The sequence below is a fragment of the Tenericutes bacterium MZ-XQ genome (assembly GCA_002838205.1).
Classification (GTDB): domain Bacteria; phylum Bacillota_I; class Bacilli_A; order Acholeplasmatales; family Acholeplasmataceae; genus Mariniplasma.
Genome location: CP017950.1, coordinates 749,728 through 807,398, shown reverse-complemented (window position 1 = coordinate 807,398; position 57,671 = coordinate 749,728). Strand labels below are relative to the sequence as shown.

The following is a 57,671-nucleotide window of genomic DNA, read 5'->3' as shown; positions in this document are numbered from 1 at the left end:
AGGATATATGGAGACTCTAAATCATAAAGAAGGGTCAGTAACCATTATTGGTGCTGTATCACCTCAAGGTGCAGATTTTTCTGAACCAGTAACCCAGAACACAAAACGATTTGTTAGAAGTTTTTGGGCGTTAGATAAACAATTGGCATATGCTAGACATTATGCAGCAATCAACTGGAATACAAGTTATTCTGAGTATGTATTAGATTTGTCTAAATGGTATGATCAACATGTTGGTTCATCATTCTTACTTAATAGAAAAGGCATTATGTCTTTACTTGCAGAAGAAAACAAATTATTAGAAATTGTTAAACTTATTGGTGCTGATGTATTACCTGATGATCAAAAGTTAGTGATCGAGATTGGTAAAGTGATTAGACATGGTTACCTACAACAAAACGCTTTCCATAAAGATGATACTTATGTTCCACTAGAAAAACAAAATCATATGATGGAAGTCATTTTATATCTATATCAAAAAGCTAAAAACTTTGTTGATGAAGGTAAATCATTGAACTTATTAACAGAAACGGGTATTTTTGATCAAGTCATTAAAATGAAATACGATGTACCAAATGACAAATTAGAGATGTTTGACCAATATTTTAAAAATATTGATAAAATCATCAAACGTATTAAATAAGGAGGGATCGAATTGAATCTCCAATATATAGGGTTAGATGAAATTAATGGACCCTTAATCTTTTTAGATGATGTTGAAGGTGTTGGATTTGAGGAAATGGTTGAAATTAAGTTATCAAATCAGTCTTCAAGATATGGTCGTGTTGTTCAAATCGAAGGGAAAAAAGTTGCTATTCAAGTCTTTGAAGGTACTCAAAATATTTCTCTTACAAATACAAAAACAAAGTTTCAAGGACATCCAGTTGAGATGGCACTTTCTAAAGAAATTTTAGGAAGAACTTTTAATGGTTCAGGTCGTCCAATTGATGGACTCGGTGAAGTTTATATCGACGAAACGAGAAACATTAATGGTCATCCATTAAATCCAGTAGCAAGAATTTATCCAAGAAACTATATTCAAACAGGTGTTTCAAGTATTGATGCACTGACAACACTTATTCGTGGACAAAAATTACCAATCTTCTCAGGATCTGGTATGCCGCATAATGAACTTGCTGTTCAAATCGTTAAACAAGCTAAGATTGCTGAAGAAGAAGGCGATAATTTTTGTATCGTGTTTGCAGCGATGGGTGTAAAAAATGACGTAGCTGATTATTTTAGAAGACAATTTGAAGAAGCTGGAGTCATGCATAAGGTTATTATGTTTTTAAACCTTTCAAATGAACCAATTATTGAAAGAACACTAACACCTAGATTCGCATTAACTGCAGCAGAATATTTAGCATATAAGCATGACATGCATGTATTAACCATTCTAACTGACGTTACATCGTATTGTGAAGCTTTACGCGAGTTCTCAAGTTCTAAAGGTGAAATTCCTGGACGTAAAGGATATCCTGGATATCTATATTCAGATTTAGCATCTTTATATGAGCGTGCAGGTATTGTTAACGGGGCTAAAGGGTCAGTGACTCAAATTCCAATTTTAACGATGCCTAATGATGATATTACGCATCCAGTACCTGATTTAACGGGATATATCACAGAAGGACAAATCGTATTAAGTAGAGATTTAAATCAAGTTGGAGTTTATCCACCTGTTGGTGTACTACCATCACTTTCAAGACTGATGAAAGACGGCATCGGTGATGGATATACTCGAGGTGATCATTCAGCTGTTGCTAATCAACTTTTTGCATCATATGCACAAGTACAAGATGCAAGAAGTCTAGCATCTGTTATCGGTGAAGATGAGTTAAGTCCAATTGATAGACAATATATTGAATTTGGTAAATTGTTTGAAAAACACTTTTTGGATCAAGGATTTGAAACCAATAGAAACATTATTGATACACTTGATCTAGGATGGGATTTATTATCTGTTTTACCAAAAGAAGAATTGCATCGTGTCGATGAAGCATTATTAAAAGACCATTATAATCATCAACGTGCCGTAGAAAGATTCGATATCATTAATAAACCAATCATCCGTGAACTTAGAGGAGATGAACGTTATGAATGATCAAATATTTCCAACTAAGGGAAATTTGATGACGTTACAAAAATCTAATGAGCTTGCTAAAAAAGGCTTTGAACTCATGGACAGAAAAAGAAATATTTTGATTCGAGAAATGATGAGTATGCTTGATGATGTTAAACAGCTTCGTGATGAGATATCGACAACTTATGCAAAAGCTTATCAAGCATTGCAAGAAGCAAATATCACTTTAGGTATTGTTTCTGACATTGCAAAATCAATCCCCATTGATTCTGGATTAAGTGTGACTTATAGATCAGTCATGGGTGTTGAAATCCCAAAAGTATCTCATGAATATCAACCTGTAAAGATTACTTATGGTATTGGATCAACCAATACGAAGTTTGACTATGCATATAAGATGTTTCAAAAAGTTAGAGACTTAACAGTTAAACTTTCAGAGATTGATAACGCAGCATATAGACTCGCCAATGCGATAAGAAAGGCACAAAAAAGAGCGAATGCCTTAGAAAACGTTGTGATTCCTAAATTTCAGGCAAATATTAAGTATATTACTGAAGTATTAGAAGAAAAAGAACGTGAAGCATTTACTAGACAAAAAGTGATCAAAAACAATCAAGACAAAAAGAAAAAACAATTAGAGAATAACCTATGATATATCGTTTTGAAATAAGAACCTATAACATAGGTTTTTATTTTGTAAAAAATGCATGATGCAACCACGAGTTGCCTAGATTTTCCTCATAGTTTTTGATATGCTTAGAAGTAAAGAGGTGCTTATGATGAAATTAAATGAAAAATTAAAAACTTTAAGACTACATTATGGGTATAGTCAACAAAAACTAGCAGAAAAAATGTATATTTCAAGACAGGCAGTAGCAAAATGGGAAAGCGGGGATTCAATTCCAGATTATGAGCATTTGAAAAAGATTGCTGAAATATATGAGATAAAAGTAGATGACATGATGGATGAAAATATGGATGTGTTTTCTTCTCTTGAAGAAAAACAAACTATGAAAATTACAAAAGTGCTTATTTTCTTATGTATGTCATTAGGTATTTTAATGAGTGTTCTAACGTTTACTAGTCATCTTGGCTTTATAAGATTCTTTATAGTGCCAGGTATGCTACTTATGATTACACTTACAATAGTTGGTATTTTCTCTTATGCAATTAAGACAAATGACTATTCCATGTTAGCAGGATTTAATGAGAAAAAAGAGTATAATTACCCACAGTTAAAGAAAATGATGTTAACCATAGAAAACATGATTCTTATCTCAGCAATGATCACTTTATTGCTATATAGTTTGAATTTTCTGATTGAAGGACTATCAGATACCGCATTTAATGTGATATTGCTGTTGACTTTCTGTTTCAATATGATTGTTTGGATAGCTGTGATTAATAAACGATACAAGTTAAGAATATATAAATGAATGAATTAATGAAAAGAAAAAAACAATGTCATGCTTTACTTAGCATCAGACATTGTTTTTTTTCTTTCTTTTTTTTCTGGAACAGGATCATATTTAGGTTTAAATAGTGGGTTACACGTTAAAACTCTTTTTGTAGTTAAAAAAGAAGCCTTCACAAAATTGAATCGTTGATAAGCTGTTTTTGCATATGCACTACATGTAGGCGTATGTCTACATTTATGATTCGAGTGTGGAGAGATATCTTTTTGATACCATTCAATAAGCTTTATAGCTGTTTTATTCATAAAATCACCATACATATTATATCACTTATCTATGATTATGTTAAATTTTCGATTTAGGGTTCCTTACTGTATAATCTTTAAATTTTTTATGCTATAATAAACATATAGAAACTGAAAACGATTACAGGAGGTAAAAGATGAAGGAGTATACCACCAAAGAAATTCGCAACATAGCCATCTTAGGGCACCAGGGCACTGGTAAAACGACAATGTCAGAGTCATTATTATTTGTATCTGGCGGTATTGATAAAAAGGGAGAAGTTGAGCGTAAAAACACTGTTTCTGACTACTTAGTAGAGGAACAAAATAAGCTTACAAGTTTATCATTAAGTTTAATTCCAACAGAGTGGCAAAACTATAAACTTAATTTCCTAGATGTTCCAGGAAGTGATGAGTTTGTAGGAGACTTAAATCAAGCACTTGAAGTAGTAAAAGGCGCAATCATTATGATTGATGCATCTAAAGGTGTTGAAGTTGGTACTGAACGTGTGTGGCATGAAATAAGAAAACGTCATATACCAGCGATCTTATTCATCAATAAGATGGATAAAGAAAATGTTAAGTTTGAAGAAGTATTAGAAGAAATCAGAGAAAAATTAGGTAAGAAGGCAGTACCATTTGCTTGGCCAATTGGACATGACGAAAACTTTGAAGGCTTTGTCAACGTTGTGGACATGAAAGCTAGATTATATGATGGCGAAAAATGTGTAGATGCTGAGATTTGGGAAGAAAAACGAGAAAAAGTTGATGAACTACATAATCTTATTATTGAAAGTGTAGCAGAAACTTCAGAAGAATTATTAGATTTATATTTATCAGGAGAAGAAATTCCTGACGCAAAAATAAAAGAAACATTACATCACAACATTATTGAAGGTGAATTAACTCCAGTAATCGTTGGTAGTGCAACAAAAACAATCGGTATCGAAACTTTATTTAATATGCTTGTTGATTATTTACCTGCACCAGATGAACTTACACCACTTGAAGCAATCGATCAAAAGACAAAAGAAAAAGTGACTCGATTGACTCACGATGACGAACCATTTTCTGCATATATTTTTAAAACTGTTGTAGATCCATTCTTGGGTACTGTAAACTTAATCAAAGTGAATTCAGGTATTCTAACACTTGGTCAAGAAGTTTTAATTCCAAACACAGGAGATACTAAAAAGATCTCTAATTTATCTGCAATTAAAGGTAAACAACAAATCGAACTACAAACATTCCATGCTGGAGATATGTGTGCTGTAGCAAAAATGGAAGGTTTAGAAACTGGATTTACATTAACTGATCCTAAATATCCAATTATGTATGAACCAGTTAAACAACCAACACCAGTTATTTATATAGCTGTTCATCCAAAAAATAAGAACGATGAAGATAAAATCTCTATGGCACTTCATAGAATTAATATTGAAGACCCAACATTTGAGATTAAGAGAAATAAAGAAACTGCACAGTTACTTTTAGGTGGTCAAGGTATGACACATCTTCAATATGTTTTAGAACGTATGAAGAACATGTTTAAAGTTGATGTCGATATTGAAGACCAAAAAATTGTATATAGAGAAACAATTAAGAAATCAGTTCAAGCAGAAGGTAAACATAAGAAGCAATCTGGTGGAGCAGGTCAGTTTGGACATGTGTGGATTCGCTTTGAACCATCTACTGAAATATTTGAGTTTGCTGAAGATGTATTTGGTGGCGCTGTGCCTAGAAACTTCTTCCCTGCAGTTGAAAAAGGTTTAGTAGAAACATTTGAACATGGTCCTCTCGCTGGATTCCCTGTGATAAACGTTAAAGCAACCCTTTATGATGGTTCTTATCATCCTGTTGACTCAAATGAAATTTCATTTAAATTAGCTGCAGCATTAGCGTTTAAAGATGCAGTTAAAACATGTGGACCAACAATTTTAGAACCGATTGTTAAAGTAGAAGTTACAGTTAAAGATCAATATGTTGGAGACGTCATGGGCGATATGAGTAAACGCCGTGGACACGTCTTAGGTATGAATCAAGCAGATGGATTCCAAGTCGTAGTAGCGGAAGTTCCAGAAGCAGAAATCGTTTCATATGCTATTGACTTAAAAGCTATGACTCAAGGTAGCGGTTCTTTCACACGTGAGTTTGTAAGATACGATGAAGTGCCTGCACAATTAATCGATAAAATTATCGAAGCTTATAAAAAGTAAAAATGACAAAGCCCGCCTAATATGATTAGGAGGGCTTGTTATGTTTTGTGAGGTATGTAATAAAAAGATAACTACAAGAAGAAGCTTGTTTAATATTTTTAAAGTAGAGAGACATCATATATGTGAATATTGTTATCAAAAGTATCCTTTAATCATAAAAAAAAGTATGATACCTGTTGATGGAGGTGAAGTCATATGGTTGAGCTTGATCCAAACATCTGAGCATGTATCACCGTTAGCACACATGTCATTTTATAAACCATTTTATATTGAGTATTTAAGACAAAGAAAAGATCAAATTATCTTAATCTTTGATAAAATCTCAGAAGATTGGGTTACATTATTTGACAAAATGAAGCTTGGTGATATATACTTACTAACACTTTATGATATTATAGAAAAAAAGGAGAGTTACTATGAAATTTGAAGTCTTAGGTAAAAATGGATTTAATCCAACTCATGCTATTAAAGCATATGCTCAAAAGAGATTTGAAAAGGTCGTATCCTTTTTTGGACCAGAAGTTGTTGATGAAATTAGAGTTGTATGCAAAGTTTACAAAGATCATCACAAAGTTGAAGTTAATGTCTTTTCCGGAAAAACGATTGTAAGAGCTGAAGTATCTGATGAAGATATGTATGCTGCAATCGATAAAGCTAATGATAAACTGGTATCTCAAATTCGAAAACACAAAGATAAATTAAAGAATCATCTTGAAAAAGAAGGTATTAAACAAGCATATAGTCAAGAGTTTGATGCTGAACAGTTAGAAAAAGATATTTTAGCTGCTCAACTTGTTAAAAATAAAAAAATTGATTTAAGACCAATGACATCAGAAGAAGCGATAGCAGCAATGGAATTATCAGGACATGACTTTTATGTGTTTTTAGATCAAGAAAGCAAGAAAACAAATGTTGTTTATAGAAGAGATGATGGAGATTATGCAATCATCGAAACACAACCCATTTAAGGAAGCGAAAGCTTCCTTTTTTTTATGCATTTTCCGCATAGATTTTTATGAAAACGTTATTATGAAAAAAATGTAACATTTTCTTGAAAATTACATTTAAAGGCGTATAATAAGGTCGGTTGATGTCCAAGTCACTAAATAAAAGGAGATGATGAGACCATGGACATATATATTTTTTTGTTTTATTTATCAATTACTTTGCTAGCTGGATTCGTGTTTGGAAAGCTTGCAGAACTTGCTAGAGTACCAGAAATTACTGGTTATATTATTGCAGGTGTATTTTTAGGACCTAGTATTTTTAATGTTTTAAGTTTTGAAGCTTTGGGAAGTTTCGATATTATTACTAACTTTGTATTAGGTATTATTGCCTATCAAATAGGAACAGAACTTTGGATGCCAAAGGTTAGAAAAAGTGGTAAGTCGATTGTAACGATCACTTCAGTACAAGCAATCGCAACAGCTTTAATAGTCTTTGGAGTCATTTATTTAATTGATGGAAGATTATGGTTGGCACTAACTTTATCTGCAATTGCAACAGCAACTGCACCTGCACCAATCATGGTTATTGTTAAGAAACTAAGAGCAAAAGGACCTGTAACAAATACAGTGATTCCAGTTGTAGGTATTGATGATATGTTTGGGGTCATTATCTTCGGTTTATTTACAGCAATCGCGGTTGCAACCATTGGTAATGAAGCATTAAGTATTCATAATGCTGTGATTGAACCAGTCATTGAAGTTTTATTATCTGTTGGTGTTGGATCTGCATTTGGATTATTATTAGGATTTGTATCAAGATTCTTTATTCACAGATTACCGAAAACTGAAAAGTATATCGCTTATCTAGTCTTTTCATTATCTAGTGTGTTACTAGCAGTATTTATCGCTCATACATATCATTTATCAATGATTTTAACACCTATGATGATTGGTATGGTATTTACGAACTTCATTAAAAAAGAACCATTTGAAATCCAGGGTGCTGCATTAAGCAATTTTAGTGGACCACTTATTATTATATTCTTCACATTAGCTGGTGCACAATTATCATTATCAGTACTTAAGAGTGCAGGATTTATTGCAGTGCTATATATAGTTTTTAGAACCATTGGTAAGATTGGTGGTGCCTACTTAGGTGCAGTGATGGCAAAATCACCAAAAGTTGTTAGAAATGCAACAGGATTTTGTTTGCTTCCACAAGGTGGTGTTGAGATTGGGATGTTAGTTGCTGTTTCTTCAATCTTCCCAAGTGGAGAAGCAATCTTTATTAAAACAATTGTCCTTGCTGGAATCTTATTCTTTGAGATTGTTGGACCTATTATATTTAAGTTTACTTTAGAGAAGGTTGGAGAATCAAGACTTACAGAACATCATCAAGAAGCAGTTATTACAGATGTAAAACAACTCCAAGAAGCATAAAAAATAAGTCAGTTCATTGGTGAACTGACTTTTCTTTTTAACTATTAAACATAATTTTTTCAGAGTTGAACATTTTTGTAAGACCAAAGACACCTACGATAACAACACCAAGATTTATCATAATAGTAACTACTAAATGGGTTACATTTACTTCAAGACTCAATATTGCAGTAATACTTTGTACAGAGTTATAAACTGGAATGAGATAGGATGTAATGTTTCCACTGGAAATACCTAGCATCGAAGAAATACCAACGAGCATATTAATAATCATTAAAGGTACAGCTAATGCAGAAGCTTCTTTGATTGATTTTGAGTAAGCAGATATGATGGATAATAAAACAACGTATATGAATACTGTAGAAACTATAACAATAAATAGCAATATATATGTGTTAAGATTATACATATTTGTTGATAAATTTTGATCTCCCATTAACTTTGGTATGGATAACATGAGTCCAGTGAAACTGGATGCTGCACTAACCAATGTAACAATACTCAATGAAATTACTTTTCCTAAAGCAATTTCACTTTTCTTAGTTGGTGTTATTAATAGAGTTGCAATTGTACCTCTTTCTTTTTCTCCAGCAATAGATTCTGCAGATATACTCATAGCACCACTAAATAAAAATGTGAGTAATAAGAAAGGAAGTAGAGAGGTGATGATTTGGATTGAAACATCATCTTCAGTAGCAAAATTATAAATCGTATCTGCTCTTTGGTTGATATCAAACTTGTTTGAAAGTTGTGACTCTAATTGATTGAATTTTTGTAGGTATGAACTATATAGAAATGAAGATTCAGTTTTTGTTGAGTTGTAGTAAATCTCAACAAGTGGAGCTGTCCCTTGACCAACTTCATAGTCTAGCATTTTTGAGTAAAAGTCAGTTTCATAAACAATAATTAAGTCAATCTCTTTTTCAGATAATAAATCCAATTGAGTGTCATCAAGTGTATCTTCATGAGATATGTCTAATTGAAGATTAGGGAAATGATTGATATCAGTAAGCTCACTTGGTTCGTTTATGATTTGAACTTGGTAAATGTAATCTTCATCAACACTATTTATTCTAGATGTCATATCACCCATGAAAGAGTATAAAATAAATATGAGTAAACCAGGTAGAAGAAGTGATACAAGCATTCTACGATCTGTAAAAAAACGTCTGAGTTCTTTTTTGATAATTGTTAAAATATTTTTACTCATTTAAATCACCTCTTTTTTCATGGTAAAGTTCAAAGAATAATGGCTCAATACCTTGATTTTTCAGGATGTTAGATAAGGTATCTTCAAAAGTCATCTTCCCATCAATGATAATACCTACGCGATCACATAATTTCTCTACAAGTGAGAAGATGTGTGTCGATAAAATAATAGTTTTGCCTTCTTTTTTAAGTTCAATAAGAAAATCAGTGACTGTTTTTGCAGTGATGATATCAAGACCATTCGTTGGCTCGTCAAAAATGATAATATTTGGGTTATGAACAATCGAAATAACTAATGATATTTTTTGTTTCATTCCTGTTGATAAATCTGATATTTTAACCTCTTGAAATTCATCAATCCCAAATCGTTTAAACATTTTTTCTTTTCTCTCTTGTGAAACTTTTTCATCAACGTGATGCAGCCTAGCAAAATAGTCATACAAGTAGTTCGGTGTAAAAAAATCTTCAAGTTTCAGTTCACTTGTAAGAAAACCGATCTTGCTGTGTACCAAGTCTTGATCTTTAGTGACTGAAATACCATCGATGATTGCTTCGCCTTGATCCGGTTTAATCAAACCAGCCAAAATTCTAAGAGTAGTTGTTTTACCGGCTCCATTAGGACCTAAAAGACCATATATCTCACCTTGATATGCACTGAAAGACAAATGATCTACGGCAATCTTCTTCTTAATATTTGTGTTTTGAATCTTTTGTTGCTTTTTTGATAAATGAAACGTTTTGACTAAGTCTTTAACTTCTAATAATTTTTCCATAGTTTCTCCTTAATTAGTATTTTCTTTTGTATATAAATCCCATAAAAAATAGGAATAAGCCTTCTACGAGAAGCATAGCCGCAATGCCAACAGAAAGTATATATGTATCTTCAAAGAAACCAAACATGATGACTAAGACAGTACTAAATGCGATGTGAAAATAGTAACCTGCACTCATTTGTTTTTCTTTAATCATAATTACTCTCTCATCAGACTCATTGACTTTCATTTTTTCTATGTATTTAGGACTTGCTAAGACGATGAGTGAGAATAAAGTCACTGTTATACCAAAGGAAAGTGTAAATCCTTTTAGATAATCATTGAGAAAACCTAAGTATAAGTTTAATGCGAAAGTAAATATAGATAATAATCCAATAAATAAAACAAACGTTAAATAACGCTTTACAAAACTTTTTTTCATTTGTCAATCTCCTCTTCATAGGTAAAAATGTCTTCAATCTTTTGATTAAAAAATATTGCAATCTTAAATGCCAATAGGATAGAAGGATTATACTTACCTTTTTCTAGAGAATTAATCGTTTGTCTAGAAACTTTTAGATGGTTTGCAAGATCCTCTTGGCTGATATGTTTGTTTTTTCTAAGTTCTTCTAACTTGTTTTTCAATTTATCACCCCTGTAAAGTAAGCTTTACATTACTATTATATACACTTTCATCGTAATGTCAAGCATACTTTACATTTTTCTATAAAAAAAACTTATCCAGTTGTGGATAAGTCTTTTAAAGTTTACTTGATTATTATTTAGCTGCTTTAAAGTATTCAGCAACTTGATCCCAATTGACTACATTAAAGAATGCAGAAATATAATCAGGACGACGGTTTTGATAGTTTAAGTAATATGCATGTTCCCAAACATCTAATCCTAATATTGGTGTGCCTTGATCAAGTGGTGTATCTTGATTTGGTGTAGACACAACTTTTAATCCTTCTTTAGTAACAATTAACCAAGCCCAACCACTACCAAATCGAGTAGCAGCTGCATTTGAGAATGCTTCTTTGAAGGCATCAAATGATCCAAAAGCAGCATCGATAGCTTTAGCAAGCTCACCTTCTGGTTTTTGGCCATTGTTTACTTTTAAAATTGTCCAGAATAACTTGTGGTTATAAAAACCTCCACCATTATTTTGAACTGCACCACGAATGTCTTGTGGTACTAAAGTTAAATCTGCAAGCACTTTTTCAAGTGGCATATCAAAATCTGGATGTTTAGCTAAAGCATCATTCAGTTTATTTGTATAACCTTGATGATGTTTTGTATAGTGGATTTCCATAGTTCTAGCGTCAATAAATGGTTCTAATGCATCGTAAGCATAAGGTAGTTTTGGTAATTCAAATTTCATATAAATTCCTCCTCGTTTTATAGTTTCATCTTACATGATTTTATGTATATTTTCAAATCTTATGCTTCAATTGATTAAAAATCATATAAAAAGCAATTAAATGAATTATAAATAAGAATTGACTTTTTCTTCATCGATATCAATGAACATAGTTTTCTGGTTTTTTAATAAAACTTTATAACCAGGAACTTTAGGGATTTTCTTTACATTCTTAATTTGTGTGTAATCAACAGGAATGGATGAAGAATATCTTAAACTTGAAAAATAAGCAGCAAGCATAGATGCCTTTCTAATTATCTTTTCATTTAAGGCATGAGTTTTAACAATGAGATGACTACCTGGTGCATCTTTCACATGAAAGAAGTAATCGTCTTGTCTAGCTAGTTCATGTGTCACATATTGATTTTGCAAACTATTTTTCCCAATAATATAGACAGCATCATCATCGTTAATTTTTAAGATATTTGGAGATTGTTTTTTCTTGAATGTTTGTTTTTTCTTAGTCTTATATCCGTATAAAATGAGATCATTTTCTAAATCGATGATGTCTTCTTGCGTGGCAAATGACAAATATGTTTCAAATTCTTTAAACAATTCAACCAAATCACTGGTTTCTTTGATTTGTTCTTCGATATGAATGAGTCCTCTTTTAGCTTTTTGATAAGATTTAAAATATTTTTGAGCATTTTCATTAAGCGATAATGTAGGGTCAAGAAGAACCTCTTGACCATAAACATCGATACTTGATAATTTTTGATTAAGATTTTGTCCTGATTGATAAATTAAATCACCTGAAATTTTATCATTGAGTTGATCCTTAGTCTTGTTAAAACTTATTTCTAGTTGACCAAGTTTTCGAAGATACCTTTCTAGTTGTTTCTTAATAAACAGGTCATAGGATTGCTTATATTGTGTATTGATGATTTCTTGATCATCACATAATTCTGATAAAGTATCATAGTATTTTTTTTGATGTTCACTTGGAAAAATATCAAAAAAATAACCTGTGTTTTTCGTAATATCTTTTGTAGGCTTAAAAGGTAAATCTTCTATTTGTATATGATGCTCAAATAAATAGGTTGCTAGCTTCATTGATACTCCCATATAGCTTTGAGATATTGCTTTAGGTGAATCAATTAAAGTGTAGTCAATAGAAGTAAAAGGCTTTTTATCAGAAGGGAAAAATTCAAATACAGCTCCGGGTATTAACTGTCTTCCAGTCTCGAAAAACATTTTCTTGTATGTATCAACAATCTTACCATCATGGATTAAAATCAAGTTTGAATGTTTGCCCATGGCTTCAAAAACAAGTGTTTTTTGAATGGGACCATCGATAAAGTCATAAACTGTAAACTGAAATAAAACAACACGATCCGTTTGATATTGTTCTATGCTCTCTAAAATGCCGCCCTCTAATTGTTTTTTTAGTGTTAATAAAAATTGTGTATGTTCTTTATTTGGATTTTTTTTACTTGTTAAATATGTCGAGAAAAAATTAGCATTTAAATCAATAATCAATTTGAGTTTTTCACCCTTGAAATAGAATTGAAATAAAAAGGATTCACTAGTGACATGACTAATCTTCTCAAGTCTGGCTTTATTAAGTTTTTTGTCGAGCTCTTTCACAACTCTTTGTATAAATGCTCCATCTATAATCATAATCCACCTCATAACTATTTTAACATTAAATTAAAATGTAAAGCGCTTTTTCTTTAAAATTACATGACTTCTCTTTACTTAAGCCATTTTATCATATATAATAAGGGGTAAATATAGAAAAGAGGAGGCGCTTATGAAACTCAATGAACGTGGATTGCTAGTCGTATTATCGGGTCCATCTGGCGTAGGTAAGGGCACAGTAAGAAAAGCGTTGTTTCAAATGCCAAATCATGATCTTGTTTACTCTGTTTCGATGACGACTAGAAAACCTAGAGAAGGCGAAGTAGATGGTGTAGATTATTATTTTGTAACGAAAGAAGAATTCTTAAAACGTATTGAAGAAAATAAGTTTTTAGAATGGGCAGAGTTTGTTGGCAATTATTATGGTACTCCCAAAGATAAAATTGATGAACAACTTGATCAAGGAAAAGAAGTTGTTTTAGAGATAGAAGTTGAAGGTGCATTACAAGTAAGAAAGCAAATGAAAGATGCTGTATTTATCTTTTTAGTCCCACCAGGAAAAAAAGCTTTATACGATCGCTTAAGAGTTAGAGGTACGGAACCGATTGAACTTGTTGAAAAAAGAATGAAGAAAGCTGAGTCAGAGTTCCTACTTGCACACAAATATGATTATATTGTTGTTAATGATGAGGTCAATAATGCTGCTGACCGTATTATGGCAATTGTGCGTGCTGAGCATGCAAAAACAGAACGTACAATTCACAATTACTTGAAGATGATAGGAGAGTGATTACATGTTAAAGAACAAAGATGGTATGAGATACCCATCGATCGATAAACTATTAGATAAAATAGATTCTAAATACAAGTTAGTATATGCAGCTAGCAAAGTTGCAAGAATTATCGAAGATGAAAAACTAGTTGTTGATAATGCACAATGTGTCAAAAGTATTGGCATGGCATTAGAAGAAATTCTAAATGACAAAGTGCAAGTTGATTTCGAAACGTAAAAGCGATTCAGTCGCTTTTTCTTTTTCAAAAAAATGATTAAAAATATGTTAAAATGATAGTGGTGATTTTGTGAGTTTAAAGGCAAAAATGAATTTGCTCCCAACAGAACCTGGCTGTTATTTGATGAAAAACAAGCAAGGCGATATCATCTATGTTGGTAAAGCTAAAAATTTAAAAAATAGAGTTAAATCTTATTTCACTGGTGCTCATAATGAAAAAACAACAAGACTTGTTTTAGAAATTGATGATTTTAATTATGTGCTAACTAATAGTGAGCAAGAGTCTTTAATTCTTGAAAATAATTTAATCAAGCAATATACTCCAAAGTACAACATACGTTTGGTAGATGATAAAACATATCCGTATATTGAGCTTACTAAAGAAAAATATCCTAAGCTTCAGGTTGTTAGAAAGAAAAAACCTGAAGGCAGGATTTTTGGACCTTATCCAAATGTTTATGCCGCCAGAGAAACAGCAAGACTTTTAAATAGATTATATCCACTTAGAAAATGTGATACAATGCCAAAGAAGGTATGTTTGTATTATCATATTGGCCAGTGTTTAGGGCCATGTCAGTTTGATGTTGATTATAAAGATGATATCAATGAAATCATTAGGTTTCTAAAAGGAGACACGAAAGAAGTTTTAAGCAAGTTGAAAACAGAAATGGCAAAAGCATCTGAACAAATGTTTTATGAAAAAGCAATTGAATACAGAGATATGATCAGACATATCGAATCAACCACTGAAAAACAAATCATTAACATCAATGATTTTAAAGATAGAGACGCAATCAGTTTTGCGTATAATGAGGATGATATATCTATTCAAATCTTAAAGATGAGATCAGGAAAGATTGTAGATCATGAACAGATTGTTTTTGCTTATGTTGGAGAATACACAGATTCAGTTTTAAGTTACCTTCAACAATACTATGAAGATCATATGCCTGATGAGTTATTGTTTAGTGATAGGTTTGAATATGAAGCATTAACACTGATGTTTGGAAATAAAGCAATCATGCCACAAAAAGGTGATAAAAAGAAAATCGTTGATCTTGCATCTAAGAATGCAGATTATGATTTAGAACATCACTATATGTTATATAGACATAAACAAGAAAAAACACAACAAGCCATTGATGATTTATCACAGATGATAGGAGCAGAAGTTAAAACTATTGAGATATTTGATAATGCCCAGCTTTTTGGAACAGCTCCTATTTCAGCGCTTGTTGTTTATAAAGATCATGCATTTGATAAAAAAGGATATCGTAAATATCATTTAAAAACAACTACAAATGATGATTATCAAGCAATGAGAGAAGTTGTTTATAGAAGATATCAAAGATTACTTGTTGAAAGTAAACCAATGCCTGATTTGATCTTAGTTGATGGTGGTAAAGGTCAATTAAACGCTGCACATGAGATACTAAATGAACTCAATCTAGATATAAAAATTGCGGGACTAAAAAAGAATAAGAAACATCAACTTGAAGCGCTTGTTTTTAATGGCGAGGTTTATCCATTACTAAAAAATAGTGAAGTTTATCAACTATTATTAAGTATATCCGAAGAAGTACATAGGTTTGCGATTAGCTTTCATAGAAAAACAAGAGACAAGACAACACAACAATCTATTTTGGATCACATTAAAGGTATCGGTCCAAAGAGAAAACAAACAATTTTATCAACATTTAAATCCTTGGATGAGATTAAAGACGCAAGTGATGAAAAGCTTAAGGAAATCGGCTTAACTGATGATATTATTGAAGCACTAAGAGAGGTAGTTAAATGACAAAAATTATATACGACATCAATCGTGATTTAAAAATATTCTATTTAATTATTGAAGGTAGAAAAATAGGGTTTTACTTATCAAATAGATTAGCAAAAACATTTTTCGATTATTTAAGAAAAGGTGTTTTGGTTGACTTTGAAATTGCCACAAAACGGAAAAAGATTCATGGGAAACTATATTTTCAGGTTGCTCATTTTAATCGCATTATTTCACTAGAACCACATCGTGTACATTATGATCTATTTCAACTTAGAAAAGATATGCAAAATGTTTTAAAACAATATAAACATTATTTATTTATTGATTTTGAAATGACCATGCCAGGATATACTTCAACTTCGTTTACACCAGAAATCATTCAAGTTGGATATGTTTTATCAGAGGCACAAGGAGAAATCATTGAGCAAAATGGATATTATGTTTTGCCAGCACCATCAACAAATCTATCAAAAAGAACAAAAAAATTCTTAAAACTAGATGAGCTACAGTTTTATGAAGATGCCATTCACTATGAAAAATTCTACGAAGATTTAAACAGGATTATTGAAAAATATCAACCTAAATTCGTTGTTTGGGGTAAGAATGACATCACTGCTTTAAATGATTCTTATAAATTACACGATAAAAAAATATTAACTAAAGATACTGATTTTATTGACTTACTCAAGTTACATAAGGATTATTATAATTTAAAAGATGATTTAGGTTTATTTAAAGCATATAAAACATATTTTGATATTGATGGTATTCAACATCATGATGCAAATGATGATGCTTTAGTCACTAAATATGTATTTGATGCATTTATGCTCCATATGCAATAAAAAAAGTCCTAAGGACTTTTTTTTACGCATTTTTTAAATCGATAATAATTGGAATAATTAAAGGACGTCTTTGAGTGATCTCAAATATTTTATCGCTTAAATGATCAATTACTGCTTGTTTGATGTGTTGGTCACTATATAGTTTTGCGGATAATTCTTGTTGACACACTTTTTTAGCTTCATTCGCTAATTGTCTGGTAAGCTCTTCATTACCTTTCATGTAGATGAAACCTCTTGAAATAACGGTTGGATCATTAATTAACTTTTTATTTTGTGAATCTACAGAAAGAACAACTGAAAATAGTCCTTCCTCACTTAGTAACTTACGTTCTTTAATAACAGCACTGCCAATATCTCCAATACCTGTTCCATCAATATAGATTTCACCTGAAGTCACTTTTCCAGCATAGCGAATACCATCTTTAGAAACTGCAGCAACATCACCATTATCCATAACTAAAATGTTGTTAGGTTGAACACCACAATCAATGGCGAGTTGTTTATGTTCTTTAAGCATTCTATGTTCGCCGTGTACTGGAATAAATAGTTTTGGTTTAACTAAACTTAATACCATTTTTAAGTCATTTTGAGCACCGTGTCCAGAAGTATGAGTATCTGCTAGTGGTCCATGAGTGATGACATTAACATCTAATCTAAACAAGCGATTGATTGTTCTATTGACACCTTCTTGATTTCCTGGAATAGGAGAAGAAGAGAAAATCACAGTATCACCTGCCATGGCTTGTACTTGCCTGTGAGTACCATTTGCGATTCTACTCAGTGCAGCAAGTGGCTCACCTTGAGAACCGGTTACTAATAAGCAAATTTGTTCTGGTTTATATCTATTGACTTGATCACCAGTAATGAGTGTATCTTTTGGCGCTTTAATATAACCAGTTTGCATACCAGCTTCTATAGCACGTTCCATGGATCTTCCGAACACTGCAACTTTTCTTTTGTTAAGTACAGCAGCTTCGATGATTTGTTGGATACGATACATGTTGGAAGCAAATGTTGCAATAATAATTCTACCTGTCATTCTCGTGAAAAGTTCATGAATTGATTTTCCAACTTTACTATCCGATATAATGAGTTCATCACGCTCTGCATTGGTAGAATCCGAACACATGCATAGTACGCCTTCACTACCGATTTTAGCTAGTTTATCAAACTCAGTTGGTGGTCCGACAGGTGTAAAATCAATTTTAAAATCACCGGTATGAAATAATGTACCGATAGATGTCTTAAATACGATACCAAACATATCAGGGATTGAATGGGTCATTCTAATAAAACTAACTTCAACATTTTTAAAGTTATATTTATAATGACTCTTATACTCTTCAATATGAGGTGCTTTAATATCTTTGTGTTCCATAAATTTATATTCAATTAAGTCTACAGCTATACCTGAAGCGTAGATTTTGGGAATTTCAACTTGACGCAATAGATAGGGGATACTTCCAATATGATCTTCATGACCATGGGTAATAAAGAGCCCAACAATGCGCTCTTGATTTTCAATAAGATATGTGTAATCTTGAATGACGTAGTCAATACCTAATAAGTGTTCATCTGGAAATAAAATGCCTGAATCGACAATGAAGATTTGATCTTCTATTTCATAGATATACATATTTTTGCCGACTTCGCCTAGCCCACCTAAAGCAAAAATGCCGATTTCCCCGGGGTTTAATAATGGGTTTTTCATATAAAAATCCTCCAGCATCGATTTTCTACATTTCTATTTTATAATAAAATCGTTAAAAATGATAGTCAAATACAATATATGCTATAATAATTTTGAGGTGTAAGATGAAAACTGCAATTTTCTTTGATGTTGACAATACGATATATTGTCATAAAGATCATAAAATTCCAGAACAGACAAAAAAACTTTTAAGCCTTTTAAGCTTGCAAGAGGACGTTGTTTTAGGCTTGGCAACTGGTAGAGGCCTTCGTAAGCTTGAAATCATCAATGATGTCTTACCATTTTTTACATATAAAGTTCTACTAAATGGTGCTTATGTATTAAAAAATAATGAAGTCATTTATGATTTACCTATTGATCAAAAAGATATTATCGATGTCTTGAAAATGACAAAGGATCAAGATATCAACATTGGCATGATTGGTATTGATGATGAAGCTGTTAATTATATGGATCAAAGTTTTTTAGATGGCATGAAATTATTAAGGGACATAAGACCTAGTATTAACGAAAAGTTTTATGAAGAGCATAAAGTCTATCAGCTTTGGATGTTTGCAGCAAAAGAAGAAGAGATTTTTAAAGCTGCTAAACTTATGCCAAAATTCAGAGTTTTTCCTTGGCATGCTGGTGGTGCGGATTTCACTTATCCACATATAAACAAAGCACTGGGCATTAAAAAATGTTTAGAAGTTGATCGAATTGATCGACTCATCTGTATAGGTGATGGAGCTAATGATGTAGATATGATTGAACTTGCTGATGTTGGAATTGTGATGGATAATACAAGATTCCAAGAATTAAAAGAAAAAGCCGATTATATTGCGCCACATATACATGAGGATCAATTATACGACTTTTTTAAGAAACTTAATCTTGTTTAGGTTTTAGTTTGTTTTGTACTAGTTTGATGATTTCTCTTGGAACATAAGGTGAAATATCAGCATGGTGAACGACTAATTCTTTGATTGCTGAAGATGAGACAAAGTGATTTTTCGACGATGGAAATAAAATGAGCGTTTCAATATGTCTGTTAATATTTCTGTTGAATTGGTATAAGGCATACTCATTTTCATAGTCTTGAATATTTCTTAGTCCACGAATCATCAAATCTACACCATGATCTTTGGCATATCTTACCACTAAATCGTTTGTTGAAGATACGACAACATTATCTAAATCTTCTGTAACGAGTTTAATCATCTCAATGCGTTCTTCGGTTGTAAATGTTGGTACTTTCTTATAATTATCAGCAACAACAATATGGAGTTCATCTACAATTCGTGAGGCACGTTTGATCAAATCGAGATGACCAATCGTAAGTGGATCGAATGTTCCAGGATATACAGCTTTTTTCATAAAGTTTACCTCGTTTCATTATTAGTATAACAAAAAAAATAAAAAAATAGTAAAGGAGTCACAAAAAATGAATATTTATCGTAAAAGTTTAGTTATTCAACTCATTATGTTTATCGTATTTTTGATTATGGGTGCTAATATTATTATCCAGCACTATGTGTCAGACACTTTCCCTGCTTATAATTTTATTATCTTAGGTGTATTAGTTCTATTTGGTGTCTTTGGGTTTTTATTATATAAGAATTCATCTGATCAAATTCTACCGATTACTGAACAAATCATGAAAACACTTAAAGGGATACTTTATGCATATTTATTTGTTTATATATTAGAAATGATTTTATCTAATATGGAACAATTACCAACTGATATTGTTAAAATTGGTTTTGGGTCAGTACTGATGATTTTAGCAATCGCAGGTATTTATATTCAAACTCGATTACTTACTCACAAATAAAGAGCTCTCATGCTCTTTTTTTATATCGAAGCTTCTGATATGGTAAAATGAAGTTAAGATTAAAAGTTAAAGGATGTGAGTTTTAATTTGAGTAAAACAATATTTGTATCAAATAGACTGCCTGTAACTGTATCTGTAAAAAGACATCAAATCGATTACCATGAAAGTATCGGGGGTTTAGCTACAGGACTAAAAAGTTTTCACCGAGGATCTGATGGTTTATGGGTTGGTTGGCCAGGAGTTGCAAAAGACAGATTAAGAAGAGAAGAAGAAAAAAAGATAGAAAAAACATTAAATGATAAGTATCAATGTCATCCTGTTTATTTAACTGATAAAGAAATCAGTTTATATTATGAAGGATTTTCTAATAAGACTATATGGCCGTTATTTCATTACTTTGCGGATAAAGCAGAGTATAACGAAAAGACGTGGGAAGCCTACCAAAAAGTCAATCAAAAATTTTATAAAAGTTTAAAACCACATATCGAAGAAGATTCGATTATATGGGTTCATGATTATCAATTAATGCTGCTACCGGAAATGATTAAGCACGATTTTCCATCAGTAAAAATCGGATTTTTCTTACATATCCCTTTTCCATCAAGTGAGATTTTCAGGTTACTTGTTTGGAAAAAAGAGATCTTAACTGGTTTACTCGGATCAGATTTGATTGGGTTTCACACCTATGATTATGTTAGACACTTCTTAAGTAGTGTAAGGAGAATATTAAACATTAATCAAAGTTTTTATAAGATTCAATATAATGATCGTACCATTGAAGTTGATGCGTTTCCAATGGGTATTGATTATGATTATTTTGCACATAAGAAAATCGAAAAAGTTAATATTCCAAAAGATTATAAAGTCATATTATCAGTAGACAGGCTTGATTATACAAAAGGAATCTTAGAAAGAATCAAGGCATATCGTGCATTTTTAAAGAAATATCCTAAATATAGAGGGAAAGTTAAGTTGCATTTAATTGTAGCTCCTTCAAGACAATCATTGCCTACATATGATGAACTGAAAAGAAATATTGAAAAATTAGTTAGTGAAATCAATGGTGAGTTTGGTAGTTTTGATTGGATGCCAATATGGTATTTGTATCAATCATTTTCTCAAGATGATTTGATTAAGTATTATAAAGAAGCATCGATATTACTTGTTACTCCACTGAGAGATGGTATGAACTTAATTGCTAAAGAATATATCGCAGCAAGATCTGATCATCAAGGTATGCTTATTATTAGTGAAACAGCTGGAGCTGCAAGCGAACTAAGTGAAGCAATCATTATTAATCCAAATGATGAATTGCAAATTGCTGAAGGTATTAAAACAGCTTTAGAAATGACGAAATCAGAACGCATAGAACGCAACGAAATCATGAATGAGCGCATCAAAAGATATAACGTTGAGTTCTGGGCGAATGAGTTCATGAATCGCTTAAATAAAGTTGAAATTAAAGAAATTGTAAAATTGCCTAAAGATGAAATCATAGATAAAAAAAGAATTTTTAGTCAATTTGAAAAAGCAAGTTCACGCATTTTATTTTTAGATTATGATGGCACATTGGTAGATTTCCAATCTACACCAATGCAAGCATATCCTTCTAGAAAACTAAAAAATATTTTACAAAAACTGTCTCAACTACCGAACACAGAGATTGTTATTATTTCGGGTCGAGATCATCAGACATTAGATCGCTGGCTAGGAAATTTAAATGTGAACTTAGTTGGGGATCATGGATTATGGTATAAAACTAAGGATAGCGAGTGGAGAAAAACCATTTCTATCGACAGTGATTGGAAAGGGCGCATGCGTCATGTCTTAGAGATTTATGTTGATCGTATGCCAGGATCGTTTATTGAAGAAAAGACACATTCAGTCGCTCTACACTATAGAAAATGTGAGCCTGAAATGGTTTCTAATAAAATGTCTGAAATCAAAGATGCTTTATTTTCGATTAAAGGCAATTATCCAATTGAAATACAAGAAGGACACATGGTATTAGAAATTAAGGATCAAAGAGTAAATAAAGGGAATGCAACCTACTTATTTACCAATCATAAAGATTACGATTTTATGTTTGCAGCAGGTGATGATGTTACCGATGAAGATATGTTTAAAGTCTTAAAAGATGCTGTAACCATAAAAATTGGTTATGGGTATACTTTAGCAAACCATCGTTTACAAACGGTCAAAGAGTTTAGGGAGTTATTAGAAGATATAATAAAATTAGGAGGCGTCAAAAAATGAAAGCATTAACAGATGTTTATGTATTATCAAATGGAGTTAAAATTCCAAAAATCGGTTTTGGAACATGGCAAGTACCAGATGGGGATATAGCTTATGATTCAGTGATGATGGCACTTAAAAATGGGTATCGTCATATTGATACAGCTGCAGCATATAGAAATGAAGCAAGTGTAGGTAAGGCAATCAAAGACTCAGGGGTACCTAGAGAAGAAATCTTTGTAACATCTAAGTTACAATCTCATATTAAAACATATGAAGGTGCTAAAGAAGCATTCTTAAAAACATTAGAGGAACTTGGCTTTGACTATTTAGACTTATATTTGATTCATGCACCATGGCCATGGAATGAAATGGGTAAGAACTGTGATGAAGGCAATGTTGAAGCATTTAAAGCGATGATTGAGTTTTACAATGAAGGTAAGATTAAAGCAATCGGTGTTTCTAATTTTTCACCAAAAGATATAGATAATATTATAAAAAACACTGGTTTTGTACCACATGCAAATCAAATTGCTTTCTTTGTTGGATTAGATCAAGAAGAGACAAGAGCTTATTGTGAAGCAAAAAATATTTTGATTGAAGCTTATTCACCGCTTGCTATTGGGTATGCACTTAAAAATCCAATCGTTATCGATATGGCTAAAAAATATGATAAGACACCTGCTCAAATGCTCATTCGTTATTGCTTAGAAAAAGGAACATTACCTTTACCTAAATCAACCCATGAAAGTAGAATTATTGAGAACTCACAAGTTGATTTTTCAATTAAAAAAGCAGATATGGATATATTAGATGATATCCATGATGACCCAAGAAGATGGAATAACTAATAAAAAAAATGGAGGAAAATTTCCTCCATTTTTTATAACCCTAAAGCATCTTGACAACTCTTGCAATACCCATAAACTGTCATATCATGATGTGTAATTTTAAAATCGTGTTTTTTAGCGATATCATCAGTTATATGGTGTATGTGACAATCAATCTCATACATTTTTTGACAGTTTAGGCAAATCATGTAGTGATGGTGTTCTTTGTGGTTTAAGTAATAATAAGTTGTATGATTCATGTAGCTTTTTGAAATGATTTCTTCTGCGAAAAACAAGTCTAGCGTTCTATATATAGTGGATAAGTTCAAAGCATCTTTAGGTAGCGCTTCTAAAATCATTTCTGCACTAAGCGGGTGAGAAGCTTTTTTTAAAATATCTAATATTTGTTTTCTTTGATGTGTCATGCGCATGATATCATCTCCTTAAAATTTTCTTAATAATCAGTAATATAATCAATAATATCGTATAAATAACAACAATTGTTGAACCTACAGGAATCTCAAGTGGATGCGCTATGAAGATACCTAAAACAACAATGATAAAACTTGAAATCATACCAAAGATTAGAGTCATTTTAAAACTTTTGGTCCATTGTGAAGATATGATTGACGGAAAAACGACTAGTGCTGATATTAACAAGGTGCCAATCGTTCTAACACCAATGACAATGAAAAATGCTGTAAGAATTGCTAATCCATATCCTAAAAGGTTTGTTTTTACTTTTGAGAATTTAGCATAGTTTAAATCATAGGTCATTAAGAATAAGGGTCTATAGAAGAAAATGACAAAGCATAGTATAAAGACACTTACAATAGTAGACAAAAGCATATCTGCTCTTGTTGCGGTAAAGATATTACCAACAAGCATACTCTCAACGGATATGTTAAAGCCTGGCCCTTTTTTAATCAGTATTAATCCGATTGCAAATGAGACACTTGCAACTAATCCGATTGCTGCATCACCATTCATTTTATCTGTTGTTGCCAGATACTTAATAAGTATTGCAGCAAGTGCTACAAAAGGGATGGCTATGTATAAAGCTTGATTCGATAATAATATACCAATCACTAAACCAGCAAAACTCACATGAGCTAAACCATCAGCAATCATTGCTTGTTGGTTTAGCACTAAATAAGGACTTAATAAAGAAGCTGACAGTGCTAGTGTAATCCCGATGAATAAGGCATTGATGATGAAATCATATTGTAACAGTTCAAGCATGATGATGCCCCCTATGTTCAAAATGATTAAAGTCATGATAACTACCTAAAAATTTTATGCTTTGGTCAACATACATGACTTTACAATCATCTTTTACAGCATCTGTTAAATCGTGAGTAACGTGAATGATCGTTGTTTGTTGTTGCTGCTGAATCTCGTAAAGTAAATGATAAAATTTCTCTCTAAAGGATGGATCGAGTGCACTTGTTGGTTCATCTAAAATGAGTACTTCAGGGTTTGAGATTAAAGCTCTAATCAAATAAACTCTTTGTTGTTGTCCGCCTGATAGATAGTTCATGCTTTTGTTGAACAGTTCCGGAATTTCCATTTTTAATAACCATGCCTTAATCAAATCGCATTCTGTTTTTGTAGGGATGAGCCTTTGCTTTTTGAAACCACTATAAATGACTTCTTGAACAGTCATTGGAAGTTGGTTTTTTAAATTCAGTTTTTGAGGTAGGTAACCCATATTATTAGTGTTCATCTCAATGATTCCAGTTGTAGGTTTTAAAAGTCCAACTAAGGTCTTAACTAAAGTTGTTTTACCACTACCATTAGGACCGACAATGTGAAGAAAATCACCTTTTTTAATATGAAAATTCACATCTTTTAAAACATTAAATGATCCAAAAGAGACACTCACTTCGTTATATTTAATCATTGGATTCGGTTATACCTAAAGCTGTTTTGATGTTTTCGAAATTTCTCATCAACAAGTCTTTATATGTAACCTCTGCCTCCCAGTCTTCTTGGTTTACATTGTGATAGGTGTGTAATTCTAACAGTGTTAAAGCGTAATTATCACTAAGCATTAAGTTTTCTTTGATAGCATTTGCTGCTCTTGGTTCAATGAGTGCTTCTACAAATAAATACTCTACTTGTGAAGATTTTACAAGATTTGAAAAATTAATGATTTCACTACTTGTCAAATCATCATCAGGTTTAAATTCGCTAAATAAAGATTCAATATGCATATGATATCTTTCAGCAAATGCACCCATCGCATTATGTCCAGCGAAATAGATTTCAGAATCTATATAAGGTTCGTGTGCTAATAGTTCATAAATTTCATGATGAATACTCTCGATCTCTGATTTATATTGTGTTGCGTTGCTTAAGTAAAATGTTTGATTTTCAGGATCAATTTCAATAATGTGTTCATAAATGTAATCAATCATTTGTAAAACAGTAGTAGGATCAACCCAATAATGAAGTTCATCATCATGATCGTGATCGTGGTCATCTCCGATACGCACAGAACCTAGTTTTGATTGATAACTGATCTCTTCATGCTCATGGTCTTCAACTGTATAACTTTTCGACATATCTAAAACAATAGTTTGTTCTCCACCGATTGTTGATGGGTCTTTAATCCATGTATCAATCTCGAGACTTGTAAATAAAAATAGTTTAGCATTTTCAATATCGATCATATCTTTACTAGAAGCTTCAAAATCATGGATGTCAGCGCCTAGTGGGACAAGCATCTCGACAGACATTTTGTCACCAACAATTTGTTTTGCTAAATCATAGTGTGTAAACATGGTTGTCACAATATCTGGGTGCTCATCATCATTTTGACAAGACATTAACGTGATTCCTGTGATTAAAACTAATAATATTGCTGCAAATTTCTTCATTCTATTACCTCCAATTGCAAATCATTCGCATAATTATTATAGCACCATTTCACCTATTTGCAAATCATTCGCAATAAGTTTTTTTAAATAAACTCTTAATTGCTTAAAAAACCCAAAAAAACCTGTTTATAAATTGTATTTAACTATAAAAAATGTTATAATAAAAACCTAAACGTGAGTGGAGATGATGATTTCCACTCATTTTATTGAGGTTTGAGATGAATTTACAAAAAATGAGAGAAAAGTTAATACCGATTTTGAAAAGATATGATTTAGATATCTATAGTATCCGCACAAAAAAGGAATTTGGAGAAAAAATCGTTGAAATCTTGATTGATGTCGATGTCATGGACATCAATGATTTAGAGAAAATTCATATGGAATATGTGGATTTGCTGACAGATGACGATTTAGACGATGATTACTTTTTAGAGCTTTCTTCTTTAGGTGCAGAAAGACCGCTTAAGACCAAAGAAGATGTAGAAAAAGCTATTGGTAAATATATTTATTTAGAAACGAATAAATATAAAGGAAACGGGTATATCATATCGTTTGAAAATGATATAATTAAATTAGAAATCAATGATAAGGGACGCATTCGAAAAATTGATATCGATTTCAAAGATGCCAGACATATGCGTACTTCAGTTAAGGTATAAGGAGGATATCATGATAAGTAAAGTATTTTTTGACAATATTGATGCGGTTGCAGAGGAAAAAGAGCTGTCAAGAGAACAGGTTTTTGAAGCATTTACTCAAGGACTTATTGCAGGATGTAAAAAAGCACATGATGTAAGATCGTGTCGTGTAGAACTTAAAGAAGATAAGAATGAAATTTTGGTGTTTACTCAGCATTTAGTTGTTGACGAATTATCACTTGATTTAGATAAGAATTATTCACAAATGCTACTTGCAGATGCGAAGAAAATCAATTCTAGAATCAAAGTTGGAGATATCTTAGAACAAAAAATTGATCCAAAAGATTTTGGGCATTTTGCGGTGAGAGATTTCAAGTCAAGATTGAACGAAAGTTTAGTGACAAGCCAAAAAGAAAATTTGTACAATCATTTTAAGAGCTTTGAGCATGAAATGATTAATGCTAGAGTTATTGATGTTCAAGATGATCATTATCGTTTAGATATTGGAAAAGATTTAACTACATTGCTTCCTAAAAAAGAAGCACTTCCTAAAGACCAATTTCATGTCGGAGATCATGTAAGAGTTTATGTTTCTGACGTTGAAATGAAAACGAAATGGCCAAAAGTTTTTGTCAGTCGTTCACACCCAAGTTTAATCATCAGATTACTTGAAAATTATATCCCGGAAATCAAAGATGGCATCATAGAAGTGATGGGTATTTCTAGAGATCCAGGAGATCGTGCAAAAATAGGTGTGAAATCAAATGATTCTAAAGTAGATCCAATTGGAGCTTGTGTTGGTGAAGGTGGATCACGTATACGTGAAATCGTTAAAGCCCTAAGTGATGAAAAAATCGACTTATTTAGATGGAGTGATAACGAGAAAGAATTAATTGCTAACGCCTTACAACCTGCAGAAGTTGTGGCGGTTACACACGTTAATCCAAAAGAAAAGAGTGCATTAGCGATAGTCCCAGATGATCAATTGTCACTTGCAATTGGTAAACTCGGACAAAACGTGAAACTTGCTGTTCAAGCTTGTGGATGGAGCATCGATATTAAATCAGAAACGATGGCTCAAGGTGAAGGCATTCTTTATTAAGATTTTATAAAGGTGGTTTTACACATGAAAAAAGTAAAAAAAATTCCACTAAGAACTTGTGTGGTTACTAAAGAAGTTTTACCGAAAAAAGAGTTGATGCGTGTAGTTGCTGATAAAGAAGGCAATGTGTCTGTTGATCCTATAGGTAAAGCTAATGGACGTGGTGCATATTTAAAACTTAGTGAAGATGTGATATTGTTAGCGAAAAAGAATAGAGCATTAGATAGAAAACTCGAAGTTGAAGTGCCAGAACATATTTATGATGAGTTGATGAAACTTGTACATGGATAAAACAATAGGTTTAGCATATCGTGCAAGAAAGGTTACCGTAGGTACCGAAATCACGATAGATGCGTTACGTAAGAAAAAAATATGTTTAGTCATTTTGGCAAATGACGCTTCAGAGTTAACAAAAAAGAAGGTAAGAGATAAAGCAAAGACATATGAGACAAATGTCTTAGAGGATTTAGATTCACAAACTTTATCCTTAGCTTTAGGAAAAAAAGACATCAAAGTGATTGGCATTGCAGATCAAGGATTTTGCCAACTATTGATGGATCAGAAAAGGAAGTGATTATATGCCTCAAAATCAAAAACAAAAAAAGAGACCAAACAACAATCATCAAAAAAGAAATGATTATAGAAAACCAAATGCACCTAAGAAACCTAAACAAGAAGAAAACAAGGTATTTATCTATAAGAATGATATGACGGTTGCTGATGTCGCGCAAGGGCTTAATATTAGTAATGCAGCGATGATTAAAAAACTGATGAGTCAAGGTTTAATGGCTACAGTAACACAAATCATTGATCGAGATACGATTGAAGTCATTGCTATAGATGAAGGCTTTGAAGTACAAGATGAAGTTGTTACAGATGTAACAAGATTTGATGAAATTGAGATCGTCGATGATCCAAAAGATTTAGTAAAAAGACCACCAATTGTTACCGTTATGGGACATGTTGACCATGGTAAAACTACACTTTTAGATACGATTCGTAAATCCCGAGTAGTCGCAGGAGAAGCTGGAGGAATTACACAACATATTGGTGCTTATCAAGTTGTTAGAAATGGTGAAAAAATCACATTTATTGATACACCTGGTCATGCTGCTTTTACAGAAATGCGTGCACGTGGAGCAAAAGTAACGGATATTGTTATTTTAGTTGTAGGTGCTGATGATGGTGTGATGCCTCAAACGATTGAAGCGTTAGACCATGCAAGAGCTGCTAAAGTGCCAATCATTGTTGCAGTGAACAAAATTGATCGTCCATCTGCAAATCCAGATCGCGTTATGACTGAATTATCAGAACGTGGTTTAGTACCTGAGGCTTGGGGCGGAGATACACCTTATGTCCAAGTTTCTGCATTAAAGAACATCAATATTGATGAGTTATTAGATGTGATTCAATTATTAAGTGAAATCAATGAGTTTAAAGCAAATCCTAACAGATTAGCAAGAGGTACAGTGATTGAAGCTAGCCTTGACAAAGGTAGAGGTGCTGTTGCTACTTTAATCGTAGAAACAGGAACTTTAAAAGTTGGCGATTATATCGTTATTGGAAATACATACGGTAAAATCAGGACAATGAATGATGATTTAGGAAAACGTTTTGATGAAGCAGGTCCTTCACAACCAGTTGAAGTTACAGGACTCAATGAAGTACCACAAGCTGGTGATATTTTCATGGCATTTAAAGATGAAAAAATGACAAGAAGTATCGCATCAGATCGTCAATCTAGACAAAAAGAAACAGAATTAAAACAAATGAAAAAACGTTCACTTGATTCTTTATTAGGTGAAATTGAAGAAGAAACTAAAGAATTAAATATCATTATTAAAGGTGATGTTCAAGGCTCTATAGAGGCTTTAAGAGGTATGCTAGAAAAAATTGACATCAAAGGATTCCATGTGAATGTCGTTAGACATTCAGTGGGTGCAATCACAGAAAATGATGTGACTTTAGCATCTGCATCAGATGCAATCATCATTGGTTTTAATGTGAGACCTACTGCAGCAGTTAAACGTGTTGCTGATTCTGAAGGTGTTGAAATTAGACTCTATAGTATTATCTATAGAATCCAAGAAGATATCGAAGCTGCACTTAAAGGTATGTTAGAACCAGAGTTTGAAGAAATCGTTACTGGACAAGCTGAAGTAAGAGAAACTTACAAGATTTCAAAAGTAGGTACAATTGCAGGTTGTATGGTAACTGATGGTGTCATCAAACGTGATGCATTAGTAAGAGTCTTAAGAGATGGTATTGTTGTTTACGAAGGTAAGCTAGCATCACTCAAACGTTTTAAAGATGATGCTAAAGAAGTTAGAAATGGATTTGAATGTGGATTATCTATTGAAAACTTTAATGATATCAAAGTCGGAGATGTTATAGAAGCATCACAATTAAAAGAAATTGAGGTGTAAGAAATTATGTCAATTACTACAGAACGTTTAGCAAGTTTGATTCAAAGAGAACTTGCACCAATTGTTAATCAAGAAGTTAAGGATAAGAGCTTTGGTTATATTAATTTAACAGAAGTTAAAGTCACTAAAGACTTATCTTTTGCTACTGTTTACTACACGATTTTAAGCGATGAAGCAGAAGTTTTAGATCGTGCAAAAAATGCAATTGAAAGTGCAAAAGCGACGATACGTATGGAATTAGCTAGAAAAATTCGTAACGTGCGTAAAATACCAGAATTGGTCTTTAAATATGATGAAGCATTAGCTTATGGAAATCATATTGACCAACTTCTAAAAACAATAAAGTAACTTCGGTTACTTTTTTTAAAATTAAAATCAATAGAAAAGTGTGATGCTGTGTACGCAAAAGTCATCGTTGATATTAAGCATGAACAAGTCAATCAAGCATTTGATTATCATATACCAGATGATATGATTAATGATTTAGAAGTAGGCATGAGAGTGATCGTGCCTTTTGGTGCGCAGACAAGAATGGGTTATGTTATTGAGATGATGGAAGATTCATCTGAAGAGACTAAGGATATCATGCATCTTCTCGATCTTACGCCTACAGTAAATGACGAATTATTTATGATTATTAATGATCTATTAAAAAGCACTGATTCCCTTTATAGTGAAGTTTTTGAGTGTGTTATACCTAGTGAACTTGGTATGGATTATGATAAAGAAATCGTCATTAAGGATAAAAATTTAGTACCTGATTCAATGAAAATATATTTTAATGATAAAGGTATTTGGCACTTAAAAAAGAGTGACTATGATATGCTGCCAAAGCTCAGAAGATTACGTGAGAAACAGGTTGTAGATATCAAAAATATATATGCTCAAAAAAGCAAAGAGAAAAAAGTAGTCGCATATTTATATCATGAAAATCATCAATATCAAAGAGTTGATCAATATCCTAGTTTAGAAAAGGATAAAACTTATACAAAGAAAGATTTAGAGACTTTAGGATTTACAACAGGGCACATTCAAACACTTAAGAAACATGATGTGCTCAGACAAACAACGATCACTGAAAAAAGAGAAATCAAGCACGTTTTTGATTTAAAAGATAAAATCGTTTCCTTAACTTCTGAACAAAAAATAGCAAGTCAGTCCATTCAAGATGCTCTTGACAGCAATCAAACTTTCTTACTTCATGGTGTGACAGGCTCAGGTAAAACTGAAGTTTACTTGGATGTCATGGAAAAAGTTATAATCAATCATAAAAAGTGTCTCATACTTGTGCCTGAAATCACTTTGGTATCGCCGATGGCGAAACGCATCAAATCAAGATTTAATCGAGTTGCGATATACCATAGTGCTTTATCAAAGGGTGAGAGATTTGATCAATATCAAATGATCTTAAACAATGAAATTGATGTTGTTATTGCTACTAGAAGTGGTGTTTTTATGCCAATGAATGATTTAGGTATCATCATGATTGATGAAGAGCATGATCCATCATACATTCAAAAAGAAGGCGTGATTTATGATGCTAGACAGATCGCGTCATTAAGAGCGAAATATCATCATATACCGTTAGTTTTAGGATCTGCAACTCCATCAATTGAAAGTATGTATCATGCGAAAAATGGTATGTATCACTACTTAGAACTTAAACATAGACCTTTTAACTTAAAACAACCTAGTATTAAGTTAGTAGATATGAAATCTGAACTCAAACAGAAAAATACTTCAATCTTCTCAAATGAACTAAAAGAAGCAATTCATAACAGGTTATCTAAAAAAGAACAGACCATGATTCTATTCAATCGAAAAGGATATGCACCATTTGTATTGTGTAGACATTGTGGAGATGTGCCAAAATGTCCTGATTGTGATATATCTCTTACATACTATAAAGATAAAGAAGTACTTAAATGTCATTATTGTGGATATGAAAAACCTTTTTTGAAAACATGTGAAGCATGTCATCAACCTACGGTTAAAGAAGTTGGTGTTGGCATTGAATATGTCGAGCAACAGCTTAAAAAAACATTCCCTACTGCCAGAATTATGCGCATGGATAGAAATGTGACAACAACTAAAGGAGCACATGAAAAACTTTGGCATTCATTTCTTCATGAAGATGCTGATATCTTATTGGGAACACAAATGATTGCTAAAGGTTTAGATTTCCCTAAAGTAACACTTGTTGGGGTTTTAATGGCTGATTTATCTTTAAAAGTACCTTCTTATACAGCAAGCGAACAAACGTATATGCTCTTATCACAAATTTCTGGAAGATCTGGAAGACATATGCCTGGAGATGTGATTATCCAAGGGTATCAACTGGATCATTATGCGATTCAAAGTGTTTTAAAAGATTACGATGCTTTTTATAAAGAAGCCTTATATGAACGAAAACTATTACGATATGAACCTTTCATGCATGTTTCTCAATTTTTAATTGAGGGAAGAGAGTATTTAAAAACATATCAAGTTGCCTTTCAGTTAAAGAAAAAACTAAATCTTTTAGATGATGTTTTAGTACTCGGTCCATCTCAAGCACTCGTCAAAAAAATAAAAGACCGTTTTAGATTTGTGGTTACCATAAAGTATAAAACTTTAGATGCTTTAGATATTAAAAACATGATGAACGATCTAAAGTCTCAAAATATATATATGAAGTATTATCCAAATTTAGATATGATGTAGGTGAATAAAAATGAAAATTGTATTTATGGGAACGCCTTTATTTGCAGTCGAAGTCTTAGAAATGTTAATCAAAGAACACGATGTATGTTTGGTTGTTACACAACCAGATAAATTCATAGGTAGAAAAAAAGTATTAACTCCACCCCTTGTAAAAGAAGTGGCCTTAAAACATGGTATTGAAGTCTTTCAACCCAAAAATATTAAGACAGAATATCAAAAAATTGTTGATCTTAAACCAGATTTTGTGATTACTGCTGCTTATGGTCAAATATTACCAAAAGCTCTTCTTGATGAGGTAAAAGCAATTAATGTCCATGGATCCCTGCTGCCCAAATATCGTGGCGGCGCACCAATTCAATATGCACTTTTCAATGGTGATAAGCAAACTGGTGTTACAATTATGTATATGGCATTTAAAATGGATAGCGGCGATATTATCAAACAAGAAGCAATTAACATCCATGACGAGGATGATACGCTAAGTTTAACTCAAAGACTGTCATCTTTAGGAACTAGACTTTTAAAAGAAGTTTTAGAAGATATTTGTCAAGGCATCATTTATCGAGAAGCACAAGATGAAGCACTTGTGACATTTTCTCCAACATTGACTTATAGTGATGAATTCCTATCTTTTAATCAATCGACTGAAAAGATTATCAATCGTGTTAAAGGGTTAACCCCTGAACCTGGAGCACATGCATTTATCAATGGTGTTAAAATCAAAATCTATAAAGTAAGAAATAGTGATATAATAGGAAATGAAGATAAAAGCCCTGGAACAATTTTGAACATTAAGAAGAAACTCATTGTTAAAACCCTTGATAAAGCGGTTGAAATTGAACAGATTCAAGTCCCAGGAAAAAAAATAATGGCAACTAAAGATTTTCTCAATGGACAAAACATCATGGATGTGAATGACACATTCAATGGAGGAGAAGAATCATGAAAAATGAAAAGAAAAAACTACTTTTTACAAGACAAGAAATGTTTGATTTAAACAAAAAGATGTTGTTAAAAAGAGGTGTAACGATTGAAGCAATTGCAGAAATCTCTTATATGCAACAATCAAAGTACTCTGATGAAGTTAGCCGTGCAATTTGTATAGAATCAGTTGAAAAGATTTTATCATTAAGAGATGTATTTCATCATGTGCAACTAGCAGCTGAAATTGATCGTTTAGCTGAAGAAGGTTTATTCCAAGGACCTATTCAAGATATTATTTATGAAGATTTAGGTTTATTTGGAGTTGATGAAACACTTGGCTTAGATGTTTCTGGTTTGTATGGAACGATTGGACAAACCAATTTTGGTGATATTGATGTTAATAAACATGGTATTGTTAAACGTTTAAATGATGCTGGTAAAGAAGATGGTATATGTCACACATTCTTAGATGATATCGTCGGTGCAATTGCTGCAGCAGCATCAACAAGAGTCGCACAAGTCATGAATGAAGATTTAGCACATGAAAATGTAGATGTCAAAAGATTTAGCATTTTTGATTTATAACAACAAGGACTGATTAGGTGAATCATAAACAAAACAAGAAAAGAAAATTTTGGGATTTAAAAACACTTGGCAAAGACATATTTGCTAAGTTTTTTGGCTTTGAGCAAGGCGTTGACATTACAAATGATGTCGCTGTTTTATTTAGAAGAAACGTCGTTATAAAAAATATTGTCTTTGTTTCAAATATTATGTACACATTGATTTTATTAGTTTTATCGTTTTCTAGTGAGGCACAGGTTGCTGATTGGGTCATTACTGTGATGGCGTTTCCAATTACTTATGTCATCAATAAACTGTTAAAAAAATTAATTTATCTAGATCAAGAAGATAAAACTAAGCAGAGTGTTGCGATGTATGTTGCTGCATTTTATATCTTTTTCTCATCAGTATTAATATATGCAAGATTATACACACTGGAATATTTTGAAACCGGAGCATACATTTTAATGTACTATGCAGTCGTCGTTATTTCTTTATATCAAGAAAAGAAGCTTTTGAGTAGTAGTTTCCAAGGTTTATTAGCATTGCTTACAGTGATTCATTTAATTTGGACATATAATTTTCATGGGTTAGTCGGTGGACAATCATTTATGGAATTTTTACCGAATTTTATTAGATTACCTGAATTTGGTGATATATTACTAAGAACTTTACTCTTTATTCTTTTCTATTTTGTTTTATATGCAATTGTTTCAATGGGACAATATATGCAAGAAGAAAGAAAAAAAGAGTTGATTAAAAGAAGACAAGTTCAAACGGATTTCTCTCATATTGTTGGTGATTTATTTAGTGTTGTGTTTTCATCATCTTATACCTTAATGGATAAGAGACATGCATATCAAGTTCAACAAATGAGTCAAAAGTTGGCTGATTATTATGGGATGAGTCAAGATCAAATCAATAATTTAAATGACTATGCAATGGTCCATTTACAATATCAAGAAATCAAACATCTTTTAAATGATATTAGTTCATATGACGAAAAAACCTATGATATGTTAAAAGATCAAACAGAATTAGGTTCAAGAATAGCTAAACGCATTCAGTTAGCACAAAAATGTGAAGATATTGCAAGAGCTCATATTGAAGATACCGCAAACGAAAAATTCTTAAAAGAAATGCTTATGATTCAACCAGAAATAGAATCACAAGTGATTTTATTAAGTGATTTATATATCACCATGAGATCACATAGATCATACAAAAGACCGATGGCACATAGTATTGTTTTAAAGCAATTTCAAAGTGAATTAGGTAATTATTTTGATTATGATTTAAAGGAAAGATTTTTGAAGTTTCATGATGAGTTTTCAGAAATGTATAATAATTTTTAGTGATTGATATGCATTGACTTTTTATAAACTTTCATGTATCATGATATAGAATAAAAATTAAATAAAACTTATTCAGAGCTATCGAGGCCAGTGACTGTTGACATAGCAGCAACCTACTTAATTTAGGTGCTTTTCACAAGGGGTAAATCCCAACAATAAGGAAGAAGACCGCTTTCCTTATGGAAGGCGGTTTTTCTTAAAAGAAGCAACCGGTAAAGATGTCAAGCACTAAAAATATAAAAAACGAGTATAAAGTTAATAAAAAGCATCATTTAAAGACATGCTTAAAAAAGTAAAAGTTATAAGAATTAATCTAATTAAGTTTTACTTATAAAGTCTATTGGTACTCAACAAACCATAGATAAGACGAATAAGTTTTCTAGCAGTTAAGGCGAGTGCACGTTTGTGTTGATGAGTCGTGACTTCATCATATTTCTTATGATAAAAATCACGATACTCAGGTATATGAATTCTAGCCATGTTGGCTGCTTGGATTAAAAAGTAGCGCAAATATTTATTTCCAGTTTTAGTCATGTAAGTCTCATCAGCGGTGAATTTCCCGGATTGATTTTTACGCCAGGTAATACCTGCATATTTAGCAAGTGCATCATTGGATTCAAACTGACTAATATCAACAATCTCAGCTAAGATACCGGCTGCATAAACTTTACCAATACCAGGTATAGACGTTAAGATTTGATAGTGATCATGATTAAACCCAGCGACTTGTCGCAAAATGGCTTTATCAATATCTTTCATTTCATGTTCATAACATTTAATGACATTTATGGATGAGGCGAGAGCTGTATTAATAGGATCATAAGAAACTTTATCAAGACGATAAGAATCTCTAGCAGCTTTTTGGATCTTAGCAGCGATATCAAGTGAATTATCAAAGCGATTTTTACTTGATTTAGCAACAAAGTCAGATAAATCTTCTAAAGATGAATCGATAATATCATCAATGGTTTTATAATCTAATAAGAGATCAACAGCAGTTGATCCAAAGTTATTAGAAAATATAGTTTCAAAGTTAGAAAACTTTATAAACACGTTATTAAGGGCATAAACCTTCTCATTGGATAGTTTTTCAGCAATATGAAGTCTATGCCTTGTGAGTCTTTCTAAAGCAAGTCTTTGACCACCTTTAAAGGGAGTTAACTCATCGGTTCTTCCAACTCTAGCAATATCAGCTAAGATGTAAGCATCTTTAGGATCAGTTTTATCCATATCAGCAAAACTTTTTCTATAATTTTTAGAAATTTTAGGATTGATGAGATAAACTTTGATATCGAAAACACTCAAAAACTTAGAAGCTGATAAGTAGGTCGCAAGATGACCGGAGTAAACACCAGTTGACTCTAAGATGACAATGACTTTAGAGAGATGATGTTTATCAAGAAGTTTTAAAATATGCGTTTCAATTAAGTTCGCACCATCTTGGGTATTAGGAATATTGACAGATAAAAGTTTATCACGATTAAAGTTAAGTGCATAAACGTGATTGGACAGTTTAGCAACGTCAATACCAACACATAAAGTATGATTCAAAAGAACACCTTCTTTCAAGGGAAAATAGATATAAGAGAAGTCCTAGCCTTGAAAGACAACTGCAGCCTCGCCAATAAGAAACCACCGTTAGACATAGAAGTTGAGTGAAATCTAACGGGTAACAACAACCGGTTAGCAGATAAGCCAATCAAGCAGGTTTGCACGCTTAAATAGCACCATGATGTGCAAGGAGTGGAAGCAGATTCTTCTGGTTACATCTTGATTTAATTATAACACTAGGACTTCAAACTTATAAATAATGATATGTAGTAAGGTATCAACCTAAATCTACACTACATATTATACGAGGAGTGTATGTATGTACAAATTATTTAGCAGTGAATCAGTAACAGAAGGGCATCCAGATAAATTGAGTGATTATATATCGGATTCTATTTTAGATGCATGTTTAGAACAAGATCCAGAATCAAGAGTAGCGATAGAAACAGCAGTAACTACACATTATTGTTTGTTATTTGGTGAGATTACAACCAAAGCTAAAGTAGATTATAAGCAAATCGTAAAACAAGCTATTTTGGATGTTGGATATACAAAAGAAGCATATGGATATAGTGTTGATACTGTCGAAATTGATTTAAAAATCAAAGAACAATCAGCGGATATTGCTTTAGGTGTTAATAAGAATGAAAACAAATCTTTAGGTGCTGGTGATCAAGGTTTAATGTTTGGCTATGCGAATAGTGACACAGACACATTTTTACCATTACCTATATATCTTGCTCATAGACTTGCAGAACGACTAAGTTATGTTAGAAAAACAAATATTGTTGAAGGTCTTCGTCCAGATGGAAAAACTCAAGTCACTGTAGCATATGACAAAAACCATCAAATCGATTATATTCATACTGTAGTATTATCAACTCAACATGATGAGTTTTGGACTCAAGAAGAGCTACATAAAGCCATGTTAGAACATGTTATAAAACCTGTTTTAAAAGATTATGATACATCTAAAACCATTTATAAGATTAATCCAACGGGAAGATTTATCATTGGTGGACCCCACGGGGATGCTGGTTTAACAGGAAGAAAAATCATTGTTGATACTTATGGTGGATATGCTAGACATGGTGGTGGAGCTTTCTCAGGAAAAGATGCAACCAAGGTGGATAGAAGTGCAGCATACATGGCAAGATATATTGCTAAAAATATTGTCGCTAGTGGTGTTGCAACCGAATGTGAAATTCAACTAGCATATGCGATTGGTGTATCAGAACCAGTGAGCGTTGCGATTAATACATTTGACACGGAGAAAGTTGACTTAGATAAAATCTATGAAGCAGTTCTAAATCATTTTGATTTAACTCCAAAAGGGATCATAAAGACTTTAAAACTGAACAGACCTATATACAAAAAAACCGCAGCATATGGCCATTTCGGAAGAAACATCGAAGACTTTTCATGGGAAAGTTTAGATAAGATTGAAATATTCAAGAAATTATTATAAAATGGAAGCGGTGATTATAAATGAATGAGAAACTTCAAAGCATAGAACAAAGAAGATTAGAGATAGAAAAAAATTATAAGAAGAACATGATGATTGGGGTTTTAACATTAATTCCAGCAATTGTTTTAGGTGGATTAGGAGTAGCCACTGAATTAGCTATTTTAATTGTTTTTGGTGTCATCGTATTGATTGTAGCTGTTTTCTTTTTTGGTAAGGCATCATCTGAAGCAGCTAAGTATAGAAAAATTATTAAGCGTGAACTCATTTATGCGCTACTAGCTGAAGAATTTGAAGATGTCATTTATGATCCAAAATCTTCCATACCTGTATCAAGAATCAATGCTACAGGGACTATTAAAAGACCAGATAGATTTTATGGTGAAGATTATATCAAAGGTTCATATAAAGGTGTTGGATTCGAGGTTTCAGATGTTGATTTGAAACAAAGAGTTGAACATAGAGATAAAAATGGTAATGTTCATGTATCATATGAAACTTATTTTAAGGGCAGATGGTACATTTATAAATTTCAAAAGCATTTTGATCAAGTGTTAAAAGTTGTAGAAGGTAGAGGAAGCTATGTAAATCGAAAGAACTTGATTAAATTTGATACTGAAAGTATTGAGTTTAATAAAAAGTTTGATATTTTTGCAACGTCGCAAGAGTTTGGGTTTTATTTAATTACTTCATCTATGATCGAAAAACTTTTAGAATTAGAAAAACTTCATCGGGGATCGATTCTATATTGCTTTATGAACAATGAACTTCATATAGGTGTTAATGATCGAAAAAATTATTTAGAGTTTAAATTAAAGACTCCAATCAATGAAGAAACATTAGGTATATTTATGTCAGATATTGAACTCATTCCTGCAATAATTAATGAGTTCAGATTAGATAGCAACAAATTTAAATAAACATGAAGGAAGGAGAGATTTAAATGCCAAGTCCAGGTGTAACAATTTTAATTATTGTTGGTGTTGTATTATTTTTATTCTTTGTATGGTACATCTCAGTTGTTAACTCATTTAGACGTATGCTCATCAAGATTGATGAATCAGAGTCAAGTATTGATATTGCGCTCACAAAACGTTTTGATATGTTAACTAAATTGTTTCAAGCAACTAAAGGTTACATGAAACATGAAGCAGAAACACTTCAAAAAGTCATCGCTATGAGACAACCTGCTCATTCAGCACCGATGGAACAAAAACAAGAATTCGCTGACCAAGTGACAAGAGGACTTCAAGCAATCAACGTTGTTGTAGAACAATATCCAGATTTAAAAGCATCTGAAAGTGTAACAAATCTACAAAATGCAACTGTTGAAGTTGAAGAAAACTTACAAGCTTCAAGAAGAGTTTACAATTCTAATGTTTCCATCTATAATCAAAAAGTTGTGGTCTTCCCAACAAACATTATTGCGAACATGAAACATTTTGAAAAACGTGCATTCTTTGAAGCAGAAGCTGCTAAGCGTGCAGATGTGAATTTTGATTTCTAAAATAAAACGCCAAGCGTTTTATTTTTTTGCTTTATACCGCCCTTTTTCATAATTGTGGTAAATATAAGGATTGACTCATTACGCTTGTAAAATTGGCTCTATTATAGTAATATAATAGAGAACGAAAAGGATGTGTATGTATGCTTAGAAAATGGTTTGATCCAAGCAAAAGAGAACTTAAACGCGCAAAAAAAATCGCCGATCAAGTGTTTGCTTTGGAAACAGAAATAAAACAATTATCAGATAGTGATTTAAAAAATAAAACTGATGAATTTAAAAAAAGATTTCAAAATGGAGAAAGTTTAGAAGATTTAATGGTAGAAGCATTCGCAGTTGTTAGAGAAGCTTCAAGAAGAGTTACTAAATTGTTTCCATATTATGTTCAAGTTTTAGGAGCTATTGCTATATTCGGTGGTAATATTGCTGAAATGAAAACTGGTGAAGGTAAAACCTTAACTGCTGTTATGCCTGCATATTTAAGTGCACTTAATGGTGAAGGTGTTCATATTGTTACAGTCAATGAATATTTAGCGAGACGTGAAGTCGAAGGAGACATCGGCGATTTGTTTCGTTTTTTAGGCTTAACAGTTGGTCTAAACTTAAGAGATTTAACAAGAGAGCAAAAAAAGGAAGCATATGATTGTGATATCTTATATTCAACAAACTCAGAATTAGGATTTGATTATTTAAGAGATCACATGGTTTTATATGCTAAAGATATGGTCGCTAGACGCGGTTTAAATTATGCCATTATCGATGAGGTTGACTCCATTTTAATTGATGAAGCGAGAACGCCGCTCATTATTTCTGGTGGATCAAAAAATAATCAAAATTTATATCAAGCTGCTGATCGTTTTGCAAAATCGATTCGTGACGAAGATTTTGAAATTGAGATTGAATCTAAGAGTATTGCATTAACCAAAACTGGTATTGAAAAAGCTGAACGTATTTTTCAAATTGAAAACTTATATGACTTAAAACACGTATCTTTAGTACATCATATCAATAACGCGCTTCGTGCGAATTATATTATGGCTAGAGATAAAGAATATGTTGTACAAGATGGCGAAGTCTTAATTGTTGATCAATTTACTGGTCGTATTTTACGTGGTCGTCAATTTTCTGAAGGGCTTCACCAAGCGTTAGAAGCAAAAGAAAATGTACAAGTGAAAAGAGAAACAACCACTGTTGCAACCATTACTTATCAAAACTTCTTTAGAATGTATAAAAAACTTTCAGGTATGACTGGTACTGCTAAAACTGAAGAAGAAGAATTTAGAGATATTTATAACATGGACGTTATTGAAGTTCCAACCAACGCTCCAGTGATTAGAAAAGATGAACCAGATTATATTTATGCAACTTTAAAAGAAAAGTTCGAAGCTTTAGTGAATGAAGTAGAACATAGATATAAAATGGGACAACCTATATTAATTGGTACGATTGCAGTTGAAACTTCAGAAGATTTATCACGCATGCTAAAAGCAAGACGTATCCCACATGAAGTACTCAATGCTAAAAACCATGCTAGAGAAGCTGAAATTGTAGCGAAAGCTGGTTTAAAAGGATCTGTAACGATTGCAACCAACATGGCTGGTCGTGGTACAGATATTAAACTTGGTGAAGGTGTAGTAGAACTTGGTGGTTTAGCAGTCATCGGTAGTGAAAGACATGAATCAAGACGTATTGATAATCAGTTAAGAGGTCGTAGTGGTCGTCAAGGTGATCCAGGATACTCTAGATTCTATTTGTCTGCTGAAGACGAACTCATGATGCGATTTGGTGGAGAATCTTTTAAACGTCGAATTGAGATGTTAGAGCGTATGAACACAACAGGTGAGCCTTTATCATCTAAGTTATTTTCTAGATTTGTGACCAGTGCACAAAAACGTATTGAAGGCAATAACTATGATTCTAGAAAGACAGTTCTTAAATATGATGATGTCCTTCGTAAGCAAAGAGAAATTATCTATCAAAATAGAAGAGATGTGTTATTGTTAGAGTCTATTGAACCACAAGTCAGACAAACTATCATCAATTCATTAACTGGTCAAGTGAATCAGTTTGTTCATTTAGAAGGTAAAAATGAATATAAAGTAGATATTGATCCATTATTAACTCATTTTAATGGCAATATTTTCTATCAAGATACGATTAAAAAAGAAGATATCGAATCACTAGATGCTGATGCGATTACAGATTTTATCGTTGATTTAGGTGTGAAAGCTTTAGATGAAAAGAAAAATAACTTCCCACCAGAAATATTCAATGAATTTTTAAAAGTCGTTATGTTACGCGTGATCGATACATACTGGATGAGACATATTGATGCGATGAGTGAGCTTAGACAAGGTGTGTCACTACAAGCATATGGACAACAACAACCTCTTACAATTTATCAAAAAGAAGGTTTACGTATGTTTAATGAGATGGTTTCAAACATTTCTAAAGATGTGACACGTTATGCAATTAGAGCTCAAATCAAGTATGATCAAGAGCGTGAAGCAGTTGTTAAAAATACTCAAACCAATCAAGGTGTAGAAGATAACAAACCAAAAAAACCTAAAGTAAGAAAAAACCGAGGACAAAGAAACTTACCTTGGAGATAGGAGGTCAGCATGGAACGTTATGATGTCAACAAGATTATTGCAGAGTTTAAAACATCAATTGATGATTTTAAGCGTGCAATTCAACCCGAAAAACTAGAGAAAACATATCAAGAACTCAATATAAAAATGCAAGAACCTGACTTCTGGAATAATACGAATGAAGCGAAAAAGGTTACTAAAGAAGCGAATTTGATTCGGTCAAAAGTAGATCGTTTAAATCAACTCAAGCAAAAGCTAAAAAATTTGATCGAATGGGCAGAAATATCTGAAGAACAAACTGAAGAATGGACGATATTAGAAACTGATATCCACGCTTTAAATGATGAAATCAAAGCTTTCGAGTTAGAAACTATATTAAATGGACCATATGATGATTTAAACGCTATCATTGAAATTCACCCAGGTGCTGGTGGCACAGAATCTCAAGATTGGGCTGATATGCTCTACCGATTATATACAAGATATGGTCAAAGAAAAAAATATAAGATTGAAGTCCTTGATTATCAATCAGGTGATGAAGCTGGTATTAAATCAGTTACTATGTTACTTAAAGGCCCCTATGCTTATGGTTACTTAAAAGCTGAACGTGGTGTTCACCGTTTGGTAAGAATATCACCATTTGACTCAAATGCTAGACGTCATACAAGTTTTGCTTCAATCGACGTGATGCCGGAAATTAATGATGAAATCGAAATCGACATAAAAGATGATGATCTTAAGATTGATGTGTATAGAAGTAGTGGTGCGGGTGGACAATCGGTAAACACTACAGATTCAGCTGTAAGAATTACACACTTACCGACAAATATTGTGGTAACATGTCAAAATGAAAGAAGTCAAATTAAAAATAAAGAAAAAGCAATGAGTTATTTAAAAGCAAAACTTGTTCAAGAAGAAGTTAAAAAACAAGAAGAAGCTTTAAAAAATATTAAAGGTGAACAAAAAGATATCGCATGGGGATCACAAATTAGATCATACGTATTTCATCCATATCAAATGGTTAAAGACCATAGAACGAGTTATGAAGTTGGTAATATTGATTTAGTCATGGATGGCGATATTGATGGATTTATCAATGCTTATTTAAAAGCGGGTGATGCTAGTGAATAAAGCTAAACTTATAGAAATTTTAGAAATCACGGGAGGCGTAACATTACTGTCTTTAGGTTTCTATTTTTTCTTATTACCACAAAACTTAGTGATTGGTGGAGTGATGGGGATTTCGGTATTGGTTCAAAATGTGATCGAAGTTTCTACGTTTATCTTTATTGCTAACGCAATATTACTGATGGTAGGGTTAATTTTCTTAGGAAAATCTTTTTTCCTAAAAACTGTTTATGCAACTTTACTTTCACCAGCGATTATTTTCATTTTAGAAAAAACAGTACCTTCTGATTTCTTTATGAAATATATGAATGAAAGTCCTTATATGGTTTCTGCTTTATTTGGTGCACTCTTTGTTGGCGTTGGATTAGGTATGGTCATTAGAAACAATGCGACAACAGGTGGTATTGATATTGTCCAAAATATGATGCATAAGTTTTTACATATTCCATTTACCTGGGCTTTATATATCATCGATGGAACGATCATTACGATTGCATTATTCGTTGATTTTCAAGCAGGATTATACGCATTTGGTGCAATGATCTTAAGTGGGATTATTATTGATAAAATGTCTTTAGAAGGTATTGCTGGATATACATTCTTTATCTTAACTGATAAAACTAAAGATATGCAAAACAAAATCTATGAGAGACTTGATCGAGGCATCACTAAAATTAGAGTGATCGGTGGTTACTCAAATAAAGAAAAAGAAATGATTGTATGTACCATCGATCGATTACAGTTATATACATTTAGATTGATGATTAAAGAGATAGATCCACAAGCATTTACGTTTGTAACAAGAACACATGAAGCCACAGGTTATGGTTTTAGTAAGGGGAGTCAAACATGGAAACAAAAAGAATAGGTTGGATATTTTTACTAGGTGTATTATTAGCATTTTTTGCAGGCTTTCAAGTACAAACATTTTTTGAGAACAATGAACCTGAACCGTTTGTTGATGTATACGCTGAGATTACAGAGGCGTTAGAAAGATATTATTTATACGATTTAACGGATGCAGAAAAAGATGCTGCATTTATTGCGCAGTTGGAGTCCATTGTTGCGTCTTATGCTGAGTCTAATAACGACCCATATACAAGACTTTCTGCACAACCTGTTAATCTTGCACCTACCAATGCGGAAAGTTATGTAGGTATCGGGGTAACTATAGAGCAGCTTAATCCTCTGCTCAGAGTTTTAGAAGTCGTATATGAAGGACCAAGTTATCAAAAATTATATCCAAATGATATGATTGTTGGTGTTATGCAAAATAATGAGAAGCTATATTTTGATACACTACAACCTAATATTTTACCAACATCATTTTTAGCTGGTAGTTTAGGTGAAGTTAAAACATTGATTGTCATCGATCCACTTGGTGTAGAAAGAAATGTTGAGATTACCTATGAGGAAATTTTAACACCAACAGCTCATGGACAAGAAATCAGTGATGATATAGGATACATTAACATTAGAGAGTTCACTTCATACATTAAAGATGTGAGTGAAGGCACTGCTAAGGTTTTTAATGATACATTAAATACTTTAGAGGAAAATGTATTGATTGATGAAACAGATACACTCATTATAGATTTAAGAAATAACCCTGGTGGAGCACTAACTGCACTTCATAATGAAAATCAATCAGGACTCATTCCAGGAATCACGCAACAACTTTTAATAAGAGATGTTGAAAGACCATTATTTTCAATGATTAACGCAAATGGTATAAAAACAGATTATCTAGGCGGATTACAATCGCCTAAAGCATATGATATTAAAGTTTTAGTGAATGAAAACTCAGCATCAGCTGCTGAGGTATTAGCTGCCGCATTAAGCATAAATGGTGGATATGAGCTTTATGGTCATTACACTTTTGGAAAAGACGTTTATCAAAACACAACATTGCTTACAACCATTGATGCTATAAGCTATTACTTAACTTATACTGAAGGTAACTGGGTTTATGATGGTGACAAAAAAATTGGTGAGGTCCCACTAAATGTCAACCTTATTGATCAAAAAGGATTTCATGCAATTCCTTTCTTGTTTTTCGAAGAAGTATTAGAACTTGACGATGTGAGTTTATCACTTATCGAGTTCCAACAGTTCTTAAATGCATACTTTGAGTTAGAAGGTGCATCAAAAATCAGAGAAGATGGTTATTTTGATCAAGTGACAAAAGATTATATACTCATGTTTCAGCAAGAACAAAATATAACTGAAACAGCAAAACTTGATTTAGAAACAGCAAGAGTCATGCATGATTTGCTTAAAGTTTATCAAAGTGATTTAGCTGAAGATGTGCAACTACAAACACTTTTAGGAATGATTTAGTATGAAAACAGTCACTGATGTTAAAAAACTAAAATCAGGATATAAAGTATCATTTGATCATCAAGAAGTGATTGATATTGAGCTAGACATATTTTTCAAATATCATTTAAAGCCAGGTGAATCGTTAGACGATAAGCAGTTTAAAATGATGATGGATGAAAATCATAAACTTCATTATACAAAACTTGGAGCTTTAAGGCTCAAGAAGATGCAAACCTATCATGAACTTAAAACATACTTAGATGAAAAAGGATGTCCAAACCATATTTTAAAAGAAGTTATGAAGTTTTTCGTTGATCGAAGATATATCAATGATATGGATTATGTTAAGACATATATTGAACTTAAAAAGTTTCAAGAAGGACCAAAACTGATTTCTTCTAAACTTGAACAAAAAGGTGTTTCTAAAGAAACAATTGATCGGTATGTTCAGCAAATCAATCAGTCAGTAATCTTAAATGAATTAATACCTAAAAAGCTAAATAGTTTTAAGCATAAAACTAAGAAACAAGCTCTTCAATCAACGAAGATTCACTTTATGACTAAAGGTTTTGACAGAGAAGTGATTGAACCCATTGTATTTTCAAAAAGCCACCTTTATCAAGGTGATGATCAAGCTTTATTATCGAAAACTTTCGATAAACTGTATGTTAAATACAAAGATAAAAAGCATGGATACGAGTTAAAGAGCATGCTTAAACAAAAACTTTATCAAAAAGGGTTTAGTTTTGAGGATATCGAAAACATTTTTATAGATAAAGACGTTCTATCATGATAAAATCATGGTAGAACTTTTTTTAAGGACGTGGATTTTATGATTTTGTGGAAAAATGGAATTTTACATACACTAAAAAACGAACATGAAGTTCATTATCAAATGGCAACCGATCAAGGACATATTATTGGATTTGATGATGAGATTGACCATCTTAACTTTGATCAAGTGATCGATTTAAAAGGACATCATTTATATCCGGGGTTTGTTGATGCACACCTTCATATTGTGGGATATGGTCAAAAACTATCAAAAAAAGATTTAACACTGATTAGAAATAAACAAGAGATCATAGATTATATTAAAACTTATGTTAGCCAAGGATTTACCTTTTATGAAGGTTATTTTGATATCGGTATAACAAAACAAGATCTTGATAGGATTGCTTATGATAAACCAATCATTTTAAAACACAATGATTATCACTCTCTTACAGTAAATAGCTATGTCTTAGAGCAGGTAAACCTTTTAAGTGAAACGGGGTTCTTAACTGAAGAAGATGCACAAAAAGTTAATAAAACATATGAAGTATATGATCATGAGACCATAAAAGCTATGATTAAACATTCGATTGATTCACTCCAGTCATTTGGTGTAACGGGTGGCCATTCAGATGATTTATATTATTTTAATGGATATCATGATACACTAAGTGCTTATCATGAAGTCTTAGCTGAAGTACCATTTAGAGCACATCTACTCATGCATCATCAGATACTAGATGATTATATGAAATCAAATCACCCATTTTTAGATCAAAACAAGTACCTTCAACTTGGCGCAGTTAAAATTTTTTATGATGGAACTTTTTCTTCAAAAACAGCGTTATTACATCATCCATATCAAGGATTATCACATCAAGGTTTACGTATTTTTAAACAAGATGAGCTGATAACACTTGTGAAAAAAGTCAGAAAAAATAAACTACCTTTAGCAATTCATGTGATTGGAGACTTAGGCTTAAGAGAAGTTGTAGAAACGCTTAAAGCTTATCCACCTCATCAAGGTCTTCATGATCGTATCATCCATGCTTCTTTAGCCGATCATAAAACCATTAAAATGATGGAAGGTATGCCAATAATTTTGGACATACAACCACAATTTATATCTAGTGATTTACCATCGATTTTAAACTTGTTTTCAAAAGAGCCTGAGTATATCTATCCGTTTAAAACATATATGAATCACAACTTAGTTCAATGTGGTTCGAGTGACGCACCTGTAGAAATACCGAATCCATTACTTGGGATGTATCAACTCATTTATAGAAAAAAAGATGGTATCGTTTATCAAAAAGAAGAATGTATTTCTAGATTTGATGCATTAAAGCTTTATACAACATATGCTAATGTGCCTACGTATAAAACCAACAGAGGCTTACTTAGGAAAGGATTTATTGCAGATTTTACTGTACTAAAAAAAGACATATTATCAATGGATGAACAGTCATTTTTTGAAGATTTAGTTGAAATGACGGTTATTGATGAACAGATTGTGCATCATGCTTGAGAAACAAAAGATATGCTGTTAAAATAAGCTTGTTAAGGGGATGAAAACATGAAGATAGAATTTTGGTTGGACTACTTGTGTCCTAAATGTTATTTACAACATAAAACCATTGAACACTTAATTAAACACTATGACATCAAAGATTTAGAAATCATCTATCGCAGCTATGAAATGGTAATGGCTGATGAGTTTGATGTAACAACACCGTTTGTAGATTTTGTTGCGACGTATAAACAAATGTGTAAAGATGAAGTAAAAACATTTTTAGATAAAAATCAAATCGATATTAGTTTATTTAAAATCCATGATGTGCATCGAATGGCACATCTAGCCAAAAAAGAAAAACGCTCAAGAGTATTTAATCAACTTGTATTTAAGTCAATCTATGAAGATCACTTAGACTTAAGTGAACATCATATTTTAAAGCAAATTAGTTTAGAAGCTGGCTTAGATGAAAAAGATATTGATGAAGTCTTATCATCAAATCTTTATGACTCTCAAGTGATATCTAACCGTGAAAATGCGCAACTCAAAGGCATTTTTGAACTCCCATTTTTAAGAATCAATGGTGAAGTTAAACTTAAAGGTCTTCAAAGTGAACATGATATTATAAACGCAGTCAATCAAACATTTATTTCTTTGAACCAAACAGAGTTTTGTGAAGGTGAAAATTGTGTGCGTAAAAAGCGGAATCCAAACAGAAGTTAACGGTTTTTTGATGAAATGAATCCTTAAGTAGGATTTTTTTCTTTTTTAAGGCATAATTTGCCATTTATATAGCAATTTTCTTACTTATATGATATAGTTATTAAGGTTAAAAGAATTGAGGAAAAAAATGAATAAATTATTTAACGAATTACCAATTTTAAATGAAACAAAAGAAGCGATCAAAGCGCTAGGTTTAGTTGAAACGACAGACATTCAACATCATACTATAGATCATCTATTAGAGAAAAAAGATTTAATTGGACAAGCACAAACAGGAACAGGAAAAACATTTGCGTTTGCCATTCCAATGATTGAGCATATCGATCCAAAATCAAATGTGATTCAAGGATTAGTTATCTGTCCAACAAGAGAATTAACTTTACAAGTTTATAAAGAGTTTGTAAAGTTAGTAAAATTTAATAAAGATATCAGAATAACATCCATTTATGGTGGCGAGTCTTATCAAAAGCAGTTTAAAGCACTACAAAATCATCCACATATCGTAGTAGCAACTCCTGGTAGAGCAATCGATCACTTAGAGAGAAAAACGATGGATTTATCTCATCTTGAGATGCTTGTCATGGATGAAGCTGATGAAATGCTAAAGATGGGTTTTCAAGAAGACCTTGAAAAACTATTAAAAGATACACCACAAGATAGACAAACAGCATTGTTTTCAGCAACTATGCCAGATTTTATTAAAAAAGTTGCACAAAAGTATCAAAGAAATCCTGAAATAGTTGTGATTAAAACAAAGGCACTTACTGTTGATAAAATTGATCAATACTACTATATGATAAAAAAATCAGATCGTGATCAGTTATTACTTAGAGTCTTAGACTTTTTCCATCCGACTTCAGCGATTATTTTTGCAAACACGAAAAAAGATGTCGATCATGTTGCAGCATATTTACAAAAATTTAATTATGAAGCAGATGCACTTCACGGCGATTTAAAACAAAATCAAAGAGATTACGTCATGAACAAATTTAGATCACGTAAACTTACATTGTTGGTTGCGACCGATGTTGCTGCGCGTGGACTTGACGTATCCCATGTTGATGTAGTTATTAACTATGAGTTACCATTTGAAGATGAAGTTTACGTACATCGTATAGGACGTACAGGTAGAGCTGGTGAATCAGGAATGTCAGTCTCATTTGTTTATCCTTCAATGAGAGGTAAACTCATGTTGATTGAAAAATTCATCAAGAGTAAGATGCAAGAACTAGAAATACCAACTATTTTAGAAATCACACAAAAACAAGATGATAAACTTTTTGATGACATTAAGCATTATATTGATGTCAAAGAAAAGAATTATACAGAACTCATTGACAGGTTAATCAAAACAGGTTATGATGTCGATGATATCATATCTGCACTCATTGAAAAACTATCAGTTAAAATTAAGCCTTATGAAGATATATCAAAACCAAGAACAAAACAAGATTCATTTAGTCAAATCTCATCAAGAGGAGATAGACAAGGTAGAAGAAGTGATCGTTCTGGAAGAAGTGGTGATCGATCTCAAAGAAGCAGTGATCGTTCAAATGGCCCTAGAAATAGTGGGCCAAGTAATCTTGTTTTAGTTGATATGAATATTGGTAAACAAGATGGGCTAAGAGCACCACATTTACTTGATTATTTTAAGAAAAATGCTGACATGTATCCAAAAAATATTGGAGACATCAACATCCATGATAATCATACAACTTTTGAAATCAACGCAAAAGCTGTAAAAAGGCTTGACCAACTGAACAATAAAATATTCAAAGGGCGTCAATTAAAGTTTAAGATCACAAAGAAATAAATGTCCAAAACATAGAAAATATGAAGATTTCATGATACAATAAGTATGGAAATTCATATTTTTTTATTTATACCAAAGGAGGATTTACATGGCACATCTTTTTGACCGCATGCATGAAAACTTTTTTAGTGTGCTTTCCTCTCCAAATAGAAATACATACATCGATTGTATATTCATTATTTATAACGCGATTGATACGATTGAAGATGCTTTTCAGGGGGATAGAGATTACATCGTTTCAAAGTTAGTTGATTATTTTGATGATCAACAGATTGACGATTTTGAAGATATGGAAGAAGACGAACAATCAAACACATCTAGACAAAAGGCACTGCATGTTGTCAATGTCTTAAAGAAGAATGGATGGATTGGTGAAGAAGAACTTGGTGACTATAAAACGTCATTAAACTTATTCGATTATTCCATTCAAGTGATTGATGTATTATATCGTATAAAGAATAATCAACAAAACGAATATACTGGTGAAATTTATACAGTGTATTCTCTTTTATCTAATTTTTCTATTGAAGAAGGTATTGGTGTTTTAGAGCAAGCATATTTAAAAACGAATGATATCATCAGGAAACTTAAAGCACTAAAAGCTAATATTTATAGATATTATTACGACATTACAAAAAAACATTCAAGAAAAGATTTACCTGAGTTACTAGAAAAGCTTTTAGTTGAATATAAGCAAAACTTTTTTGATTCCTCATATTATAATTTAAAAACAACAGATAGTTTATCAAGATATAAAAGAGGGATATTAGAATCGATTAATCGTATCCAAAACGATGCAGATTTAATGGATGATTTAGCTAAAAATGTGATTCGTTTAAAACGTATTGAAGATTATAACGAAGCTTTTTTATATATCGAAGATAGATTACGATTTGTTTCTGATAGCTTTACAGCATTAGAACACTTAATTCTAGCGATTGACAGAAAAAATGAACAATATATTACTGCAGCAGCTTCTAAGATTTTATTCTTTACAAATCAATCAGATGATATTGAAGGGATTTTTAATCGTTTATTTAGAATTGTATTGAATCAAAAAGATATCGATTTGAATCAGCTATTTAATATCGCTCAAATTAGAAACCTTGATACGGATTCTTTATATAATCCGAGACGAGCAAGAATTAAAGCTGAACCAGAAGAAATCACTTTTGATGATAGCTTAATCACCGAAGACTATCGTAAAGAAAAAATTAAAGCGTTACTTAAGAACAATATTTATGGCAAAAAAGAAATTGATGCTTATGTGAAATCACTACTTAAAGATCAAAAAGAGATTGAAGCTAAAGACATTATACTTGAAACTCAAGAGGATTACGTTAAATTAATATTGATATTTCTATATTCGAAATCAGTGGGTATGCATTATGATGTCATCTTGCTAAAGGATAAATGCAAAAATAACTTCGTTACTTTCCAAAATTTTATAATTAAGGGAGCTTAAGATGAATAAAACAGCAGCTATAAAACAATTAAATGATCACTACTTAAACTTAAAAGAAGGCGAAAAAAGTAATGCATCAAGAATCATTAATAAATTACTTCAAGTAAACTTTATTACCAAAAGAAAGCCTGGAGACGCAAACGATTACAGATTTATCTTAGCTTTTAAAGAAGTTTTTGAAGCATTTTTTACACTTGCAGATTTTACTTTAAATATTCATCGTGATGATGAAGTGGTTTACATATCAAATGATCAGTTATTTAATCACATGAGACTTAGAAAAACAGAAAGTATCATGTTGCTCATTCTTAGAATTTTATATCAAAGAAAAAAAGATTATGTGACATTAGATGATGATGTTGAAATCTTTTTGCACGAAATTCATAGCGAACTCACAAGAATCGGTTATTTAGATCATAAGAGAATCACAAAGGATAGGCTTAAACCCGCTTTAGTATTTCTTAGAAACTATAACATGATTGATTATATCGATCGTGGATTAAATGATGATGCAAGAATCAAAATCTATCCAACAATTTTATATGTAACTAATTTGGATTCCATTAAGGAAGTTGTCGATAGACTTGATGAATATACGGAAGGGGAAACATCTGATTATGAAGAAATTGACGAAGATTAAGTTAATTAATTGGCATTTATTTTCGAATCAAACGATTGAAATCAAAGATAATGCGCTCATATCAGGTGAAAACGGATCCGGGAAATCGACATTACTTGATGCGATGCAGTACTTATTAGTAGGCGGAAGAAGCGGTGCGAAATTTAATATAGCAGCAACCGACGATGCTAGACGTACACTTGATGGCTATATTAAAGGTCGTATAGGTGCTGAAAATAAAGAATACCTAAGAACAGGAGATGTGATTACACATCTTGCATTAGAGTATTTTGATCAGCAAAGTAAACAATACGCAACAATGGGTGTAATTTTGGAATTACCAAAATCAGGAAATTTAAAAGAAAGATTTTATTTACTAGAGAATATATCGATTCATGACTCGTTATTCTTAGATAAGAAATATCCAAGAGATTATAAGTCAATGAAAGCATACTTGAAGTCTTTAGATATTGAGTTTTCTCCATTTGACTCACAAAGAAAATATAAAGAAGCACTTGCTAGATTTTTTGGTATGGATGCGAATAAATATGCGAAAATTTTACCAAAAGCACTTGCTTTTCGTTCAATTGATTTACAACAATTTGTTTTTGAGTTTTTATTAGATGATGATCCGATTGATATTCAATCACTTAAAAACAATGTTGCCCAACTTAAAAAGATTGAGCAACAAATCAAAAATGATCGCGAAAAACTAAACAAACTTGATCAAATCGCCCAAAAAGGTGAAGAAATCGAGCAAAACTTAAGACAAAAAGATATCAATGAAATCATTGATCAACTGAATTGGGTCGAAAAAAGAGAAGCATTTTTGAAAGATAACGAAAATAAACTTGTTAACATCAATAAGCAACTTGATTACTTAAGAGATGCGAAAGCGCAAATAGATGATCAAATCGAAGAAAACGATGCTTCTATTTTGAATCTTGAAAAAGCGAAAAGTGATAATGATATCTCTAGAACCCTTGCTTCATATCAAGAGGCTTTAAATAAAAAGGCACAAGATTATGAAAAGCAAAAAGAAATTGTTTTAGAAGTTAGACAAGCACTCAGTAAAGAGTTTAATGTCATGAAAGAATTAGCATCAATGATGCCTAATGAAACTATGAAACAGTTTGTCACTTATTATCAGCAATATATGGACCAATTAGATACTGAAGAGTTAAATCATCATTTATCTAACATGGAACAAGAGGTTAAATCTTTACTTCAAGCTTATAGTTTAGAAAAAGATCGTCTTGAAAAAGACAAACAAGCTTTATCTGAAGAAATGAATCAGTCTAAAGCTAAGTTAAATAGTCTTAAAAGACATGTTAAAACATATCCATATTATGTTCAAAAACTGATTGATGCACTTAATAGTGAGTTATCACATTATTATCAAAAAGAAGTTTCTGTGCAACCTTTATGTGAAATGATAGAAGTTGCTGATGAAACGTGGAGAAATGCACTTGAAGGATATTTGGGTGGGCAAAGATTTAATATCATCGTTGATCCAAGATACTTTAATGATGCTCTTGAAATCTATGATCGTATAAAATTCGAACAAAAAATATATGGCGTTGGATTAGTAAACACACAAAAAATTCAAAGTTTTGATCAAATTACACCTGGGTCACTTGCAGAAAAAATCTCTACAGAGCATACATACGCAAGATATTACGTGAACATGCTATTAAATGGAACGATGTGTGTTGATCATGTGCAAGATTTAAAAAACCATCAACGTGCGATTACAGCATCATGTATGACATATAGTAGTTTTACTGCTAGACAGATCAATCCAAGAAGTTATGAAGTACCATTTATTGGACAAAGTGCAACTAAGATCCAAACCAAACAGGAAGAAGCTATTCTTTCTGGACTAGAAGAACGCATGCATATACTTTATGATTTATCAGATAAAAACACACAAATTGTAAGACTACTTAATCAATCAAGAAGTTCTGAACTTTTACATCAAGGCCAAATTCGATTCTTAGATCTTATTAAACTCACAAGAAAAGAATACACACAAATCGAAGATCAAATTCAAGCACTTGGTAAGAGTAAAACATTACAAAACATCGAAGAACAAATTGAAAAGGCGAAAAACGTTAGAAAAGAACTTCGATTTGAATCAGATGAGCTTGTTGGTAAAATCGCAACTCAAAGAGAAGAAAAACAACGTGTCTTAGACCGAATTGATGAAGTGCAAATCAAACTAGATGAGTTTGTTGAAGCACAAAAAGTCTTAGCAAAGAAACATCCAGAAAAATTGAGTATTGCCAATACACAATTTTATGCACTTAAGCAAAGACATAAACAAAATCACGATGACATCACACAGTCATTAGCAAATTCAACAGTACAGCTGAATACACAAATTGTAAAGGATAAGACAGAACTCACAAATATCATGAAACAATATAATGAGTCATATCATTTTGGAGCTGCTCCATCACTTGATGAACTTATTTATTACGAGCAAGAAGCAAATAAGATTAGAAATAATGATTTAGTTAGATATGAGCAAGAAGCTGTTGATCTAAGAAGACACTCTGAAATCGGATTTAAAGAAGAGTTTGTGGGTAAACTTAGAGCAAGTATCGAAAATGCGCAACAACAAATTGCAGAACTTAACTATGCTCTACAAGATAAACGCTTTGGTAGTGATTCATATCAACTGATTTATAAGCCAAGTGAAGATCCTGATTATAAACTTTATTACGATATAATTATGAGTAATCAAGCCATTCAAAAACATACATTATTTACTGAAGGTCTTCCAAGAAAACATGAAACCATTCTCATGGAGTTGTTTGAAAAAATCGCATCAAATGATCCTGAGTATGATCAATTAACGTATAAGTATTTAGACTATAGAAACTATATGTCTTATGATATTGAAGTAACAAATATCAATGGTAATAAATCGCTTTTCTCAAAAGTTTCAAAAGAAAAGAGTGGTGGAGAAACACAAGTACCATTCTACATTGTTATTGCGGCATCATTCCAACAATTACTGACTAAAAATAGAAGAATTGATTCTGGTTGTATTGTTTTATTTGATGAAGCATTTAACAATATGGATGAAAGTAGAATTGATGCGATGATGAAATTTTATAATTCATTAAGCATACAATTATTAATTGCTGTACCTCCACAAAGAGTATCAAATATCATTAATTATGTGAATACAAGTTTAGTTATTGTTAAAGATAATGATTATGCGATTGTTGAAACATTTAATGATGAACGCAGATTAAACCTATAAAAAGGAAGTGGCATTTTGAAAGCAATTCAAACAAAAGATTTAAAAAAATTTAATGAAAGTTTTAATCAAAAACCAGTTCAAAAGGCTTTATCAAGAGTGCTGGTAAAAAATGAGTTACACAATATATTTGATAAACAAGAATCAAGTTTGAAAAACCAGTTTAAGTTTTCACATGAGATTAAAACAATGCCAGTAACCAATCAAAAAGCGAGTGGTAGATGCTGGATTTTTGCAGGACTCAATGTCTTAAGAGAACTTGTTGCAAAAAAATATAATTTAAAAAATTTCGAGTTATCACAAAACTATACAGCATTTTGGGATAAGTTCGAGAAAATAAATTACTTTATAGAAATCATGGATGATTTCTTAGATGTTGATGCTGATGATCGTACATTAAAACATGTACTGCAAACAGGTATTCAAGATGGTGGGCAATGGGATATGTTTGTCTCACTGATTGAAAAATATGGTGTCGTTCCAAAAGAAGCAATGGAAGAGACAACATCATCATCTGGAACACGTATTATGAATCAAATGATTAACGTTAAGTTAAGACAATATGCTGCAAACGCCAGACATTTAAAGCAAAATGGACAAGAAATAGACATCGCTAAGTTAAAAGAAAAAACGCTTGATGAGTTATATACGTTTTTAGTTTTAAATTTTGGTATGCCACCTAAGTCGTTTGATTTTGAGTATGTTGTTGATGAAAAGTATCAAGTCATTAAAGATTTAAATCCAAAGTCATTTTATCAAGATCATGT

General features: G+C 32.0%; 55 protein-coding genes (2 of these 55 only partly in view). 41 read left to right on the top strand and 14 right to left on the bottom strand.

Annotated features, from left to right (window positions below):
• From BK011_04000 to BK011_03985, 4 genes are all read left to right on the top strand, one after another.
• On the top strand, positions 1-643 hold the 3' portion of the coding sequence (locus BK011_04000) for a V-type ATP synthase subunit A (GenBank protein ID AUD64876.1). It extends 1,109 nt beyond the left edge of the window; 643 of the gene's 1,752 nt are visible here — the last part of the coding sequence; its start codon lies beyond the left edge, outside the window; it ends in the stop codon at positions 641-643.
• A gap of 12 nt (positions 644-655) precedes the next feature.
• Positions 656-2,104: a V-type ATP synthase subunit B gene (locus BK011_03995; GenBank protein AUD64875.1), complete on the top strand. Its 1,449-nt coding sequence runs from the start codon at positions 656-658 to the stop codon at positions 2,102-2,104.
• Positions 2,097-2,735 carry a V-type ATP synthase subunit D gene (locus BK011_03990; GenBank protein AUD64874.1) on the top strand — a complete coding sequence of 213 codons (639 nt, stop codon included), beginning with the start codon at positions 2,097-2,099 and terminating at the stop codon, positions 2,733-2,735. Before BK011_03995 ends, BK011_03990 begins: the two co-directional genes overlap by 8 nt.
• Before the next feature lie 124 nt (positions 2,736-2,859).
• Positions 2,860-3,519 carry a hypothetical protein gene (locus BK011_03985; GenBank protein ID AUD64873.1) on the top strand — a complete coding sequence of 220 codons (660 nt, stop codon included), beginning with the start codon at positions 2,860-2,862 and terminating at the stop codon, positions 3,517-3,519.
• Positions 3,520-3,554: 35 nt separating this feature from the next.
• Here the strand turns inward: BK011_03985 and BK011_03980 are convergent, their stop codons facing one another.
• Complete coding sequence (locus BK011_03980) at positions 3,555-3,803, bottom strand: membrane protein insertion efficiency factor YidD (protein ID AUD66142.1); 249 nt, start codon at positions 3,801-3,803, stop codon at positions 3,555-3,557.
• A gap of 137 nt (positions 3,804-3,940) precedes the next feature.
• Between BK011_03980 and BK011_03975 the strand changes: the two genes are divergently transcribed.
• The 4 genes from BK011_03975 to BK011_03960 all read left to right on the top strand — a co-directional run bounded on the left by BK011_03975 (position 3,941) and on the right by BK011_03960 (position 8,385).
• Positions 3,941-5,998 carry a translation elongation factor G gene (locus BK011_03975; GenBank protein AUD64872.1) on the top strand — a complete coding sequence of 686 codons (2,058 nt, stop codon included), beginning with the start codon at positions 3,941-3,943 and terminating at the stop codon, positions 5,996-5,998.
• A gap of 40 nt (positions 5,999-6,038) precedes the next feature.
• A complete protein-coding gene (locus BK011_03970) occupies positions 6,039-6,425 on the top strand; it encodes a hypothetical protein (protein ID AUD64871.1) in 387 nt (128 codons plus the stop codon).
• On the top strand, positions 6,415-6,966 hold the full coding sequence (locus tag BK011_03965) for a ribosomal subunit interface protein (protein AUD64870.1): 552 nt from the start codon (positions 6,415-6,417) through the stop codon (positions 6,964-6,966). The genes BK011_03970 and BK011_03965 overlap by 11 nt, the downstream gene beginning before the upstream one ends.
• A 159-nt stretch (positions 6,967-7,125) precedes the next feature.
• On the top strand, positions 7,126-8,385 hold the full coding sequence (locus BK011_03960; protein ID AUD64869.1) for a hypothetical protein: 1,260 nt from the start codon (positions 7,126-7,128) through the stop codon (positions 8,383-8,385).
• Between the two features lie 37 nt (positions 8,386-8,422).
• Here the strand turns inward: BK011_03960 and BK011_03955 are convergent, their stop codons facing one another.
• From BK011_03955 to BK011_03930, 6 genes are all read right to left on the bottom strand, one after another.
• Entirely contained in the window at positions 8,423-9,595 is a 1,173-nt protein-coding gene (locus BK011_03955) for a hypothetical protein (GenBank protein AUD64868.1), read from the bottom strand.
• Entirely contained in the window at positions 9,588-10,367 is a 780-nt protein-coding gene (locus BK011_03950; GenBank protein AUD64867.1) for an ABC transporter ATP-binding protein, read from the bottom strand. Before BK011_03950 ends, BK011_03955 begins: the two co-directional genes overlap by 8 nt.
• 13 nt (positions 10,368-10,380) lie before the next feature.
• The gene (locus tag BK011_03945; protein AUD64866.1) at positions 10,381-10,788 is read right to left on the bottom strand and encodes a hypothetical protein; all 408 of its coding nucleotides are present in this window, start codon (positions 10,786-10,788) and stop codon (positions 10,381-10,383) included.
• Entirely contained in the window at positions 10,785-10,991 is a 207-nt protein-coding gene (locus BK011_03940; GenBank protein AUD64865.1) for a transcriptional regulator, read from the bottom strand. Before BK011_03940 ends, BK011_03945 begins: the two co-directional genes overlap by 4 nt.
• Positions 10,992-11,124: 133 nt before the next feature.
• Positions 11,125-11,727 carry a superoxide dismutase gene (locus BK011_03935; GenBank protein ID AUD64864.1) on the bottom strand — a complete coding sequence of 201 codons (603 nt, stop codon included), beginning with the start codon at positions 11,725-11,727 and terminating at the stop codon, positions 11,125-11,127.
• 105 nt (positions 11,728-11,832) lie between these two features.
• Positions 11,833-13,386 (bottom strand): hypothetical protein, encoded by a 1,554-nt coding sequence (locus BK011_03930; protein ID AUD64863.1) that lies wholly within the window; start codon positions 13,384-13,386, stop codon positions 11,833-11,835.
• A gap of 133 nt (positions 13,387-13,519) precedes the next feature.
• Between BK011_03930 and BK011_03925 the strand changes: the two genes are divergently transcribed.
• From BK011_03925 to BK011_03910, 4 genes are all read left to right on the top strand, one after another.
• Entirely contained in the window at positions 13,520-14,137 is a 618-nt protein-coding gene (locus tag BK011_03925) for a guanylate kinase (protein AUD64862.1), read from the top strand.
• A gap of 25 nt (positions 14,138-14,162) precedes the next feature.
• Positions 14,163-14,357 carry a DNA-directed RNA polymerase subunit omega gene (locus tag BK011_03920; GenBank protein ID AUD66141.1) on the top strand — a complete coding sequence of 65 codons (195 nt, stop codon included), beginning with the start codon at positions 14,163-14,165 and terminating at the stop codon, positions 14,355-14,357.
• Positions 14,358-14,445: 88 nt separating this feature from the next.
• Positions 14,446-16,155, top strand: a complete 1,710-nt coding sequence (locus BK011_03915) for an excinuclease ABC subunit C (protein ID AUD66140.1) — start codon at positions 14,446-14,448, stop codon at positions 16,153-16,155.
• Positions 16,152-16,982, top strand: coding sequence for a hypothetical protein (locus BK011_03910; protein ID AUD64861.1), 831 nt, complete (start codon positions 16,152-16,154; stop codon positions 16,980-16,982). The genes BK011_03915 and BK011_03910 overlap by 4 nt, the downstream gene beginning before the upstream one ends.
• Before the next feature lie 22 nt (positions 16,983-17,004).
• On the opposite strand, the gene BK011_03905 is transcribed toward BK011_03910, so the two are convergent.
• Positions 17,005-18,693, bottom strand: a complete 1,689-nt coding sequence (locus BK011_03905) for a ribonuclease J (GenBank protein AUD64860.1) — start codon at positions 18,691-18,693, stop codon at positions 17,005-17,007.
• A gap of 104 nt (positions 18,694-18,797) precedes the next feature.
• Between BK011_03905 and BK011_03900 the strand changes: the two genes are divergently transcribed.
• Positions 18,798-19,574, top strand: a complete 777-nt coding sequence (locus BK011_03900; GenBank protein AUD64859.1) for a hypothetical protein — start codon at positions 18,798-18,800, stop codon at positions 19,572-19,574.
• Here the strand turns inward: BK011_03900 and BK011_03895 are convergent.
• The gene (locus tag BK011_03895; protein ID AUD64858.1) at positions 19,561-20,049 is read right to left on the bottom strand and encodes a pantetheine-phosphate adenylyltransferase; all 489 of its coding nucleotides are present in this window, start codon (positions 20,047-20,049) and stop codon (positions 19,561-19,563) included. The genes BK011_03900 and BK011_03895 overlap by 14 nt on opposite strands.
• Before the next feature lie 67 nt (positions 20,050-20,116).
• On the opposite strand from BK011_03895, the gene BK011_03890 reads away from it, so the two are divergent.
• The 3 genes from BK011_03890 (at position 20,117) to BK011_03880 (ending at position 23,592) form a co-directional block, all read left to right on the top strand.
• Positions 20,117-20,506, top strand: coding sequence for a hypothetical protein (locus BK011_03890; GenBank protein ID AUD64857.1), 390 nt, complete (start codon positions 20,117-20,119; stop codon positions 20,504-20,506).
• Between the two features lie 87 nt (positions 20,507-20,593).
• The gene (locus BK011_03885) at positions 20,594-22,762 is read left to right on the top strand and encodes a bifunctional alpha,alpha-trehalose-phosphate synthase (UDP-forming)/trehalose-phosphatase (protein AUD64856.1); all 2,169 of its coding nucleotides are present in this window, start codon (positions 20,594-20,596) and stop codon (positions 22,760-22,762) included.
• Positions 22,759-23,592: a 2,5-diketo-D-gluconic acid reductase gene (locus BK011_03880; GenBank protein AUD64855.1), complete on the top strand. Its 834-nt coding sequence runs from the start codon at positions 22,759-22,761 to the stop codon at positions 23,590-23,592. Before BK011_03885 ends, BK011_03880 begins: the two co-directional genes overlap by 4 nt.
• A gap of 32 nt (positions 23,593-23,624) precedes the next feature.
• On the opposite strand, the gene BK011_03875 is transcribed toward BK011_03880, so the two are convergent.
• From BK011_03875 to BK011_03860, 4 genes are read right to left on the bottom strand one after another with little or no spacing between them, the layout of a single operon-like run.
• Positions 23,625-24,002: a hypothetical protein gene (locus BK011_03875; protein AUD64854.1), complete on the bottom strand. Its 378-nt coding sequence runs from the start codon at positions 24,000-24,002 to the stop codon at positions 23,625-23,627.
• A 4-nt stretch (positions 24,003-24,006) separates the two neighbouring features.
• Positions 24,007-24,813: a hypothetical protein gene (locus BK011_03870; GenBank protein ID AUD64853.1), complete on the bottom strand. Its 807-nt coding sequence runs from the start codon at positions 24,811-24,813 to the stop codon at positions 24,007-24,009.
• Entirely contained in the window at positions 24,806-25,474 is a 669-nt protein-coding gene (locus tag BK011_03865) for a hypothetical protein (GenBank protein ID AUD64852.1), read from the bottom strand. The genes BK011_03870 and BK011_03865 overlap by 8 nt, the downstream gene beginning before the upstream one ends.
• Positions 25,467-26,453 carry a hypothetical protein gene (locus tag BK011_03860; protein ID AUD64851.1) on the bottom strand — a complete coding sequence of 329 codons (987 nt, stop codon included), beginning with the start codon at positions 26,451-26,453 and terminating at the stop codon, positions 25,467-25,469. Before BK011_03860 ends, BK011_03865 begins: the two co-directional genes overlap by 8 nt.
• A gap of 218 nt (positions 26,454-26,671) precedes the next feature.
• Here BK011_03860 and BK011_03855 point away from each other — a divergent pair, with 218 nt between their 5' ends.
• From BK011_03855 to BK011_03810, 10 genes are read left to right on the top strand one after another with little or no spacing between them, the layout of a single operon-like run.
• On the top strand, positions 26,672-27,112 hold the full coding sequence (locus BK011_03855; GenBank protein ID AUD64850.1) for a hypothetical protein: 441 nt from the start codon (positions 26,672-26,674) through the stop codon (positions 27,110-27,112).
• 10 nt (positions 27,113-27,122) lie between these two features.
• Entirely contained in the window at positions 27,123-28,193 is a 1,071-nt protein-coding gene (locus tag BK011_03850; protein AUD64849.1) for a transcription termination factor NusA, read from the top strand.
• A gap of 24 nt (positions 28,194-28,217) precedes the next feature.
• Positions 28,218-28,484 (top strand): RNA-binding protein, encoded by a 267-nt coding sequence (locus tag BK011_03845; protein ID AUD64848.1) that lies wholly within the window; start codon positions 28,218-28,220, stop codon positions 28,482-28,484.
• Entirely contained in the window at positions 28,477-28,767 is a 291-nt protein-coding gene (locus BK011_03840) for a hypothetical protein (GenBank protein AUD64847.1), read from the top strand. The genes BK011_03845 and BK011_03840 overlap by 8 nt, the downstream gene beginning before the upstream one ends.
• 4 nt (positions 28,768-28,771) lie before the next feature.
• Complete coding sequence (locus BK011_03835; protein AUD64846.1) at positions 28,772-30,619, top strand: translation initiation factor IF-2; 1,848 nt, start codon at positions 28,772-28,774, stop codon at positions 30,617-30,619.
• 6 nt (positions 30,620-30,625) lie between these two features.
• Positions 30,626-30,967 (top strand): ribosome-binding factor A, encoded by a 342-nt coding sequence (locus BK011_03830; GenBank protein AUD64845.1) that lies wholly within the window; start codon positions 30,626-30,628, stop codon positions 30,965-30,967.
• A 48-nt stretch (positions 30,968-31,015) separates the two neighbouring features.
• The gene (locus BK011_03825; protein ID AUD64844.1) at positions 31,016-33,322 is read left to right on the top strand and encodes a primosomal protein N'; all 2,307 of its coding nucleotides are present in this window, start codon (positions 31,016-31,018) and stop codon (positions 33,320-33,322) included.
• 10 nt (positions 33,323-33,332) lie between these two features.
• Positions 33,333-34,268: a methionyl-tRNA formyltransferase gene (locus BK011_03820; GenBank protein ID AUD64843.1), complete on the top strand. Its 936-nt coding sequence runs from the start codon at positions 33,333-33,335 to the stop codon at positions 34,266-34,268.
• Positions 34,265-34,831 (top strand): hypothetical protein, encoded by a 567-nt coding sequence (locus tag BK011_03815; protein ID AUD64842.1) that lies wholly within the window; start codon positions 34,265-34,267, stop codon positions 34,829-34,831. Before BK011_03820 ends, BK011_03815 begins: the two co-directional genes overlap by 4 nt.
• Positions 34,832-34,848: 17 nt before the next feature.
• Positions 34,849-36,165 carry a hypothetical protein gene (locus tag BK011_03810; GenBank protein AUD64841.1) on the top strand — a complete coding sequence of 439 codons (1,317 nt, stop codon included), beginning with the start codon at positions 34,849-34,851 and terminating at the stop codon, positions 36,163-36,165.
• 324 nt (positions 36,166-36,489) lie between these two features.
• On the opposite strand, the gene BK011_03805 is transcribed toward BK011_03810, so the two are convergent.
• Positions 36,490-37,716: a hypothetical protein gene (locus BK011_03805; protein AUD64840.1), complete on the bottom strand. Its 1,227-nt coding sequence runs from the start codon at positions 37,714-37,716 to the stop codon at positions 36,490-36,492.
• A 319-nt stretch (positions 37,717-38,035) separates the two neighbouring features.
• Between BK011_03805 and BK011_03800 the strand changes: the two genes are divergently transcribed.
• The 15 genes from BK011_03800 to BK011_03730 all read left to right on the top strand — a co-directional run.
• On the top strand, positions 38,036-39,184 hold the full coding sequence (locus BK011_03800) for a methionine adenosyltransferase (GenBank protein ID AUD64839.1): 1,149 nt from the start codon (positions 38,036-38,038) through the stop codon (positions 39,182-39,184).
• A 20-nt stretch (positions 39,185-39,204) separates the two neighbouring features.
• A complete protein-coding gene (locus tag BK011_03795) occupies positions 39,205-40,101 on the top strand; it encodes a hypothetical protein (protein ID AUD64838.1) in 897 nt (298 codons plus the stop codon).
• A gap of 23 nt (positions 40,102-40,124) precedes the next feature.
• Positions 40,125-40,688, top strand: a complete 564-nt coding sequence (locus BK011_03790; GenBank protein ID AUD64837.1) for a hypothetical protein — start codon at positions 40,125-40,127, stop codon at positions 40,686-40,688.
• 140 nt (positions 40,689-40,828) lie between these two features.
• Positions 40,829-43,297 carry a preprotein translocase subunit SecA gene (locus tag BK011_03785; GenBank protein ID AUD64836.1) on the top strand — a complete coding sequence of 823 codons (2,469 nt, stop codon included), beginning with the start codon at positions 40,829-40,831 and terminating at the stop codon, positions 43,295-43,297.
• Between the two features lie 9 nt (positions 43,298-43,306).
• Positions 43,307-44,407 (top strand): peptide chain release factor 2, encoded by a 1,101-nt coding sequence (locus BK011_03780; GenBank protein ID AUD64835.1) that lies wholly within the window; start codon positions 43,307-43,309, stop codon positions 44,405-44,407.
• The gene (locus BK011_03775; GenBank protein AUD64834.1) at positions 44,400-45,272 is read left to right on the top strand and encodes a hypothetical protein; all 873 of its coding nucleotides are present in this window, start codon (positions 44,400-44,402) and stop codon (positions 45,270-45,272) included. The genes BK011_03780 and BK011_03775 overlap by 8 nt, the downstream gene beginning before the upstream one ends.
• On the top strand, positions 45,254-46,744 hold the full coding sequence (locus BK011_03770; GenBank protein ID AUD64833.1) for a hypothetical protein: 1,491 nt from the start codon (positions 45,254-45,256) through the stop codon (positions 46,742-46,744). The genes BK011_03775 and BK011_03770 overlap by 19 nt, the downstream gene beginning before the upstream one ends.
• A gap of 1 nt (position 46,745) precedes the next feature.
• Positions 46,746-47,519 carry a hypothetical protein gene (locus tag BK011_03765; protein ID AUD64832.1) on the top strand — a complete coding sequence of 258 codons (774 nt, stop codon included), beginning with the start codon at positions 46,746-46,748 and terminating at the stop codon, positions 47,517-47,519.
• Positions 47,520-47,558: 39 nt separating this feature from the next.
• On the top strand, positions 47,559-49,028 hold the full coding sequence (locus BK011_03760; protein ID AUD64831.1) for a hypothetical protein: 1,470 nt from the start codon (positions 47,559-47,561) through the stop codon (positions 49,026-49,028).
• Positions 49,029-49,076: 48 nt separating this feature from the next.
• Positions 49,077-49,736 carry a hypothetical protein gene (locus BK011_03755; protein AUD64830.1) on the top strand — a complete coding sequence of 220 codons (660 nt, stop codon included), beginning with the start codon at positions 49,077-49,079 and terminating at the stop codon, positions 49,734-49,736.
• A gap of 127 nt (positions 49,737-49,863) precedes the next feature.
• Positions 49,864-51,549 carry a hypothetical protein gene (locus BK011_03750; GenBank protein AUD64829.1) on the top strand — a complete coding sequence of 562 codons (1,686 nt, stop codon included), beginning with the start codon at positions 49,864-49,866 and terminating at the stop codon, positions 51,547-51,549.
• A gap of 88 nt (positions 51,550-51,637) precedes the next feature.
• Complete coding sequence (locus BK011_03745; protein AUD64828.1) at positions 51,638-53,014, top strand: hypothetical protein; 1,377 nt, start codon at positions 51,638-51,640, stop codon at positions 53,012-53,014.
• 1 nt (position 53,015) lies between these two features.
• Positions 53,016-53,654, top strand: a complete 639-nt coding sequence (locus tag BK011_03740; GenBank protein ID AUD64827.1) for a hypothetical protein — start codon at positions 53,016-53,018, stop codon at positions 53,652-53,654.
• Positions 53,632-56,907 (top strand): hypothetical protein, encoded by a 3,276-nt coding sequence (locus BK011_03735; GenBank protein AUD64826.1) that lies wholly within the window; start codon positions 53,632-53,634, stop codon positions 56,905-56,907. The genes BK011_03740 and BK011_03735 overlap by 23 nt, the downstream gene beginning before the upstream one ends.
• Positions 56,908-56,922: 15 nt before the next feature.
• Positions 56,923-57,671: the 5' portion of a hypothetical protein gene (locus BK011_03730; protein ID AUD64825.1), read on the top strand. It continues 577 nt past the right edge of the window; the window shows 749 of its 1,326 coding nt (coding positions 1-749); its start codon is at positions 56,923-56,925; its stop codon lies off the right edge, out of view.

Coding starts and splice junctions, on each gene's coding strand:
- BK011_03855 (AUD64850.1), top strand. CDS start 26,672: ATGAATTTACAAAAAATGAGAGAAAAGTTAATACCGATTTTGAAAAGA.
- BK011_03795 (AUD64838.1), top strand. CDS start 39,205: ATGAATGAGAAACTTCAAAGCATAGAACAAAGAAGATTAGAGATAGAA.
- BK011_03760 (AUD64831.1), top strand. CDS start 47,559: ATGATTTTGTGGAAAAATGGAATTTTACATACACTAAAAAACGAACAT.
- BK011_03915 (AUD66140.1), top strand. CDS start 14,446: ATGAATTTGCTCCCAACAGAACCTGGCTGTTATTTGATGAAAAACAAG.
- BK011_03770 (AUD64833.1), top strand. CDS start 45,254: ATGGAAACAAAAAGAATAGGTTGGATATTTTTACTAGGTGTATTATTA.
- BK011_03800 (AUD64839.1), top strand. CDS start 38,036: ATGTACAAATTATTTAGCAGTGAATCAGTAACAGAAGGGCATCCAGAT.
- BK011_03900 (AUD64859.1), top strand. CDS start 18,798: ATGAAAACTGCAATTTTCTTTGATGTTGACAATACGATATATTGTCAT.
- BK011_03905 (AUD64860.1), bottom strand. CDS start 18,693: ATGAAAAACCCATTATTAAACCCCGGGGAAATCGGCATTTTTGCTTTA.
- BK011_03870 (AUD64853.1), bottom strand. CDS start 24,813: ATGCTTGAACTGTTACAATATGATTTCATCATCAATGCCTTATTCATC.
- BK011_03930 (AUD64863.1), bottom strand. CDS start 13,386: ATGATTATAGATGGAGCATTTATACAAAGAGTTGTGAAAGAGCTCGAC.
- BK011_03765 (AUD64832.1), top strand. CDS start 46,746: ATGAAAACAGTCACTGATGTTAAAAAACTAAAATCAGGATATAAAGTA.
- BK011_03970 (AUD64871.1), top strand. CDS start 6,039: ATGTTTTGTGAGGTATGTAATAAAAAGATAACTACAAGAAGAAGCTTG.
- BK011_03745 (AUD64828.1), top strand. CDS start 51,638: ATGGCACATCTTTTTGACCGCATGCATGAAAACTTTTTTAGTGTGCTT.
- BK011_03750 (AUD64829.1), top strand. CDS start 49,864: ATGAATAAATTATTTAACGAATTACCAATTTTAAATGAAACAAAAGAA.
- BK011_03985 (AUD64873.1), top strand. CDS start 2,860: ATGATGAAATTAAATGAAAAATTAAAAACTTTAAGACTACATTATGGG.
- BK011_03830 (AUD64845.1), top strand. CDS start 30,626: ATGTCAATTACTACAGAACGTTTAGCAAGTTTGATTCAAAGAGAACTT.
- BK011_03935 (AUD64864.1), bottom strand. CDS start 11,727: ATGAAATTTGAATTACCAAAACTACCTTATGCTTACGATGCATTAGAA.
- BK011_03735 (AUD64826.1), top strand. CDS start 53,632: ATGAAGAAATTGACGAAGATTAAGTTAATTAATTGGCATTTATTTTCG.
- BK011_03895 (AUD64858.1), bottom strand. CDS start 20,049: ATGAAAAAAGCTGTATATCCTGGAACATTCGATCCACTTACGATTGGT.
- BK011_03785 (AUD64836.1), top strand. CDS start 40,829: ATGCTTAGAAAATGGTTTGATCCAAGCAAAAGAGAACTTAAACGCGCA.
- BK011_03790 (AUD64837.1), top strand. CDS start 40,125: ATGCCAAGTCCAGGTGTAACAATTTTAATTATTGTTGGTGTTGTATTA.
- BK011_03835 (AUD64846.1), top strand. CDS start 28,772: ATGCCTCAAAATCAAAAACAAAAAAAGAGACCAAACAACAATCATCAA.
- BK011_03950 (AUD64867.1), bottom strand. CDS start 10,367: ATGGAAAAATTATTAGAAGTTAAAGACTTAGTCAAAACGTTTCATTTA.
- BK011_03850 (AUD64849.1), top strand. CDS start 27,123: ATGATAAGTAAAGTATTTTTTGACAATATTGATGCGGTTGCAGAGGAA.
- BK011_03815 (AUD64842.1), top strand. CDS start 34,265: ATGAAAAATGAAAAGAAAAAACTACTTTTTACAAGACAAGAAATGTTT.
- BK011_03955 (AUD64868.1), bottom strand. CDS start 9,595: ATGAGTAAAAATATTTTAACAATTATCAAAAAAGAACTCAGACGTTTT.
- BK011_03945 (AUD64866.1), bottom strand. CDS start 10,788: ATGAAAAAAAGTTTTGTAAAGCGTTATTTAACGTTTGTTTTATTTATT.
- BK011_03975 (AUD64872.1), top strand. CDS start 3,941: ATGAAGGAGTATACCACCAAAGAAATTCGCAACATAGCCATCTTAGGG.
- BK011_03880 (AUD64855.1), top strand. CDS start 22,759: ATGAAAGCATTAACAGATGTTTATGTATTATCAAATGGAGTTAAAATT.
- BK011_03910 (AUD64861.1), top strand. CDS start 16,152: ATGACAAAAATTATATACGACATCAATCGTGATTTAAAAATATTCTAT.
- BK011_03860 (AUD64851.1), bottom strand. CDS start 26,453: ATGAAGAAATTTGCAGCAATATTATTAGTTTTAATCACAGGAATCACG.
- BK011_03845 (AUD64848.1), top strand. CDS start 28,218: ATGAAAAAAGTAAAAAAAATTCCACTAAGAACTTGTGTGGTTACTAAA.
- BK011_03925 (AUD64862.1), top strand. CDS start 13,520: ATGAAACTCAATGAACGTGGATTGCTAGTCGTATTATCGGGTCCATCT.
- BK011_03965 (AUD64870.1), top strand. CDS start 6,415: ATGAAATTTGAAGTCTTAGGTAAAAATGGATTTAATCCAACTCATGCT.
- BK011_03875 (AUD64854.1), bottom strand. CDS start 24,002: ATGCGCATGACACATCAAAGAAAACAAATATTAGATATTTTAAAAAAA.
- BK011_03990 (AUD64874.1), top strand. CDS start 2,097: ATGAATGATCAAATATTTCCAACTAAGGGAAATTTGATGACGTTACAA.
- BK011_03890 (AUD64857.1), top strand. CDS start 20,117: ATGAATATTTATCGTAAAAGTTTAGTTATTCAACTCATTATGTTTATC.
- BK011_03865 (AUD64852.1), bottom strand. CDS start 25,474: ATGATTAAATATAACGAAGTGAGTGTCTCTTTTGGATCATTTAATGTT.
- BK011_03755 (AUD64830.1), top strand. CDS start 49,077: ATGAAGATAGAATTTTGGTTGGACTACTTGTGTCCTAAATGTTATTTA.
- BK011_03960 (AUD64869.1), top strand. CDS start 7,126: ATGGACATATATATTTTTTTGTTTTATTTATCAATTACTTTGCTAGCT.
- BK011_03740 (AUD64827.1), top strand. CDS start 53,016: ATGAATAAAACAGCAGCTATAAAACAATTAAATGATCACTACTTAAAC.
- BK011_03780 (AUD64835.1), top strand. CDS start 43,307: ATGGAACGTTATGATGTCAACAAGATTATTGCAGAGTTTAAAACATCA.
- BK011_03980 (AUD66142.1), bottom strand. CDS start 3,803: ATGAATAAAACAGCTATAAAGCTTATTGAATGGTATCAAAAAGATATC.
- BK011_03840 (AUD64847.1), top strand. CDS start 28,477: ATGGATAAAACAATAGGTTTAGCATATCGTGCAAGAAAGGTTACCGTA.
- BK011_03820 (AUD64843.1), top strand. CDS start 33,333: ATGAAAATTGTATTTATGGGAACGCCTTTATTTGCAGTCGAAGTCTTA.
- BK011_03920 (AUD66141.1), top strand. CDS start 14,163: ATGAGATACCCATCGATCGATAAACTATTAGATAAAATAGATTCTAAA.